Annotated in this window: 50 protein-coding genes and 1 pseudogene (1 of these 51 only partly in view); 23 read left to right on the top strand and 28 right to left on the bottom strand. The window is 76.2% G+C overall.

All coding sequences use genetic code 11. From position 1 onward, the window contains the following. Positions 1–821: the 3' portion of an FUSC family protein gene (locus LPA54_RS18180; RefSeq protein WP_228978979.1), read on the top strand. It extends 739 nt beyond the left edge of the window; 821 of the gene's 1,560 nt are visible here — the last part of the coding sequence; its start codon lies off the left edge, out of view; it ends in the stop codon at positions 819–821. A gap of 188 nt (positions 822–1,009) precedes the next feature. After that, complete coding sequence (locus tag LPA54_RS18175) at positions 1,010–2,131, top strand: lactonase family protein (RefSeq protein ID WP_228978977.1); 1,122 nt, start codon at positions 1,010–1,012, stop codon at positions 2,129–2,131. A gap of 142 nt (positions 2,132–2,273) precedes the next feature. Here LPA54_RS18175 and LPA54_RS18170 read toward each other — a convergent pair whose 3' ends face one another. The 9 genes from LPA54_RS18170 to LPA54_RS18130 form a co-directional block, all read right to left on the bottom strand. Then, a complete protein-coding gene (locus tag LPA54_RS18170; RefSeq protein WP_228978975.1) occupies positions 2,274–3,188 on the bottom strand; it encodes a sirohydrochlorin chelatase in 915 nt (304 codons plus the stop codon). Between the two features lie 88 nt (positions 3,189–3,276). Next, on the bottom strand, positions 3,277–4,389 hold the full coding sequence (locus LPA54_RS18165; protein ID WP_228978973.1) for a BadF/BadG/BcrA/BcrD ATPase family protein: 1,113 nt from the start codon (positions 4,387–4,389) through the stop codon (positions 3,277–3,279). After that, entirely contained in the window at positions 4,386–5,063 is a 678-nt protein-coding gene (locus LPA54_RS18160) for a uracil-DNA glycosylase (protein WP_228978971.1), read from the bottom strand. Before LPA54_RS18160 ends, LPA54_RS18165 begins: the two co-directional genes overlap by 4 nt. Before the next feature lie 35 nt (positions 5,064–5,098). Then, positions 5,099–6,184: a sialidase family protein gene (locus tag LPA54_RS18155; protein WP_228978969.1), complete on the bottom strand. Its 1,086-nt coding sequence runs from the start codon at positions 6,182–6,184 to the stop codon at positions 5,099–5,101. Positions 6,185–6,328: 144 nt separating this feature from the next. Beyond that, positions 6,329–7,681, bottom strand: a complete 1,353-nt coding sequence (locus LPA54_RS18150) for an FAD-dependent oxidoreductase (RefSeq protein ID WP_228978966.1) — start codon at positions 7,679–7,681, stop codon at positions 6,329–6,331. A 274-nt stretch (positions 7,682–7,955) separates the two neighbouring features. Beyond that, positions 7,956–8,561, bottom strand: a complete 606-nt coding sequence (locus LPA54_RS18145; RefSeq protein WP_228978964.1) for a TetR/AcrR family transcriptional regulator — start codon at positions 8,559–8,561, stop codon at positions 7,956–7,958. A gap of 240 nt (positions 8,562–8,801) precedes the next feature. Further along, the gene (locus tag LPA54_RS18140; RefSeq protein ID WP_228978963.1) at positions 8,802–9,494 is read right to left on the bottom strand and encodes a phosphatase PAP2 family protein; all 693 of its coding nucleotides are present in this window, start codon (positions 9,492–9,494) and stop codon (positions 8,802–8,804) included. Between the two features lie 48 nt (positions 9,495–9,542). Then, complete coding sequence (locus LPA54_RS18135) at positions 9,543–10,481, bottom strand: M56 family metallopeptidase (RefSeq protein WP_228978960.1); 939 nt, start codon at positions 10,479–10,481, stop codon at positions 9,543–9,545. A 179-nt stretch (positions 10,482–10,660) separates the two neighbouring features. Further along, the gene (locus LPA54_RS18130) at positions 10,661–11,326 is read right to left on the bottom strand and encodes a DUF5134 domain-containing protein (RefSeq protein WP_228978957.1); all 666 of its coding nucleotides are present in this window, start codon (positions 11,324–11,326) and stop codon (positions 10,661–10,663) included. Positions 11,327–11,474: 148 nt separating this feature from the next. On the opposite strand from LPA54_RS18130, the gene LPA54_RS18125 reads away from it, so the two are divergent. Continuing rightward, positions 11,475–12,023: a GNAT family N-acetyltransferase gene (locus LPA54_RS18125; protein ID WP_228978956.1), complete on the top strand. Its 549-nt coding sequence runs from the start codon at positions 11,475–11,477 to the stop codon at positions 12,021–12,023. Here LPA54_RS18125 and LPA54_RS18120 read toward each other — a convergent pair. Further along, positions 12,007–14,643, bottom strand: coding sequence for an ATP-dependent Clp protease ATP-binding subunit (locus LPA54_RS18120; RefSeq protein ID WP_228978954.1), 2,637 nt, complete (start codon positions 14,641–14,643; stop codon positions 12,007–12,009). The two genes, LPA54_RS18125 and LPA54_RS18120, sit on opposite strands and share 17 nt — an antisense overlap. 305 nt (positions 14,644–14,948) lie before the next feature. Beyond that, on the bottom strand, positions 14,949–15,632 hold the full coding sequence (locus tag LPA54_RS18115; RefSeq protein ID WP_228978952.1) for a glycerophosphodiester phosphodiesterase family protein: 684 nt from the start codon (positions 15,630–15,632) through the stop codon (positions 14,949–14,951). A 322-nt stretch (positions 15,633–15,954) separates the two neighbouring features. On the opposite strand from LPA54_RS18115, the gene LPA54_RS18110 reads away from it, so the two are divergent. The 3 genes from LPA54_RS18110 to LPA54_RS18100 all read left to right on the top strand — a co-directional run bounded on the left by LPA54_RS18110 (position 15,955) and on the right by LPA54_RS18100 (position 19,249). Further along, positions 15,955–17,352, top strand: a complete 1,398-nt coding sequence (locus tag LPA54_RS18110) for a DUF6421 family protein (protein WP_228978950.1) — start codon at positions 15,955–15,957, stop codon at positions 17,350–17,352. 62 nt (positions 17,353–17,414) lie between these two features. Further along, positions 17,415–18,173, top strand: coding sequence for an SDR family NAD(P)-dependent oxidoreductase (locus LPA54_RS18105; protein WP_228978948.1), 759 nt, complete (start codon positions 17,415–17,417; stop codon positions 18,171–18,173). Next, the gene (locus LPA54_RS18100; protein WP_228979165.1) at positions 18,170–19,249 is read left to right on the top strand and encodes a low specificity L-threonine aldolase; all 1,080 of its coding nucleotides are present in this window, start codon (positions 18,170–18,172) and stop codon (positions 19,247–19,249) included. The genes LPA54_RS18105 and LPA54_RS18100 overlap by 4 nt, the downstream gene beginning before the upstream one ends. A 173-nt stretch (positions 19,250–19,422) precedes the next feature. On the opposite strand, the gene LPA54_RS18095 is transcribed toward LPA54_RS18100, so the two are convergent. Next, positions 19,423–20,136, bottom strand: coding sequence for a 1-acyl-sn-glycerol-3-phosphate acyltransferase (locus LPA54_RS18095; protein ID WP_228978946.1), 714 nt, complete (start codon positions 20,134–20,136; stop codon positions 19,423–19,425). Positions 20,137–20,394: 258 nt separating this feature from the next. On the opposite strand from LPA54_RS18095, the gene LPA54_RS18090 reads away from it, so the two are divergent. From LPA54_RS18090 to LPA54_RS18065, 7 genes are all read left to right on the top strand, one after another. After that, positions 20,395–20,823 (top strand): thioredoxin family protein, encoded by a 429-nt coding sequence (locus LPA54_RS18090; protein ID WP_228978945.1) that lies wholly within the window; start codon positions 20,395–20,397, stop codon positions 20,821–20,823. Beyond that, positions 20,823–20,966, top strand: coding sequence for a putative leader peptide (locus LPA54_RS43045; RefSeq protein ID WP_368857871.1), 144 nt, complete (start codon positions 20,823–20,825; stop codon positions 20,964–20,966). Before LPA54_RS18090 ends, LPA54_RS43045 begins: the two co-directional genes overlap by 1 nt. Positions 20,967–21,018: 52 nt before the next feature. Next, complete coding sequence (locus LPA54_RS18085; protein WP_228978943.1) at positions 21,019–21,558, top strand: flavin reductase family protein; 540 nt, start codon at positions 21,019–21,021, stop codon at positions 21,556–21,558. Between the two features lie 188 nt (positions 21,559–21,746). Continuing rightward, the gene (locus LPA54_RS18080) at positions 21,747–22,532 is read left to right on the top strand and encodes an electron transfer flavoprotein subunit beta/FixA family protein (protein WP_228978941.1); all 786 of its coding nucleotides are present in this window, start codon (positions 21,747–21,749) and stop codon (positions 22,530–22,532) included. Between the two features lie 58 nt (positions 22,533–22,590). Then, the gene (locus LPA54_RS18075; RefSeq protein WP_228978940.1) at positions 22,591–23,565 is read left to right on the top strand and encodes an electron transfer flavoprotein subunit alpha/FixB family protein; all 975 of its coding nucleotides are present in this window, start codon (positions 22,591–22,593) and stop codon (positions 23,563–23,565) included. Positions 23,566–23,752: 187 nt separating this feature from the next. Continuing rightward, on the top strand, positions 23,753–25,054 hold the full coding sequence (locus LPA54_RS18070) for an aldolase/citrate lyase family protein (protein ID WP_228978938.1): 1,302 nt from the start codon (positions 23,753–23,755) through the stop codon (positions 25,052–25,054). A gap of 266 nt (positions 25,055–25,320) precedes the next feature. Further along, on the top strand, positions 25,321–27,288 hold the full coding sequence (locus LPA54_RS18065; RefSeq protein ID WP_228978935.1) for a serine/threonine-protein kinase: 1,968 nt from the start codon (positions 25,321–25,323) through the stop codon (positions 27,286–27,288). 158 nt (positions 27,289–27,446) lie between these two features. Here LPA54_RS18065 and LPA54_RS18060 read toward each other — a convergent pair whose 3' ends face one another. Then, a complete protein-coding gene (locus LPA54_RS18060) occupies positions 27,447–28,424 on the bottom strand; it encodes a LacI family DNA-binding transcriptional regulator (protein ID WP_228979163.1) in 978 nt (325 codons plus the stop codon). Positions 28,425–28,830: 406 nt separating this feature from the next. Between LPA54_RS18060 and LPA54_RS18055 the strand changes: the two genes are divergently transcribed. Further along, entirely contained in the window at positions 28,831–29,751 is a 921-nt protein-coding gene (locus LPA54_RS18055; RefSeq protein WP_228979160.1) for an ROK family protein, read from the top strand. Between the two features lie 283 nt (positions 29,752–30,034). Here LPA54_RS18055 and LPA54_RS18050 read toward each other — a convergent pair whose 3' ends face one another. Beyond that, positions 30,035–30,436 (bottom strand): protein-tyrosine phosphatase family protein, encoded by a 402-nt coding sequence (locus LPA54_RS18050; RefSeq protein ID WP_228978934.1) that lies wholly within the window; start codon positions 30,434–30,436, stop codon positions 30,035–30,037. A gap of 297 nt (positions 30,437–30,733) precedes the next feature. On the opposite strand from LPA54_RS18050, the gene LPA54_RS18045 reads away from it, so the two are divergent. Beyond that, positions 30,734–31,753: a DUF3048 domain-containing protein gene (locus LPA54_RS18045; RefSeq protein WP_228978931.1), complete on the top strand. Its 1,020-nt coding sequence runs from the start codon at positions 30,734–30,736 to the stop codon at positions 31,751–31,753. Between the two features lie 283 nt (positions 31,754–32,036). Continuing rightward, positions 32,037–33,077: an NUDIX domain-containing protein gene (locus LPA54_RS18040; protein ID WP_308112871.1), complete on the top strand. Its 1,041-nt coding sequence runs from the start codon at positions 32,037–32,039 to the stop codon at positions 33,075–33,077. Positions 33,078–33,421: 344 nt separating this feature from the next. Here LPA54_RS18040 and LPA54_RS18035 read toward each other — a convergent pair whose 3' ends face one another. Next, positions 33,422–34,288 (bottom strand): MBL fold metallo-hydrolase, encoded by an 867-nt coding sequence (locus tag LPA54_RS18035; RefSeq protein WP_228978928.1) that lies wholly within the window; start codon positions 34,286–34,288, stop codon positions 33,422–33,424. Positions 34,289–34,358: 70 nt separating this feature from the next. After that, positions 34,359–35,735 carry a dipeptidase gene (locus LPA54_RS18030; protein ID WP_228978925.1) on the bottom strand — a complete coding sequence of 459 codons (1,377 nt, stop codon included), beginning with the start codon at positions 35,733–35,735 and terminating at the stop codon, positions 34,359–34,361. A gap of 158 nt (positions 35,736–35,893) precedes the next feature. Between LPA54_RS18030 and LPA54_RS18025 the strand changes: the two genes are divergently transcribed. Beyond that, positions 35,894–37,141 carry a geranylgeranyl reductase family protein gene (locus LPA54_RS18025; protein ID WP_368857870.1) on the top strand — a complete coding sequence of 416 codons (1,248 nt, stop codon included), beginning with the start codon at positions 35,894–35,896 and terminating at the stop codon, positions 37,139–37,141. Between the two features lie 31 nt (positions 37,142–37,172). Here LPA54_RS18025 and LPA54_RS18020 read toward each other — a convergent pair whose 3' ends face one another. The 4 genes from LPA54_RS18020 to LPA54_RS18005 all read right to left on the bottom strand — a co-directional run bounded on the left by LPA54_RS18020 (position 37,173) and on the right by LPA54_RS18005 (position 40,636). Next, positions 37,173–37,445, bottom strand: a complete 273-nt coding sequence (locus tag LPA54_RS18020; protein WP_228978921.1) for a DUF6332 family protein — start codon at positions 37,443–37,445, stop codon at positions 37,173–37,175. A 113-nt stretch (positions 37,446–37,558) separates the two neighbouring features. Then, a complete protein-coding gene (locus LPA54_RS18015) occupies positions 37,559–38,311 on the bottom strand; it encodes a maleylpyruvate isomerase family mycothiol-dependent enzyme (RefSeq protein ID WP_228978918.1) in 753 nt (250 codons plus the stop codon). Between the two features lie 56 nt (positions 38,312–38,367). Next, positions 38,368–39,612: an MFS transporter gene (locus tag LPA54_RS18010; protein ID WP_228978915.1), complete on the bottom strand. Its 1,245-nt coding sequence runs from the start codon at positions 39,610–39,612 to the stop codon at positions 38,368–38,370. Between the two features lie 433 nt (positions 39,613–40,045). Then, complete coding sequence (locus LPA54_RS18005; RefSeq protein WP_228978913.1) at positions 40,046–40,636, bottom strand: TetR family transcriptional regulator; 591 nt, start codon at positions 40,634–40,636, stop codon at positions 40,046–40,048. A 116-nt stretch (positions 40,637–40,752) separates the two neighbouring features. On the opposite strand from LPA54_RS18005, the gene LPA54_RS18000 reads away from it, so the two are divergent. The 3 genes from LPA54_RS18000 to LPA54_RS17990 all read left to right on the top strand — a co-directional run bounded on the left by LPA54_RS18000 (position 40,753) and on the right by LPA54_RS17990 (position 44,966). Further along, complete coding sequence (locus LPA54_RS18000; protein WP_228978910.1) at positions 40,753–42,228, top strand: FAD-dependent oxidoreductase; 1,476 nt, start codon at positions 40,753–40,755, stop codon at positions 42,226–42,228. 569 nt (positions 42,229–42,797) lie between these two features. After that, a complete protein-coding gene (locus tag LPA54_RS17995) occupies positions 42,798–44,024 on the top strand; it encodes an ROK family protein (RefSeq protein WP_228978909.1) in 1,227 nt (408 codons plus the stop codon). A gap of 177 nt (positions 44,025–44,201) precedes the next feature. Next, on the top strand, positions 44,202–44,966 hold the full coding sequence (locus LPA54_RS17990) for a cyclopropane-fatty-acyl-phospholipid synthase family protein (RefSeq protein ID WP_228978906.1): 765 nt from the start codon (positions 44,202–44,204) through the stop codon (positions 44,964–44,966). A gap of 118 nt (positions 44,967–45,084) precedes the next feature. Here the strand turns inward: LPA54_RS17990 and LPA54_RS17985 are convergent. The 3 genes and pseudogenes from LPA54_RS17985 to LPA54_RS17975 form a co-directional block, all read right to left on the bottom strand. Next, positions 45,085–45,307, bottom strand: a pseudogene (locus LPA54_RS17985) (TetR/AcrR family transcriptional regulator); the annotation flags it as partial. Between the two features lie 137 nt (positions 45,308–45,444). Further along, positions 45,445–46,002 carry an ATP-binding protein gene (locus LPA54_RS17980; protein WP_228978903.1) on the bottom strand — a complete coding sequence of 186 codons (558 nt, stop codon included), beginning with the start codon at positions 46,000–46,002 and terminating at the stop codon, positions 45,445–45,447. 173 nt (positions 46,003–46,175) lie between these two features. Beyond that, the gene (locus LPA54_RS17975; RefSeq protein ID WP_228978900.1) at positions 46,176–46,496 is read right to left on the bottom strand and encodes a hypothetical protein; all 321 of its coding nucleotides are present in this window, start codon (positions 46,494–46,496) and stop codon (positions 46,176–46,178) included. Positions 46,497–46,800: 304 nt separating this feature from the next. Between LPA54_RS17975 and LPA54_RS17970 the strand changes: the two genes are divergently transcribed. Next, positions 46,801–47,904, top strand: a complete 1,104-nt coding sequence (locus LPA54_RS17970) for a PLP-dependent cysteine synthase family protein (protein ID WP_228979155.1) — start codon at positions 46,801–46,803, stop codon at positions 47,902–47,904. Between the two features lie 91 nt (positions 47,905–47,995). Here the strand turns inward: LPA54_RS17970 and LPA54_RS17965 are convergent, their stop codons facing one another. Further along, positions 47,996–48,451 (bottom strand): SRPBCC family protein, encoded by a 456-nt coding sequence (locus tag LPA54_RS17965; RefSeq protein WP_228978898.1) that lies wholly within the window; start codon positions 48,449–48,451, stop codon positions 47,996–47,998. Beyond that, positions 48,448–49,305, bottom strand: a complete 858-nt coding sequence (locus LPA54_RS17960) for a DeoR/GlpR family DNA-binding transcription regulator (RefSeq protein WP_228978896.1) — start codon at positions 49,303–49,305, stop codon at positions 48,448–48,450. Before LPA54_RS17960 ends, LPA54_RS17965 begins: the two co-directional genes overlap by 4 nt. A 315-nt stretch (positions 49,306–49,620) precedes the next feature. Between LPA54_RS17960 and LPA54_RS17955 the strand changes: the two genes are divergently transcribed. Beyond that, the gene (locus tag LPA54_RS17955; RefSeq protein ID WP_228978895.1) at positions 49,621–52,005 is read left to right on the top strand and encodes a hypothetical protein; all 2,385 of its coding nucleotides are present in this window, start codon (positions 49,621–49,623) and stop codon (positions 52,003–52,005) included. Here the strand turns inward: LPA54_RS17955 and LPA54_RS17950 are convergent. The 3 genes from LPA54_RS17950 to LPA54_RS17940 form a co-directional block, all read right to left on the bottom strand. Continuing rightward, positions 51,975–54,410, bottom strand: coding sequence for a right-handed parallel beta-helix repeat-containing protein (locus LPA54_RS17950; protein ID WP_228978893.1), 2,436 nt, complete (start codon positions 54,408–54,410; stop codon positions 51,975–51,977). The two genes, LPA54_RS17955 and LPA54_RS17950, sit on opposite strands and share 31 nt — an antisense overlap. 150 nt (positions 54,411–54,560) lie before the next feature. Continuing rightward, complete coding sequence (locus tag LPA54_RS17945) at positions 54,561–55,427, bottom strand: MOSC N-terminal beta barrel domain-containing protein (protein ID WP_228978892.1); 867 nt, start codon at positions 55,425–55,427, stop codon at positions 54,561–54,563. Positions 55,428–55,483: 56 nt separating this feature from the next. Further along, on the bottom strand, positions 55,484–55,969 hold the full coding sequence (locus tag LPA54_RS17940) for a DUF6643 family protein (protein ID WP_228978889.1): 486 nt from the start codon (positions 55,967–55,969) through the stop codon (positions 55,484–55,486). Between the two features lie 247 nt (positions 55,970–56,216). On the opposite strand from LPA54_RS17940, the gene LPA54_RS17935 reads away from it, so the two are divergent. Then, positions 56,217–56,874: TerD family protein (locus LPA54_RS17935; RefSeq protein ID WP_228978888.1), on the top strand; the 658-nt coding region annotated here is incomplete at its 3' end.

Genomic DNA, 56,874 nt, shown 5'->3' with positions numbered 1-56,874 from the left:
GCCTGGCCGTGGCGCTGCCGCTGCACGGCGCGGCGGCGCCGACGGCGGCGCTGGTCGCGGTGTGCGTCTTCGGCATCTTCTACACCGCGCCCGTGTCGTACAGCTGGATGATGCTCGCCGTCACCGTCATGGCCGGCCTCCTCTACGGCCTGCTCGGCGTGCTCACCCCCCAGCTGCTCGTGCTGCGGCTCGCCGAGACGGCCGTCGGCGCGCTCTTCGCCGCCCTGGCCGTCACCCTGGTCCTGCCGGTGACCACCCACGACACCAACGAGGCGTGGATCCAGCGCGCCCTGCGCACCGTGCGCCGGTGCGCCGCCGAGACCGCCGAACGGCTGGCGGGTTCCGCGACCGCCGACCCGGCGCCGCACGCCGTCGAACTGGAGGTGCTGCTGGCCCGCGTCCGCATGTCGCTCGCGCCGCTGGTCCACCCCCTGAGCCCGTTCCGCGGGCGGCGGGCCCGGGCGCGGCAGGTCCTCGCGCTGCTCGACGACTGCGCCCGCGAGGTGCGCGGTCTGGCCTCCGTGGCAGCCGACCCGGACGCCGGGCACGACGCCCGGCTCGCGGCGGCCTGCCGGCGGGTCGAGGCGGCCGTGGAGGCCCTGCTCACCCGCGAGCGCGCCCGGGACGCCGCCGACCGGCACGCCGCCGCCCCGGTCCGGCCGTCCGACGTGGTGGAGGTGCCCGTACCGGTCACGACCGACGCGTCGGACGTCTCCCGGGCGGTGCCGGCCCTGGCGCACCTGCACGGTCTGGAGCGGTTGCTCGCCGAGCTGGACGCGCCCCTGCGCACCGCCCCGCGCTCCCCGCTGGTCGGTTCCTGACTCCTGCCACGGCCGGTGGTGGTGCGGCGTGGCCGGACGGGCTCACCTCCCGGGGCCGGCCGGCTCGGGTCCCGCGCGGGGCGCCCGCCCCTCCCCGCCGATCCCTGCGGGGGCGGACCCGCCCGGCCCCGCCTCCGTCCGGGGCGCCCCGGCGGCATGGTCTAGACCTGGGCTGCTAGCGTCCCTCCGTGACGGCGACGGGAAGGAGCGGCGTGGTGGAGCGGCACGGCGGGCGCGGTACACGGACGGCGGGGAGCGGCGACGCGGACGGGGGCGCGCACACCGTCCGGCGGGCGTACGTCGGCTCCTTCACCTCGGCCGGGGGCCTCGGCGTCACCGCCGCCCGCCTCGACCCGCGCACCGGCGCCCTGACCCCGACGGGCTCCACGGCGGAGGTCGCCGACCCGTCGTTCCTCGCCCTCGGCCCCGGCGGCGCCGTCCTGTACGCGGTCTCGGAGACCGACGAGGGCGCCGTCGCCGCCTTCGACACCACCGGCCCGGCGCCCCGGCTCCTCGGTGCCCCCCGGCCCGTGGGCGGATCCGGCCCGACCCACCTCGCACACACCGCGGGTCACCTGGTGACCGCGCACTACGGCTCCGGCGGCGTCAGCGCGCTGCCCGTCGGCGCCGACGGCACCCCGGGGCCCGTCACCGGGCTCGTCCGCCACCGGGGCAGCGGCCCCGACCCGGAGCGGCAGTCGGCCCCGCACGCCCACCAGGTGGTGCCCGCCCCCGACGGCAGCCTGCTCACCGTGGACCTCGGCACCGACTCCGTGCGCGTCTGCGCCCTGGACCCGGCCACGGGCGGCCTCACCGTGCGCGGGGAGACCGCCCTGCGGCCCGGCAGCGGCCCGCGGCACCTGGCCTTCCACCCGTCCGGCGCGTACGTGTACGTCCTGTCGGAACTGGCGCCCACGCTCACCGTCTGCCGCTGGGAAGCCCGCACCGGGGCCCTCGTGCCGCTCGGCGACGTACGCCTGCGGCCGCCCCGCGCGCCGGGCGTCGGCTACCCGTCCGCCCTCGCCGTCAGCCCCGACGGGCGCTTCGTGTGGGCCGCCGTACGGGGCGACGACACCCTCGCCGTCCTGGAGCTCGACGGCGACGGCGAGCGGGCCCGGCCGGTCGCCGCGGTCCCCACCGGCGGCCACTGGCCGCGCGACCTGACGTACGACCCGCGGGGGCGGCGGCTGTACGTCGCGCACGAGCGCTCCGGCGACGTCACCTGGTTCGACGTCGACCCGCGCACCGGCGTGCCGTCCCGCGCGGGAGCGGCGCCCGCTCCGGCCGCGTCCTGCGTCGTCCTCGCCTGAGCCCGCGGTCGCTCCCGACCGCCCCGCGCGCCCGCCCCGCCCGGCTCCGTACCGCACGCGGAGGGCCCGCACCGCGTGGGGCGGTGCGGGCCCTCGCCGCACGGGTCCGTCCGACCGTCCCGGGCCGCTGCCCGGGACGGCCTCAGCGGGCGGCGCCGGCCTGCTGCGGCACGATCCCCAGCAGCGTCATGTACTGCGACAGCACCAGCTTGCCGACCGCCGGGTACGCGCCCAGCGGCTCGGCCACCGGGCAGTCCGCCGCACCGGCGGCCGCCTCCAGCAGCCCCGCCCCCAGCTCGGGGCCCACCAGGTACGGCGCCAGGGCCAGCTGCGCCGAACCGGAGCCGCGCAGCTGCGCGGCGACCGCCGCCACCGAACCCTCCTCGTCCAGCGCGGCCGCCATCACCGGCACCGCGAGCCGGGCCGCCAGCAGCATGCCTGTGATGCCGGCCGCCTGCACCGCCTCGGCGCCGCCGGTCGTGACCAGCACGATGCCGTCGGCTGCCGTCGCGACGGTGAAGAGCCGCGCCCGGTCCGCGCGGGCCAGACCCGCCTCGGAGAGCCGCACGTGCAGGGCCTCGGCCAGCAGCGGGTGCGGGCCCAGCACGTCCGCCAGCTCGGCGGGGGCACCGCTGTCGGCGACCACCTGCCGTATGCGCGCCGTCAGGGACTCGTCCGGACCCACCATCAGCGGCACGACCACCGCGGCGGGGCCGGCGGGCTCCTCGACCTCGCGGCCCGCCGCCCTGGCCAGCTCGTACCGCTCCACGCGGATGGCCGCGGCCTCCCTCAGGACGCCCGCCAGCGAGAAGTACTCGGTGTCGTCCCCGTCCAGGAAACCGATCGCGGCCTCCAGGCCGGGCAGCTCGGAACGGGCGATGCTCACCAGCTCCTCCGCCAGCGCGCGCACGGCGGGGGAGGGCTCGCCGGGGACGGCGAGGACGAGTGCGGGCGCGCCCTCGGGGGCCGCCAGGGGTTCGGGGCGACGGTGCCGCCCGGACTGGCGGGGGCGTGGCATTCGTACAGGCAGGCCAGCGGGCCCAGTGGGGGAGCTCATGGCGCCGCATGCTACTGGTTTTGTCCGCCCCGCTGTTCGGGGAGGGGGCGTTCACGCTCCCTATGGGGAGATCTGTCCGAAAAGCCGGTCACTCGCTGTATGTGTCGAGGAGACCGGGCTCACGCGGGAGTGGCAGCGGGCCGTCGGCGAGCCAACCGGCGAGGGCGAGCGCGCCGGAGAGCGGGTCGCCCGCCGCCGTCACCGGACGGGCGCCCGGCAGGTGCCGCGCCAGCTCCGCCCGCAGGGGTACGAGCAGCGGGTCGCCCACGCGGAACAGACCCCCCGTCAGGGCCACCGCCCCGCCGCCGCCCCGGGGGTGGACGGCGGCCGCGGCCTCCGCGACGTGCCGCGCGGCGAGGGCCATGACGCCCGTGGCGACGGCGTCCCCGGTCTCGGCCGCGCACCGTGCGACGTGCGGGGCGAACGACGCCAGCACGGCCGCCCGGTCGGGGCGGGGGTACAGTCGGCCCGGCAGCCCGCCCACCGGCCCGAACACGGCCTCCGCGCGGGCCAGCAGGGCGGTCGAACCGCCGCGCCGCCCGTCGTGGGCGCGCAGGGCCGCCTCCAGGCCGGCCCGGCCGATCCAGGCGCCGCTGCCGCAGTCGCCCAGCAGGTGGCCCCAGCCGTCGGCGCGGCGCCAGCGCTCCAGGTCCGTGCCGAGGGCGACCAGCCCCGTGCCCGCCGCGACGACCGTTCCCGGGGCGCGGCCGAGCGCGCCCGCGTAGGCCGTCACCGCGTCCGAGGCCAGCGCCAGGCGCCGGACGCCGAGCGCCTCGCGCAGGGCTCCGGGCAGTTCGGCGCGCAGCCGGTCGCCGAGCCCCGCCATGCCCGCGGCGCCGACCGCGACCGCGACCGGCCCGCCATCCGCGGCTTCGGTGGCGGAGGCGGGCCCCGGTACGGGCCGGGCGTCACCCGCGGCACCGGTCTCCGCGGCGCCCGCTTCGGCGAGCAGCCGTCGGGCGGTGGGCACCAGCCGCTCCAGCAGCCGGCCGGCGTCGATGCCGCCGGGCCCGGTGGGCAGCGGCTCGCCGGTCTCGTGGACCGCGACCGTCCGCACCCCGCCGCCCGGCGCCGGCGGGCCGCCGCGGAGCCCGCCGGGGCGCTCGCCCCCGCCGTCCCCGTCCCGCACCGCCCCGAGGGCGATCCGCAGGCCCGAGCCGCCCGAGTCGACGCCCAGCACCCACCGGAGGGGACGGGTCACGGCAGGCGCCAGTCCACCGCCTGGGCGCCCTGACGCAGCAGCAGTTCGTTCACCCGGCTGAAGGGGCGCGAGCCGAAGAAGCCGCGGTCCGCCGACATGGGGGAGGGGTGCGCCGACTCGATCGCAGGGAGGTCGCCCAGCAGGGGGCGGAGGTTGCGGGCGTCGCGGCCCCACAGGACCGACACGAGCGGCTTGCCGCGCGCGACGAGCGCCTTGATGGCCTGCTCGGTGACCTCCTCCCACCCCTTGCCGCGGTGCGCGGCGGGCTTGCGCGGAGCCGTCGTCAGCGCCCTGTTGAGCAGCAGGACGCCCTGCCGGGTCCACGGCGTCAGATCGCCGTTGGAGGGCCGCTGCACCCCGAGGTCGTGGTGGAGCTCGCGGAAGATGTTCTCCAGGCTGCCCGGCAGCGGCCGCACGTCCGGGGCCACCGAGAAGCTCAGCCCCACCGCGTGCCCCGGTGTGGGGTACGGGTCCTGGCCGACGATCAGGACTCTGACGTCGTCGAACGGCTGCTGGAACGCGCGCAGGACGTGCGGTCCGGCCGGTAGGTAGGTACGTCCCGCGGCGATCTCGGCGCGGAGGAAGTCCCCCATCGCCGCGACGCGTTCGGCCACCGGCGCGAGGGCTTCGGCCCAGCCCGGCTCGACGATCTCTCTCAACGGTCGTGCTGCCACGGCCGTCACTCTACTGGCGCAACCCGCCGCCGCCGTCACCCGACGACCGCCGCGCGCACGCACAGCACGTCCGGGAGGTGCGCCGCCAGCAGCCGCCAGCTGTCGCCGTCGTCGGCGCTCGCGTACACCTCGCCGTTGCGGTTGCCGAAGTAGACGCCCGCCGGGTCGGCGCCGTCGACGCACATCGCGTCGCGCAGCACCGTCCCGTGATGGTCGCCCTCCGGCAGACCGCGCGACAGGGCCTCCCAGCTGCCGCCCGCGTCCCGCGTGCGGTAGACGCGGCACCGGCGGCCGGCCGGCACGCGGTCGACGTCCGCGGTGATCGGGAAGACGTACGCGGTGTCGGCGTGGCGGGGGTGCGCCACGGCGGCGAAGCCGAAGTCGGAGGGCAGCCCCTCCCCGATGTCCGTCCACGAGACGCCGGAGTCGTCGCTGCGGTACACGCCGCAGTGGTTCTGGAGGTAGAGCCGGTCGGGGTCGCCCGCGTCCTGGGCGATCTTGTGCACGCACTGGCCGAACGCGGGGTGCGGGTCGGGCAGGAACACCGCCGACACCCCGGTGTTCGAGGGGGACCAGGTGCCGCCGCCGTCCACCGTGCGGAACACCCCGGCGGCCGACACCGCGACCGTCACGGCGTCCGGGTCGCGCGGGTCGGTGACGACCGTGTGCACGGCCTCCCCGCCGCCGCCGGGCTGCCACCGCGACCGTGTCGGGTGCTCCCACAACGGCCGCACCAGCTCGAACGTCTCGCCCTCGTCCTCCGAGCGGAACAGCGCGGCCGGCTCCGTCCCCGCGTACACCACGCCGGGCGCGGCCGGCCCGGCCGGGTGCAACTGCCAGACCCGCTCCAGGGACGCCCCCGTGTCCTGCGGGAAGCGCACCGCGGGCCGCGCGGGCTCGGTCCAGGTGGCGCCCAGGTCGTCGGAGTGGAAGACGGACGGCCCCCAGTGCGCGCTGTCCGCGCCGACCAGCAGCCGGGGCGTCGGGCGGCGCAGGTCGACACCGATCGCGTAGACGGCCTGCGCGGGGAAGAAGGGCCCCTGGAACTCCCAGGCGCCGTCGTGGCGGCGGGCGGTGAACAGGCCCTTGCGGGTGCCCACGGTCAGCAGTACGTCGGTCATGGCCGACACCTCCAGGACGCCGTTGTCGCGGATACGGGCCAGTGTGCACCCGCCCACCGACAACGGCCGCCGGAGCGGCCGCCGCGCGGGTCGGCGCCGACCCACGCGGGGCGCCGCCGCGCCGCCGCGCCGCCGCGCCGCCGCTCAGCGGTCCGCGGCCGCGGCGGCGAGCAGCCCCGGCCAGTCCGGGATCTTCACCGGGCCCCGGCCGAGGGCGCGGCCCAGCGCCGTCTCGGCCTCCTCGATGGACAGCCAGCCCGGCCACTCGACCGGCCGGAGCCCCCACGCCCGCAGCGCGCCGACCGGATCGCCGGCCACCGACCGCCGTGCCAGCAGCGGGGCGTCCGCCAGCAGCGACGCGGCCGTCTCCTTGGCGCACGGCCGGTTCGTCCCGATCACCCCGCTCGGTCCGCGCTTGATCCACCCGGCCACGTACTCGCCGGGGGACGGCACCCCGTCGCGCAGGACCCGGCCGGCCGCGTGCGGGACCGTGCCGCGTGCCGGGTCGAACGGCAGCCCCTCGGGCGGCGCGCCCCGGTAGCCGACCGCGCGGAGCACCAGCCCCGCCGCGATGTCCTCGTACACCCCCGTGCCCCGCACGCCGCCCGCCCCGTCCGGCACCGTCCGTTCGAAGCGGACCGCGGTGACCCGGCCGGCGCCGCCGAGCACCTCCACCGGGCGCAGGAAGAACCGCAGCCGCACGGTGCGGACCGCGCCGGGCGGGTCCGGTCGCGCCGCCGCCCACGCGCGGACGACCTCGACGTTGCGCCGGTTCACCGCCGGCAGCCCGGACGGGTCCGCGTACGCCGGGTCGAGCGCCAGGTCAGCGGGGTCCACGGCGACCCGAGCCGAGGGCAGCGCCCCCAGCTCCCGCAGCTCCTTCGTGGTGAACCGGGCCTGCGACGGGCCGCGCCGCCCCACCACGTGCACCTCGCGCACCCCGCTCCCCGACAGCGCGTCCAGGACGCCCCGCGGCACGTCGGTGGGACGCAGCTCGTCCGATCCGCGGGCCAGGATCCGCGCCACGTCGACGGCGACGTTGCCGACGCCGACCACCACCGCCGAGGGCCCCTCCAACGGGAACGCGAACGCGGCGGCGTCCGGGTGGGCGCTGTACCAGGAGACGAAGTCGGTGGCCGAGCAGCTGCCGGCCAGGTCCTCGCCGGGTATCCCGAGCCGCCGGTCCCGCGCCGCGCCCACGCAGTACACGACGGCGTGGTACAGCTCCAGCAGCCGGGCCGGGGCGACGCCGCCCGGCCCGACGGGGACGTTGCCGAGGAACCCGATCCGCTCGTGCTCCAGCACCGCGCGCAGGCTGCCCTGGAGGGACTTGATCTTCTCGTGGTCCGGGGCGACGCCGTAGCGCACCAGGCCGTACGGGCAGGGCAGCCGGTCCAGCACGTGCACGCGGACGCCCGGCACCAGCGTCTGGTCGACCAGCGACTGGGCGGTGTACACCCCGCTGGGACCCGAACCGACCACGGCGACACGCAGCACGCCCGGCTCCTTCCCGCCGCCCCCGACCGGAGACCTCCAGCATCCCACCGGGGGAGGCCCGGGGCCCAGTGGCCGGAGGCCGGTCGGCGGGACACCCCCTAGGTCCTGTCCGGAAAGTCCCGCCTGGGTCGCGGCGCCCGGCACGCACGCTCGCCGCGTTGCCGGGGTGCCCGAGTGGCTCCGCCACGAGGGCACCCCGGCGCCTCGCGATCGCACGCACCGGACGCCGCGGCCCCTGCCCTCCGGGCAGACGGCGCTCCTTTCCGGACAGGACCTAGGGCCGCCCGCCCGCCGGTGGCGCGCCGAGTTCCCAGTCCAGTCCGTACCGCTGGAACAGCTCCGCGCGCAGCCGCGCGAGCGGCATCGGGGCGCCCGGGAGGAGGACGGCGAAGACCGCGCCCATCAGCAGGGCCCGCAGCAGCGGGTAGTCGGCGTCCACGTCCCGTGAGCCGTACCGCCGCACGGTGTCCCGCAGCAGGGCCGCCAGCCGCTGCTGCTCCGGGCAGCGCACGAACCCCTCGGCCTGGAGGATCCCCGCCATGTGGGTGCGCATCAGCAGCGGCTGCTCCACCGCGAGGCCGAGGACGGCGTCGATGGCCCGCGCGAGCCGCTCACGGCCGTCCTCGGTGGCCGGTTCGCGCTCCAGGGCCGCCGCCAGGGTGCGGTGCATCAGCCGGTGCACCGCCGACTGGAGGAGGTGGCGCTTGCCGGGGAAGTAGTACGACACCAGGCCACGCGCCGAACCGGCCCGGTCGGCGATGTCCGCGAGCGTCGTCGCCTCGTATCCGCGCTCGGCCACGAGTTCGACCGTCGCCTGCAGGAGCCGTTCCCTGGACCGCCGCCTGAGTTCTTCGTTGACCGATGCGCTCCGCGGGGACATGCTTGACTCCTGCGTTGACTGGCTCCGAGCCAATATACTCAGAGCGTCCTCGCCGACACACAGCGCGTCGTCGGCCGGGGGATGTGTCATGCGGACCGGGCGACGCGGGGGATCGCCCGGTCCGTGTCGGCACGCGTCCGCGGCGCCCGGGGCCGGGCGCGCCGTCCGTACGGTCGGGGCCGGGGCGCCTCCGCGCCCGCCGGACCGGACGCCCGCGGCGTGCCCGGCCGCGGGCGGCCGTCAGGGCGCTTCCAGCCTTCTGAGGGTCGGGCCGCGCCGCTCGTACAGGACCACCGCCACGGCCGCCAGGCAGCCGCCCAGCAGCCAGCCGCCGACCACGTCCGAGAACCAGTGCACGCCCAGGTACATCCGGGTCAGGCCGACGCCGAGCGTCGACACCGCCCCGAGCACCACCACCGCCCGCACCGTCACGGCGCCGGCCGTCCGGGCCGCTACCCACCACAGCAGCCCCCACACGAGGGCCGCCGTCATGGCGTGCCCGGAGGGGAAGGCCGCGAACTCCGCCGAGTCGACCGGGTCCGGCCACCGCGGCCGCTCCCGGTCCACCAGCGCCTTCAACGACTGCTGCACCAGCGCCGCCGCGCCGCACGCCAGCAGCAGCCAGCGGGCGACGCCCCGCTCACCGCGCCGCCACAGCGCGGCCACCACCGCGAAGAGCAGGAGTCGCAGCGTCCACGGGTCCCACACCCAGTCCGTCAGGACGCGCGTCACCCGCACGCCGAGGGGACGGCGCACCGCGTCGGCGTGCAGTCCCTCGGCGACCGCCCGGTCGAGGGCCATCAGGGGTTCCCACGCGACCGCCACCACCACCAGCGCCGCCACGCCCGCCGCCCCGCAGCCCGCCGCGACGGCGTGGAGCAGCGGCGTACGGAGCGGGCGGCCGGTCGGTGGGGAGTTCGTGGGGGGTCGCATGGGACGATCCTGCCCGGCGAACCACCGGTCAGACGTGTCCCGCACCGATCAGGTGAGCGCGCTCAACCCCGGCGCGAGCGCCACCAGCAGGGGTACCGCCGGTACCAGCGCGGCCGCCGCCGTGAGCCGCAGCCGGCGCCCCGGGGTGAGCCGCGGCGCGGCGGTCAGCAGCCGGTTCACCCGCTGCGGCACGTGCGTGTGGTGGGGCGTCGGGCAGGGCCCGAAGACTCCCCGGTCCTCGTTGAGCCCGACCAGGGCCAGCGCGATCGTCAGCCGGCCGAACCGCTTCGACGCCGAGTCGTCGGCGGCCAGCTCCACCAGCCGGTGCATCTCCGCCCGGAAGGCCGCGAAGACCGGGACGCGCGGGAACCCCTCGGCCAGCGCGGCGGCGCAGTGCAGCAGCCAGTCGTGGCGGGCGCGGGCGTGGCCCTGCTCGTGGGCGAGCACCGCGTCCAGCTGGCGGCCCTTCAGGCGCCGCAACGCGGCCGTCGTGATCAGCAGTTGGGGTCGCGTCCCCGGCAGCCACCAGGCGCCCGGCCGGTCGCCTTCCAGCAGGACCAGCGGCCCCGTGCCCCTCTCCTCGCCGGGCAGCAGCGGGGCCCGCACCAGGAGCTCCGCGCGCTGCCGCCGCCGGCGGGCCCGCGCGCCGCGCACCTCGCGGGTCAGCATCGCCCCGGTCCACAGCCCGCCACACGCCAGGAGCACCGCGAGCGTCCCCGACCAGGGGCCGAGCGCCCCCAGCGCGTACGCCTCCACCACCGCGGCCGGCGCCGTTGCGAACACGTGGCCCCGTACCGCCTGCCACGCGGCGGCCGCGCTGAACGTCATCGACAGCGCGAAGCTCAGCAGCACCGCCGCCACCGCGCACTGCCACACCCACAGGGCCACGATCGGCTCCCGCTCGGGCCAGTCGGCCCGCGCGAGCAGGCGCGGGGCCACGACGGCGACCAGGACGCCGAGCGCGAGCAACGCGAGGGAGACCCACATACCGTCAGCCTATGAGCGCGGCGGCGCCCATCGGGGCGCCACGGGGGCGAAGTGACGCACGCCACGGTTTCGAGCGCTACTCGACGCGCCCCGGGCGGGTGCGGTCGGAGCGGGTGGCACCGGGTGCGGCGGGTGGGGCCGTCGGGCGGGGCGGGTGCCGTGGCCGGCCGGGTCGGCGGTCATCCGGCGCCGAGCATCGCCACCATGGCGACCGCCGTCACGATCCGGCACGCCTGCACCACCCCTGACGCGTCGGCCTCCCGCCCCCCACCGGTCACCGCCACGTGCCCGGCACCGCGGCCCGCCGCCGGGAGGGCGAGCGGGCGGGGCGCGTCCACGGCCTGGGCCTCCACGGCCTGCGCCTCCACGGGCTGCGCCTCCGGGGGCACCAGCCGCGTCCCCGCGCGCAGGGCCCACACCGCGTGGTACGCCAGCAGCGCACCCGTCACCGCGGGCAGGCCGCCGCCCGCGTGCCCCGCGTGGTGCGCCGCGCCCGCCACGGCCGCCGGCGCGGCGACCGGCACCGCCATGTAGACCATCGCCACCGACCCGACCAGGTGGTGGGCGTACCGGCCGGGCCCGCGGCCCATGCCCATCGCCATCCTCCACAGGGCCCGCGCCGCCGCCGCACCGAACACCGCCGCGTACCCCGCCCACGCCCACCGCGGCGGGGGGAGGACCGCCGCCGGCACCGCCATCGTCGCCATGCCCAGAGCCATGACGGCCTCGCCGCCCGCCCCCGCGCGGCGGGCCGCCGCCGACCGCACCGCCCGTGCCAGGCAGGAGAGGCCCGCCACCCCGCACACCGCCACCAGCAGCCACTGCGCCACAGCGGACAGGTCCACGGCCACCCCCTGGCTCGACCCGGGCCGGAACGGACACGGCTGTCGGGACGATGCCCGCCGCGGGCGGGGCGTACGCGGGCGCAGAGGCTTGCGCGGGGGCGCGTTAGGCTCGGCGGGCGAACCGCGCACCGAGGGGAGACCGCTCACGATGGACACCGCACCGCTCCAGGACGCACCGGAGACCTTCCGCGACGCCGTCGAGGCGGACGTCCCCGCGCTCGTCGCCCTCGTCGAGTCCGCCTACCGAGGTGACGCCAGCCGGGCGGGCTGGACCACGGAGGCCGACATCCTGGACGGGCAGCGCACCGACCCCGAGGGCGTGCGCCAGGTCATCGCGGCACCCGGCTCGCGGCTGCTGCTGACCGAGCGCGGCGGCGACCTCGTCGCCTGCTGCCAGCTCGAACAGCGCGGGGACACCGCGTACTTCGGCATGTTCGCCGTCCGCCCCGGCCTCCAGGGCGGCGGGCTCGGCCGGCGGGTCCTCGGCGAGGCCGAGCGGCTGGCCCGCGACGAGTGGGGCGCACGCGAGATGCACATGACGGTCATCTCGGTGCGCGAGGAGCTCATCGCCTGGTACGAGCGGCGCGGCTACCGCCGTACGGGCCGCACCAGCCCGTTCCCGTACGGCGACGAGCGCTTCGGCGTGCCGCGCCGGCCCGACCTGTGCTTCGAGCTGCTGGTCAAGGAGCTGGGCTGACCCCGCCGCCCCCGGCCCCGTCGGCGGCCCCGCCGGTCGGGGCCGCGGCGGCGGGCTCGGGGCGGAAGTCCAGCCGTCCGTCCGCGACGTCCACGGCGACCCGGCCGCCGGCCGCGAGCCGCCCGTCGAGCAGCAGCCGCGACAGCTCGTTGTCCACCTCGCGCTGGATCGTGCGGCGCAGCGGCCGGGCGCCGTACTCCGGCTCGTAGCCCCGCCGGGCAAGCCAGTCGACGGCCTCCGGGGCGAAGTCGACCGTCACGTGCTGGGCCCGCAGGCGGCGGCGGGTCTCCTCCAGCAGCAGGTCCGTGATCTGCCGCAGCTGGCCCTCCGCGAGGCGGCGGAAGACGACGATCTCGTCGATGCGGTTGAGGAACTCGGGGCGGAAGTGCTCGCGCAGCGGTCGCAGCACCCGGTCGCGGTCCACGCCGCCGTCGGACGAGGAGTCCGCGCCGAACCCGAGGACGCCGCGGCCCGAGCCGATCGCCTCCGAGCCGAGGTTGCTCGTCATGACGATGACGGTGTTCTTGAAGTCGACGGTGCGGCCCTGCGCGTCGGTCAGCCGGCCGTCGTCGAGCACCTGGAGCAGGATGTTGAAGACGTCGGGGTGGGCCTTCTCCACCTCGTCGAGGAGGAGCAGGGAGTACGGGTGGCGGCGCACCGCCTCCGTGAGCTGCCCGGCCTCCTCGTGGCCGACGTACCCGGGCGGGGCGCCCACCAGGCGGCTGACGGTGTGCCGCTCCTGGAACTCGCTCATGTCCAGCCGCACCATGCGCTCCTCGCTGCCGAACAGGGCGTCCGCCAGGGCGCGCGCCAGTTCGGTCTTGCCGACGCCGGTCGGCCCGAGGAAGAGGAAGCTGCCGATCGGCCGGCGCGGGTCGGCGAGGCCGGCGCGTGAGCGCAGGACGGCCTCGGAGACCGCGCGCACCGCCTCGTCCTGGCCGATGACCCGCTCCCGCAGGTGCTGCTCCAGGCCCAGCAGCCGGTCCTTCTCCTCCTGCGTGAGCCGGCTGACCGGGATGCCCGTCTGGCGGCTGACGACCTGCGCGACGTCCTCGGCGGTGACCTCCAGCACGCGGTCGTCGCGCATGACCGGCGCGTCCAGGCCCGCCTTGACGCGGGCCTGCAGCTCCTGGAGCCGGTCGCGCAGCTCGGTCGCCCGCTCGTACTGCTCGGCGGCGACGGCCTGGTCCTTGTCGCGGGTCAGCCGCTCGACCTCCCGCTCCAGGGCGCGCACGTCGGTGTCCCGGGACCGCGAGCGCAGCCGCACCCGGGCCCCGGCCTGGTCGATCAGGTCGATCGCCTTGTCGGGCAGGAACCGCTCGGTGAGGTAGCGGTCCGACAGCTCGACGGCGGCGTCGAGGGCGTCGTCGGTGTAGCGGACCTGGTGGTGCGCCTCGTACCGGTCGCGCAGCCCGCGCAGGATCTCCAGCGCGTCCCCCGGGCTCGGCTCGGGGACGAGGATCGGCTGGAAGCGCCGGGCGAGCGCCGCGTCCTTCTCGACGTACCTGCGGTACTCCTCCAGCGTGGTCGCGCCGATGACGTGCAGCTCGCCGCGGGCCAGAGCCGGCTTGAGGATGTTGCCGGCGTCCATGGAGCCGCCCTCGCCGCCACCGCCCCCGCCGCCGGCCCCGACGACCGTGTGCAGTTCGTCGAGGAAGAGGACGAGCTCGCCCGAGTGCGTCCGCACTTCCTCGATGATCGCCGTCATGCGCTCCTCGAAGTCGCCGCGGTAGCGGGTGCCGGCGACGACGCTCGTCATGTCGAGGGCGACGACCCGGCGGCCCCGCAGCGAGTCGGGCACGTCGTCATCGGCGATGCGCTGGGCGAGGCCCTCGACGACGGCGGTCTTGCCGACGCCCGCGTCGCCGATGAGGACCGGGTTGTTCTTGCCGCGCCGGGAGAGCACCTCGACGGTCTGCTCGATCTCCTGCTCGCGGCCGATGACCGGGTCGATGCGGCCGGCCCGGGCGATGTCGGTGAGGTCGCGTCCGTACTTGTCGAGGGTCGGCGTCCCCCGCTGCGGCGCGGGGCGCTGGTCGGCGGCGGTGTTCTCCCACCCGCCGGACGGGCCGCCGGAGGGGGAGGGGGAGCGCGAGGGCGGACCCGGGACGGACCCCGGGTCGAAGCGTGCGGCGCGCAGGATGCGGCCGGCCGCGGAGTCGGGGTTGGCGGCCAGCGCCGCGAGCACGTGCTCGGGCCCGATGTAGGAGGCGCCGATGTGCCGCGCCAGGTCGTGCGCGTCCAGCAGGGCGCGCTTGACGGCGGGCGTGACGGCGATCCGGGACTGCGGCGGCCCCTCCCCGGCGGTGCGGTCGATCTCCGCGGCGAGCTCGTCCGGGTCGGCGCCCGCCCGTACGACCAGGTCGCGTGTCGGCTCCGTCTCCAGCGCGGCCCGCAGCAGGTGCTCGGTCTCCAGGTCCGCGCTGCCGTGCTCGGCCGCGTACGAGGCCGCGTCGTCCACCATGCGGCGGGCGGGTTCGCTCATCATCCGGGCGATGTCGATGTACCGGGGGCCACGGCGGGCCGCCGACGAGGCGGGGGTGCCTCCGAACAGGCGGCCGAGGAACTCGCTGAACGGGTCCGGGCCGAAGCCCTCGGCTCCGAGGAAACCATTGCTCATGTGACCGCCCCTGTCGCGTCCGTCCGTGTGCGTCCCTGTCCTCTCGGGACCCCGCCGGCGGCACCGGCAGAATCCAGCACGCGGGTTCCCACCGGCATGCCGGTTACACCTGGGGCGGGAGGGGCCCGAGGTATGGCGGGGGAGCGGCGGGACGAGGGAGGGAGGGGCGGGGACGGAAGGGGGCGGGGCGGAAGGGCGCACGGTGCGGAGGCGGCGGCGACCCGGCGGCGGCTCCGCGCCGGGTCGCGGGACGGGGCTGGTGCGGATGGCGGTGCTGTGCGGCGGGTCGGGCGGGCGCCGGTGCGTCAGGCGAGGAAGCGCCCGGTGCGCCGGATCTCCGGGTAGTCCGTCGTCACCCCGTCCAGCTCCAGGGCGCGGGCCAGCCGCAGGTGCTGAGGGGTGTTGACGACCCAGCCGATGAGCCGCAGTCCGGCGGCGCGGGCCAGGTCCGCCGTCTCCAGGTCGAGGCGGCGGATGTCCAGCGCCAGCGCGCCCGCGCCGGCCGCGCGGGCGCGCTCGGCGATGTCCGGGCCCCACTCCTCGGCGACCAGGACCGTCCGCGCCCCCGGCACCAGGCGGCCCACCTCGGCGACGGCCTCGTCGTGGAACGACGACACCTCGACGCGGTCCGCCAGGTCGCGGCGGAGCATCAGCTCGGCCAGGACCCGGGCGGCGGCCACGTCCTTGATCTCCGCCTGGATCGGCGAGCGCACCGCCGCCAGCACCTCGTCGAGGACCGGGACGCGCTCGCCCCGCCCGGCGTCGAGGCCGCGCAGCTCGGCGAGGGTCAGCTCGGCGACCGGCCCGCTCCCGTCCGTGGTGCGGTCCACCTCGGCGTCGTGCATGACGACGAGCGCGCCGTCCTTGCTCAGGTGCAGGTCCAGTTCGATGGCGTCCATGCCCGCACGCTCCGCGCGGACGAAGGACCTCAGGGTGTTCTCGGGCTCGACGCCCATCACTCCGCGATGACCGATGGTGAGGAAACTCAAGGTTCTCTCGCTTCCGTCGACGGCGGATCCCGCGCGGATCGGCTGCCCGCGCGGCCCGTTCGCAGCGTAATCGCCCGGCTGCGTGGTGGAAGCCTCCCTGCGGGAGACGGTCCGACCCGGCCCGTTCCCGACCCCGTCGCCGGCCCGGCCGTCCACCGCCCGTCGGCCCGCGACCGAACCGAGCGCCCCGGCCGCCTCGAACGGGAAAATTGGCGGTCTCAAGGGGGGTCGGGCAGGATAATTTACGTCAGCGCCCCTTGTGGCGGGTATCCGCGGATGTATACGGTGCCTTGACGCGAGGTTCTCCTGTGGAGGAAGTGAAATGACGGAAATTCTTGTGCAGGACGTAGCCGGTGGAGCCCTGTCCACCGACCCGAGGGTGGTCGACCACCCTGCCTGGGCCCGGCTCAAGAATGCCGTGGAGGAGATCCGCGGATGGCAGTCCGCGGACGGTTCCATCGACTTCGACGCCGAGGACGCCCCGGCCCGCGCGGACGCCGACACCGCGCTCGACCGGATCACGGCGGCCGTCGGGGAGCTGTCCCCGCTCCTGCCGCACGGCGCCGACTACCACCGCGCCCTCCTCGCCGACCTGCGCAAGTGGGCCGCCGGCGGCTACGGCGTGCCGGACTTCCTGGACTCCCTGCTGGCCTTCCAGCCCGCCGCCGAGCGCGTGGACGGCCGCCAGCACCTCGTGGTCTTCCCCATGTACACGCAGAACGGCAACCCGGACCGCAACCTCGAGGCGGTCGTTTTGCGGATGGTCTGGCCCGAGTGGCTCGCCGAGCTGGAGGCCACCCGCTACGACAACCCGCTCTTCTGCGGCATCACCTTCGAGGACTTCACCGCCGGCTACGACACCAACTCCGCCGTCCTCTTCCCCGAGACCGTCGCCGTGCGCGAGGCGCCGGAGCGGTTCACCTGGGGCGGCATCTTCTGCGACCGCGAGGCCGCCCGCTTCCGCCGCGTCACCGAGGCCGCCGTCGAGGTCCTGGGCGTGGAGCTGCCCGAGGACATCCGCCGGATGCTCGGAGACCAGGCGCGCTGCGAGCAGGCGTTCGTCCTGTGGGACATGGTCCACGACCGCGCCCACAGCCACGGCGACCTGCCCTTCGACCCGTTCATGATCAAGCAGCGCCAGCCGTTCTGGATGTACGGCCTGGAGGAGCTGCGCTGCGACCTCACCGCCTTCAAGGAGGCCGTGCGACTGGAGGCCGAGGGCCACCCCCACGGCCGCGACGTCCAGTACGCCGTGCTCTTCGACCGGATGTTCCGCTTCCCGGTCACCGGCGACCGCGTGCGCAACTACGACGGCCTCGGCGGCCAGCTGCTCTTCGCGTACCTGCACAAGCACGACGTGATCCGCTGGACCGACAACACCCTCCACATCGACTGGCGGCGCGCGCCCGAGGTCACCAACCGGCTCTGCGGCGAGATCGAGCAGCTCTACCGCGACGGCATCGACCGGCCCAAGCTGGTCCACTGGTTCGCCGCGTACGACTTCGTCTCCACCTACCTTGCCCCGCACCCCGGCTCCCGCTGGGCCAAGGGCCCCGACGCGCTGGACGTGACCCAGCCGCCGCGCCGGCTCGTCGACGACGTGCTGCCGGACGAGTTCCCGCTCAGCATGTTCTACGAGGCCCTCGCCAAGAAGCTGAAGTCCGTGATCGCCTCCACCAAGGGCATCACCGCCGCGGACGTCGAGGGGACCGCCGCGTGAGCGCGGACGGCACGCAGGGTAGGACCGGGACGTCCGGAACGCAGACGCAGGAGGCAGGGACCATGACCACTGACGGGAACGGCGCGGCGCTCGACGGAGCCGTCGTCGCGGTCGCCGGGGCGGCCGGCCCGGCCGGGCGCGCCGCCGTACTGCGGCTCGCCGCCGCCGGCGCGACCGTCGTCGCCGCCGACGCCGACGCCGGCCGCCTCGCGGACGCCGTCGACGCGGCCCGCTCCGCGCACGGCGACGCCGCCGTCGCCGGCGAGACCGTCGACCTGCTCGACCCGGCGGCCACCCGCGCCTGGGCGGCGCGCACCGAGGAGGAGTTCGGGCGGATCGACGGACTCGTCCACCTCGTCGGCGGCTGGCGCGGCGGGAAGACCTTCGCCGACACCGACCTCGCCGACTGGGACGTGCTGGACAAGCTCCTCGTCCGCACCGTGCAGCACACCTCCCTCGCCTTCCACGAGGCGCTGCGGCGCAGCGACCGCGGCCGGTACGTCCTCGTCAGCCAGTCCGGGGCCAGCAGCCCCACCGAGGGCAACGCCGCGTACGCCGCCGCCAAGGCCGCCGCCGAGGCGTGGACCCTCGCCCTCGGCGACGCCTTCCGCAAGGCGGGCGGCGAGGACGGCCCGACGGCCGCGGCTACGATCCTGGTGATCAAGGCACTGGTGCACGACGCGATGCGCGCCGAGCGCCCGAACGCGAAGTTCGCGGGCTTCACCGACGTCACGGACCTGGCCGATGCCATCGCCGGCGTCTGGGACCGGCCCGCCCAGGATGTGAATGGACAGCGCCTGTGGCTGACCCCCAAGCCGTGACCCCGGCCCTCCCGACCCGTACCGACGCGCGCCGCCACCACGACCCGTCGGTGCGCGGCTTCGCCAGCGACAACTACGCCGGGGTCCACCCGGAGATCCTGGCGGCGATAGCCCTGGCCAACGGCGGCCACCAGGTGGCGTACGGCGAGGACGAGTACACCGACCACCTCCAGCGGGTCATCCACAGCCACTTCGGCCCCACCGCCGAGGCGTTCCCGGTGTTCAACGGCACCGGCGCCAACGTCACCGCCCTCCAGGCGCTCACCGACCGGTGGGGCGCGGTGATCTGCGCCGAGAGCGCCCACATCAACGTGGACGAAGGCGGCGCGCCCGAGCGCATGGCGGGGCTCAAGCTGCTCACCGTGCCCACGCCGGACGGCAAGCTCACCCCCGAGCTGATCGACCGGCAGGCGTTCGGCTGGGACGACGAGCACCGGGCCATGCCGCAGGTGGTGTCCCTCGCCCAGAACAGCGAGCTGGGCACCGTCTACACGCCCGACGAGATGCGGGCGATCGTCGAGCACGCCCACGGGCTGGGCATGAAGGTGCACGTCGACGGCGCGCGGCTGGCCAACGCGGCCGCCTCGCTGAACGTGCCGATGCGCGCGTTCACCAACGCCGTCGGCGTGGACGTGCTGTCGCTCGGCGGTACCAAGAACGGCATGCTCTTCGGCGAGGCCGTCGTCGTCCTCGACCCGGACGCCGGCCGGCACATGAAGCACCTGCGCAAGATGTCCATGCAGCTCGCCTCGAAGATGCGCTTCCTGTCGGTGCAGTTCGAGGCGCTGCTCTCCAAGGACCTGTGGCTGCGCAACGCCCGGCACGCCAACGCCATGGCGCAGCGGCTCGCCGAGGGCGTCCGCGCGGTCGACGGCGTGGAGATCCTCCACCCCGTCCAGGCCAACGCCGTCTTCGCGCGGCTGCCGCACGAGGCGACGCTCCGCCTCCAGCAGCGCTTCCGGTTCTACTTCTGGAACGAGGCGGCCGGCGACGTGCGCTGGATGTGCTCCTTCGACACCACGGAGGACGACGTGGACGCGTTCGTCCTGGCACTGAAGGAGGAGATGGCCCGCTAGGGGGTGTCTCGTCGGGGGAGTCCCGCCCGGCCCCTGCCCTCCGGGCGGACGGCGCTGCTCACCGGACACGACCCGTGCCTTCCCCCGGTACGACGAAAGCGGCCGGCCGGGACGTCACATGACGTCCCGGCCGGCCGCTCCCGTCGTGCGGTCGTGCGGTCGCGCCGGGGTGGCTAGCGCAGCTCCGCCGGGGAGGGCGCCGTGCCGCCGAGGTGCGCCGGGATCCACCAGGTGTCCTCCGCGTCCCGGGGGCGCACCGGATAGGCGCGCTGCGCCGCCTCCAGCAGCTCCTGCACCCGTTCGCGCAGCCGTCGGGTGAGGGCCCCGGCGTACTGGTCGGACGGGGCCTCCATGGGCGCGCCGACGCGGATCGTCACCGGGATGTGGCTGCGCTTGAAGTTGCGCGGGCGCCCCTTGGTCCACAGCCGCTGCGTCCCCCACAGCGCCATCGGGATCAACGGCACGCCGGCCTCCTGCGCCAGCCGCGCCGCACCCGACTTGAAGCCCTTCAGCGTGAACGACTGCGAGATGGTCGCCTCCGGGAACACGCCCACGATCTCGCCGGAGCGCAGCGAGTCCAGGGCGTGCCGGTAGGCCGCCTCGCCCTGCTCCCGGTCGACCGGGATGTGCTTCATGCCCCGCATCAGCGGCCCGGAGATCCGGTGGCGGAACACCGAGTCCTTGGCCATGAACCGGACCAGGCGCTTCTGGGGGAGCGCCGCGAGGCCGGTGAAGATGAAGTCGAGGTAGCTGATGTGGTTGCTGACCAGCACCGCGCCGCCGGTGCGGGGGATGTTCTCCGAACCCTGAACGTCGATCTTGAGGTCGAGCGCCTTGAACATCGTGAGCGCGGCGCCGACGACCGGCCGATAGACGAGTTCTGCCATCTGGAGAACACCCTTCTCTTCATCCACGTCCGGGGAGGGTTCTCCCGGCGGAAGTTACGCAGCCGTAGGTTTTCGGCCCGGGGCCGATGCTGCCCCATGAGCAGCGCCCAGGCCAGCCCGGACGGGCGTCAAGGACCGTAAACCGGGCGAGATACTCGTCACGTCCCCGCCGCGCGGGGAGACCGCGGGAATCCGCCCGGCCGCACGGGAGCTGTACGGACCTGTACGGGGCGGAACGACACGACGGAGGCGGGCACGGTGGCAGTGGGCGGCGACGCGCGGGAGCACGGCGGAGGGGCACCCGACGACCGGGCCCTGGGCCCGGCGGAGTTGGGCTCCCCCCTGGGGGAGCGGGCCACGCTCGTGCACTTCTCGACGGCCTTCTGCCAGCCCTGCCGGGCGACCCGCCGGATCCTCGCCGACGTGGCGGGCATGGTCCCGGGGGTCGCGCACGTCGAGGTGGACGCCGAGCGCGACCTCGCCCTCGTCCGCGCGCTTGGTGTCACCGCCACTCCCACCGTGCTCGTCCTGGACGCCGCCGGCCGCGTCGTGCGCCGGGGCGCCGGGCAGCCGCGGCGGGCCGACGTGATCGCGGCGCTGGGCCGCGCCCTCGACGTACCCACCGACACGCCACCCGAACCCGCCGGGGCCCCGGCGGACCCCGCCTACCCCGCTGACCGGCCGTGATGCGCGTCCCATTGCCCCGCGCGGCCTTGACGGCGGCGGACGACGCTCGTCAGGCTGGCGCCGTGGCGTACGAACTCCTTCTCCACGGGCGGGTCCACGTCGACCTCGCCCGCAACGCGAGCGCGCTCTGTCCCGGTGTCTGATCGACGACGGACCGCCGACCGGCACGCACGCCTGACGCAGAAGGACAACTCCATGGCCACCTCCGCACCCGCCGCCCCCGCCCGATCCGCCGCGCCCGCCGACGCCGGCGGGCCGGAGCTGCTGCGCTCCGCCTTCCGCCGGCACGCCGCGGGCGTCGCGGTGGTCACCGCCCCGGGCGGCGCGGCGCACGGCGGGCCCGTCGGGTTCACCGCCAGCTCCCTCACCTCCGTCTCCGCCGACCCGCCGCTGCTGTCGTTCGGCATCGGCACCGGGTCGTCGAGCTGGCCCGCCGTCTCCGCGGCCACCCACGTCGGCGTGCACCTGCTCGGCGAACAGCAGCACGAGTTGGCCGCGACGTTCGCGCGCAGCGGCGCCGACCGCTTCGCCGCCCCGACCCGCTGGCGGACCGGGCCCGAGGGCGTCCCGCTGCTGGAGGGCGTCCTGGTGTGGCTGGTGTGCCGGATCGTGGGCCGCGTCCCGGCGGGGGACCACCGCATCGTCGTCGCGGAGGTCGTCGGCGGCGACCCCGCGGCCCGCGCGGGCCGTCCCCTCCTGTACCACCACGGCCGCTTCAACGCTCTGCGGGACTGAGAAGTCCCGGTTACTCAGCGTTGGCAAGGTCACAGTGCAAAGCGCTTGCTCAGCGGGAAGGCTCCCGGTGTACTGACGAGTAATATTTCGTTGCGGGGCGGCCGCCCCGAGCGGAAACCGCCCCATCAGGCGCCTATGCTGCGTGCAACAAGGCAGCCCAGTAATGACGATGCAGTAGGAGAGCCGGCGTGAGCTTGAGGATCGTTGTCTGTGTGAAGTACGTGCCCGACGCCACCGGCGACCGGCACTTCGCCGATGACCTGACCGTCGACCGCGACGACGTCGACGGCCTGCTCTCGGAACTGGACGAGTACGCGGTCGAGCAGGCGCTCCAGATCGCCGACGAGGCCGACGACGCGGAGGTCACCGTCCTCACCGTCGGCCCCGAGGACGCCAAGGACGCCCTGCGCAAGGCGCTGTCGATGGGCGCCGACAAGGCCGTCCACGTCGAGGACGACGAGCTGCACGGCACCGACGTCATGGGTACCTCGCTGGTGCTCGCCAAGGCCGTCGAGAAGACCGGTTACGACCTGGTCATCTGCGGCATGGCCTCCACCGACGGCACCATGGGCGTGCTGCCGGCCCTCCTCGCCGAGCGCCTGGGCGTCCCGCAGGTGACCCTGCTCTCCGAGGTCTCCGTCGAGGGCGGGACGGTCAAGGGCCGCCGCGACGGCGACGCCGCGACCGAGCAGCTGGAGGCCTCCCTCCCGGCCGTCGTGTCCGTGACCGACCAGTCGGGCGAGGCGCGCTACCCGTCCTTCAAGGGCATCATGGCCGCCAAGAAGAAGCCGGTGGAGTCCCTGGACCTCGACGACCTGGACATCGACGCCGACGAGGTCGGCCTCGAGGGCTCCTGGACGAAGGTCGACTCCGCGGCGGAGCGCCCGGCCCGCACGGCCGGCACGATCGTCAAGGACGAGGGCGAGGGCGGCAAGCAGCTGGCCGAGTTCCTCGCGGGCCAGAAGTTCATCTAGGGCTCGCGCAGAGCCACTGACCGCCCCATAGACTTCGCATTCGCAGGAGAGCAATCCCATGGCTGAAGTTCTCGTCTACGTCGACCACGTGGACGGCTCCGTCCGCAAGCCCACCCTGGAGCTGCTGACGCTCGCGCGCCGCATCGGCGAGCCCGTGGCCGTCGCCCTCGGCGCCGGCGCCGAGGCCACCGCCGCCACGCTCGCCGAGCACGGCGCGACCCGCGTCCTCACGGCCGACGCCGCCGAGTTCGCCGACTACCTCGTCGTCCCGAAGGTGGACGCGCTGCAGGCCGCGTACGAGGCCGTGTCCGCCGCGGGCCCCCTCGCCGCCGTGCTCGTCCCGTCCTCCGCCGAGGGCAAGGAGGTCGCGGCCCGCCTCGCGCTCCGCATCGGCTCGGGCCTCATCACCGACGCCATCGACCTGGAGGCCGGTGACGAGGGCCCGGTCGCGACGCAGTCGGTGTTCGCCGCCGCGTTCACCACCAAGTCCCGCGTCAGCAAGGGCACCCCGGTCATCACGGTCAAGCCGAACTCGGCCCCCGTCGAGGCCGCCGCGGCCGCGGGTGCCGTCGAGGCGCTCACGGTCTCCTTCTCCGAGAAGGCCACCGGCACCAAGGTCGTCTCCCGCACCCCGCGCGAGTCGACCGGCCGCCCCGAGCTGACCGAGGCCGCGATCGTGGTCTCCGGCGGCCGCGGTGTCAACGGCGCCGAGAACTTCGCCCTCATCGAGGGCCTCGCCGACTCGCTCGGCGCGGCCGTCGGCGCCTCCCGCGCCGCCGTCGACGCCGGCTGGTACCCGCACACCAGCCAGGTCGGCCAGACCGGCAAGTCGGTCTCGCCGCAGCTGTACGTCGCCACCGGCATCTCGGGCGCCATCCAGCACCGCGCCGGCATGCAGACCTCGAAGACCATCGTGGCCATCAACAAGGACCCCGAGGCCCCGATCTTCGACCTGGTCGACTACGGCGTGGTCGGCGACCTCTTCGAGGTCGTCCCGCAGCTCACCGAGGAGATCAAGACCCGCAAGGGCTGACCTGCCACGTCTTCACGGCTCCGGGGCCGCGCGGTGTTTCCCACCGCGCGGCCCCGCGCCGTTCCGGGACACCATTGACGCAGCTCAGCCGCCCCGGATAACTTCACCATACGGATTACCGATTCCGGGAAGCGGAAATCGCTCGGTCATCGCCGCACAGTCGCTCACAGGTGGAGGGTCACGGGTCATGGGTCAGCAGGAGCAGGTGGCGACAAGCCTCGCCGGCGCGGTCAGCGAGGGCGTGAGCGCCTCCCTCGCCTCGGTGGACGCGGAGCTCGCCCGCCGCTACCCCGGCGACCCCGGCACCCGCCAGCCCGTCCACACCGTCTACGTCCCCGGCGACGCCTACGCCGCCGACACCATCCGCTCCTGGGGCGACCAGGCCCTCGCGGCGCTCGACGAGCACGCCCCGGACGCCGCCTCCCTCGCCGCCGTCCTCGGCCTGCCCGACGAGCTGGCCGGGCCCGTCCACGACCGGGTACGGGCCAAGCTGGAGCGCGAGCCCGTCGAGGACCTGCGCATCGACTTCGAGGACGGCTACGGCGGCCGCACCGACGCCGACGAGGACCGCGACGCCGCCCGCGCCGCCCGCCTGGTCGCCGAGGCGTACGAGAACGGCACCGCCGCGCCGTACATGGGCATCCGCATGAAGTGCATGGAGGCCGCGGTACGCGACCGGGGCATCCGCACCCTCGACGTCTTCCTCACCGGCCTCATGGACGCGGGCGGCCTGCCCGACGGCCTCGTCCTCACGCTCCCCAAGGTCACCTATCCCGAGCAGGTGGCGGCGATGGTGCGGCTCCTGGAGGAGTTCGAGAAGGCACGGGGCCTGGAGCCCGGCCGCGTCGGCTTCGAGATCCAGATCGAGACCAGCCAGGCCATCCTCGGCGCCGACGGCACCGCCACGGTCGCCCGCATGATCGACGCCGCGGGCGGCCGCGCCACCGGCCTGCACTACGGCACCTTCGACTACAGCGCCTGCCTCGGCGTCTCCGCCGCCCACCAGGCGAGCGACCACCCCGCCGCCGACCACGCGAAGGCGGTCATGCAGGTCGCCGCCGCCGGCACCGGGGTACGCGTCTCCGACGGCTCCACCAACGTCCTGCCCGTCGGCCCCACCGCGAAGGTGCACGACGCCTGGCGCCTCCACTACGGCCTCACCCGCCGCGCCCTGGCCCGTGCCTACTACCAGGGCTGGGACATGCACCCCGGGCACCTGCCCACCCGGTACGCAGCCGTCTTCGCCTTCTACCGCGAGGGCTACGAGCAGGCCGCCGCGCGCCTCGCCGCGTACGCCGGCCACGCGGGCGGCGACGTCATGGACGAACCCGCCACCGCCAAGGCGCTCAGCTCGTACCTGCTGCGCGGCGTCGACTGCGGCGCCCTCGACGCGGCCGAGGTCGCCCGCCTCACCGGCCTCACCCGCGCGGACCTGGACGGCTTCGCCGCCCCGCGGCGCGGCGACCTCACGGCGACCAACCCGCAGTGACGGTGACGGGACCGGCGTGACGCCCGGCGGGGGCGGCCTGCGGCGGGGGCGCCGCCCCGGGTGGCCTGCTTCGGTCGGCCCGCGCGCGGCCGGCCTGCTTCGGCCTCGGCCCGCGTGCGGTGGCCCGCCTGGAGTGGCCCGCGTGCGGCGGCCCCGTCCGCGGTGCCGGGCGGCGGTGACCCGGCGGTGACGGTCTCGCGGCGGGGCCGTCACCCCTGCCCCGTACCCTGTACGCGTCCACCACGCGACGAGGAACGGGGCAGCGGTTGTCTACGGGGGAACACCAACTGATCGCCGGCCGGTACAGGCCGGTGCGGCAGCTCGGACGGGGCGGCATGGGCGTCGTCTGGCGCGCCGTCGACGAGGTGCTGGGCCGCGAGGTGGCCGTCAAGGAGTTGCGCACCTACACCGACTCGTCCGGCCCCGAGCTGGCCGAGCTGCGCGTGCGGATGCAGCGCGAGGCACGCGCCGCCGCCCGCGTCCGCCACCCCGGGGTCATCGCCGTCCACGACATCGCCGAGCACGAGGGCCGCCCGGTCATCGTCATGGAGCTGGTCGAGGGGCCCTCGCTCGCCGACGTGCTCGCCGAGCGCGGCATCATGGAGCCGCGCGAGGCCGCCCGCGTCGGCGCGGAGGTCCTGGAGGCCCTCGCCGCCGCCCACCGGGTCGGCGTCCTGCACCGCGACGTGAAGCCGGGCAACGTCCTGCTGGACCACACGGGGCGGGTCGTCCTCACCGACTTCGGCATCGCCGCGATGGAGGACCCCGACGACGGCTCCGCCACGCACCTCACGCGCAGTGGCGAACTCGTCGGATCCCTCGACTACCTGGCGCCCGAGCGCGCCCAGGGCCAGGAGCCCGGCCCGGCCTCCGACGTGTGGGCGCTCGGCGCGACCCTCTACGCGGCGGTGGAGGGCGCCTCGCCCTTCCGCCGCACCTCGACGTGGTCGACGCTCACCGCCATCGTCGCCGAGCCCCTGCCCGAGCCGCGCGGCGCGGGCCCCCTCGCCCCGGTGCTGCGGCAGCTGATGGCCAAGGACCCGGCCCACCGCCCCGACGCCGCCACGGCCGCCCGCCTCCTCGGCGAGGTGGCGGACGGAGCGGGCGGGCCCGGAGCGTACGGGTCGACGGAGCACACGGTGCCGCCCCCGCAGGGCTTCGGCCCGCCGCCGCAGGGCACGCACGGCGCGCAGGGCCCGCATGCGCCGCAGGGCCATGCCGGGACCGGCGTCGGCGTCGGCGGCTCCGGCAACGGCTTCGGTGCCCCCGCGCCCGGTGCCGGCCCCGCTACGGGACCGGTGCCGGGCGCGGGCGCGGGACCGGCGGCCGGGGCGGGGCACCCCGGCTTCGGCGCCCCCGGTCACGGGGCGGGGCGCCCCGGCGGGTTCGGCGGGCCGACCCCTCTCCCCGGCCACGCCCCGGCCACGCCCGGAGGGGACGGGCCCGGCGGCCCCGGCGTCGCCGACCCCGGCCGCGCGGCCACGACCGTGACGCGTTCGCGCTCCCGCGGCGGCCGGTCGCGCACCGTGGTCGCCGCGGCGGTGGCCGCCGTCGTCCTCGCGGGCGGTGGCGTGACGTACGCCCTGATGGACCGCGAGGACGCGCCGCAGGGCGGCCAGGCCCTCACCGGCGGCCAGGTCTCCGCCGCCCCGACCTCCTCCGTCGACGACGACGGCATGCCGCTGGCCCCGGCCGCCGACGCGTCCCCGTCCGCGAGCGGTTCGCCGAGCAGCGCGCCGAGGCCCTCCCCGTCGAAGAGCGGCTCGCCCTCCCCGTCACGGACGAAGCCCGCCCCCCGCCCCGGTACCGGCTCCGACAGCGGCGGCGCCGACGGCGGTACGGCCGGCGGGACCGCCGCGAGCGGGTCGGCGGGCGGCTCGACCGGCGCCACCACCGGCGGGTCGACGACGGGCGGCGGCTCCGCCACCACCGGCGGGAGCGGCGGCCAGGCACCGGTCTGCCACTCCATCGGAGGCGGCAAGTACAACTGCACCGTGTGGCGCACCGCCACCTCCCACCGGAGCGACGGCAGCCAGGCCGGCGTCCTCAACGCCGGCACCAACTACTTCTACTGCCAGGCCGACCTGGGCCGCCGCGAGACCCACGGCGAGTGGACCAACGTCTGGTGGGCGAAGACCGACGACGACAGCGGCAACACCGGCGTCTGGGTCAGCGACGTGTACATCCGGGGCGGCGACAACGACGCCCCGCTGCCCGGCCTCCCGCACTGCTGACCCAGCTGCCCGCCGCCCGCCCGCCCGCTCACCCGACTGGTGGGCGGGCGGGCGGCGGCGGAGCCCGGCACCGTACGGCCCGGCCCGGCCGCGCGCACGGCCGGCTTCCGGCGGGTGCGGCGGTACGGAGGAACGGGCGCGTACGGCGGCTGTACGGGTCAGGCGGGCGGGACCTCGCCCGAACCGCGGACGATCAGCGTCGTCGGCAGCTCGATCCGCTCGGGCGCCTCGGGGAGCCCTTCGAGGCGGCGGAAGAGCCGTTCCGCCGCCGTGCGGCCCAGCGCGGCGGCGTCCTGGGCGACGACCGTGATCCCGAGCAGGTCAGCCAGCTCGATGTCGTCGAAGCCCACCAGCGCGACCGGCCGCGCACGCCCGGACAGCTCCCGCACGGCGGTCACCGTCACCCGGTTGTTGCCCGCGAAGAGGGCCGTGACCGGTTCGGGCCCGTCCACCATCGCCGCGACCGCCTCGCGGACGCGCGCGGGACCGGTGGAGCCGAGCGACACCCACGCGTCGTCGACCGGCAGCCCCGCGTCCTCCATCGCCGCGCGGTAGCCGCGCAGCCGCTCCACGGCGGTGTGGATGCGCGGCTGGTCGCCGATGAACCCGATCCGCCGGTGGCCGTGGGCGACGAGGTGCGCCACGCCCTCGCGGGCGCCGCCGAAGCTGTCCGTCAGCACCGCGTCCGCGTCGATCCGCCCCGCCGGCCGGTCCACGAAGACGGTGGCGACGCCCGCCCGCATCTCCGGCTCCAGGTAGCGGTGGTCGTCGCCCGCCGGGATCACCATGAGTCCGTCCACGCGGCGCGCGCACAGGGCGAGCGCCAGCTCCCGTTCGCGGTCCGGGTCCTCGGCGCTCGACCCGTTGATGAGCAGCGCGCCGTGGGCCCGGGCGACCTCCTCAACGGCCCGGCTCAGCGGCCCGTAGAAGGGGTCGGCGAGGTCCTCCAGGACCAGGCCGACCGACGCGGTGCGGCCCTTGCGCAGTACCCGCGCGCTGTCGTTGCGGCGGAACCCGAGCGCCTCGATGGCCTCCAGCACGCGGCGCTCGGTGTCGGCGGTGACGCCCGGCTCGCCGTTCACCACCCGTGAGACCGTCTTGAGCCCGACTCCCGCCCGGGCGGCGACGTCCTTCATGGTGGGCCGGTTGCCGTAGCGGTGGTCGGGGCGGCGGGCGGTCTCGGCCACGGTGTGCGGCTCCTGTCGGGTCGGGCGCGGGGGCGCGGGTGCGGGTGCGCGGTGGGCGCGGGGGCTGTCGGGTCCGGCGGAAGGGAGTGTGGCGTCGAGCATAGGGCCTGGACAACGTTGTCATCGGCGATGAGACTGATCCGAGCAGCGGACGGGCCGCGGGTCCGACGACGTCACGGGGGAGCCGACAGCGATGCACGTGGAACCGCGGGGCCATGCCCCGACCGAAATCCCCACCCCGCCTGCCACCCCGCTTCCGCCCGCGCCCGTGTCCGAGCCTCCGACCGCGCTCGCGGCCGGGTCCCCGACGGGGGCGCCGCCCGGTCCGGCCGACGGCCTCGTCGCCGCCCTCGACATCGGCGGTACGAAGATCGCGGGCGCGCTGGTGGACGACGGCGGCCGGATCCTCGTCCGGGCGCGGCGCCCGACGCCGGCAGGTGAGGACGGCGAGACCGTGATGGCGGCCGTCGCCGAGGTCCTGGCCGAACTGGCCGGCTCGCCGCTGTGGGCGAGGGCCCGCGCCGTCGGCATCGGCAGCGCCGGTCCGGTCGACGCGTCGGCGGGCACCGTCAGCCCGGTCAACGTGCCCGGCTGGCGCGGGTACCCGCTGGTCGAGCGGGTCCGGGCGGCCGTCGGCGGCCTCCCGGTCGAGCTGGTCGGCGACGGCGTCGCCATGACGGCCGCCGAGCACTGGCGGGGCGCCGCCCGAGGTCACGACGACGCCCTGTGCCTCGTCGTCTCGACCGGCGTGGGCGGGGGGCTCGTCCTCGGCGGACGGCTGCACCCCGGCCCCACCGGGAACGCCGGTCACATCGGCCACATCAGTGTGGAACTGGACGGGGACCCCTGCCCTTGCGGCGGGCGCGGCTGCGTCGAACGGATCGCCAGCGGGCCGAACATCGCCCGCCGCGCCCTGGCGCTGGGCTGGCGCCCCGGACCGGACGGCGACGCGACGGCGACCGGCGTCGCCGTGGCGGCACGCGCGGGCGACCCGGTGGCCCGCGCCTCCTACGAGCGTGCCGCCCGGGCCCTGGCGGCCGGGATCGCGGCGACGGCGGCGCTGGTGGAGGTGCGCATCGCGGTGGTCGGCGGGGGAGTGGCGGGCGCCGGCGAGGTGCTGTTCGCGCCGCTGCGGCGGGCGCTGCGGGAGTACGCCACCCTGTCGTTCGTACGGGACCTGGCGGTCGTGCCCGCGTCGACCGGCACGGACGCGGGCCTGCTGGGCGCGGCGGCGGCGACGTTCGGCCCCCGGCCGAGGGTGACGGCCCGGCGCTGAGGGGGCCGCCACTGAGGGGCCCGGCGCTGAGGGGCGCCGCGCTGAGCGACGCGCCGCTGACGGGCGCCGCGCTGAGGGACGCGCCGCTGACGGGCGCCGCGCTGAGGGACGCGCCGCTGACGGGCGCCGCGCTGAGGGACGCGCCGCTGACGGGCGCCGCGCTGAGGGACGCGCCGCTGACGGGCGCCGCGCTGAGGGACGCTGTGCCGAGCGACGCCGGACTGGGCGATGCGCCGCTGAGGGACGCTGTGCCGAGCGACGCGCCCGCCTCGGGCCCCCGCGCTCACGCGGCGGGGAAGCGCCGCACGTACCGCTTCTGCCACGGGGTCTCCACGGCGCGCGGGTGGTATCCGCGCCGTACGAACTCCACCGCCCGCTCCGGCGGGACGCCGTCCAGGACGGCCAGGCAGGCCAGTGCCGTCCCGGTCCTCCCGCGGCCCCCGCCGCAGGCCACCTCCACGCGCTCGGTCTCCGCCCGCGCCCACGCCTCGGCGAGCACGTCCCGTGCCTCCGCCCGGTCGGCGGGCAACCGGAAGTCCGGCCACCGCAGCCACCGGGACTCCCACGGCAGCTCCGGCGGCCGCTCGCCGAGGAGGTACACCCCGTACTGCGGTACCGGCCCACCCGGCGACGGCCGGCGCAACCCCCGCCCGCGCACCAGCCGCCCGGAAGGCAGCCGCAGCACACCCGGCCCACCTTCCTCCCACGCCCCCGCGACACCGCCACGCGCCTCACCCACGCCGTTCACGCCTCTCGCCCCCCCTTCTTCCACCGCACCACACGGCACGCGGGCGGAGCGCCCCCGGCGTCCCGCCCGCCGCGACCGTACCCTGCCCCCCGCCCTCCTCGCCGCGTCGCCCGGCAACGACGGAAGGCGCACACCCCGTCCTTCCCGACCACCCCGGCTGACGCGCCCGTCCCGGTGGTCACTGTCGTCCCGCCCTCATCTGTGCTGCACTGGAGGAGGCAGGGAGCTGGACCGTTGGACACGTCGCGCACGCGAGGACCGGTCGGCGTCGCCATCGCCGCGGTGGCGGCCGTCGCGGTCGCGCTCGCCCTGGTACTCGCCGGCTGCGGCACCGGCGACCGCGATCGCCCCGCACCGACGACGTCCCCGCCCGCGGCGACGACCTCGCCCGTACCGTCCACCCCAGCCGTCTCCCCGTTCACCGGGCTGCCCGGTAGGACCGGACCCGTGCTCGCCGTGAAGATCGACAACGTGGCCGCCGCCCGCCCCCACACCGGGCTGGGCGCCGCCGACCTCGTCTACGTCGAGCAGGTCGAGGCCGGGCTCACCCGCCTCCTCGCGGTGTACGCGTCGCAGCAGCCGCCGACGGTCGGACCGGTGCGCAGCGCGCGAGAGTCGGACGTGGAGCTGCTGCGCCAGTTCGAGCGCCCGGCGCTCGCGTACTCCGGGGTCCGCAGCGCCCTGAAGGGCTTCCTCCAGGAGGCACCGCTGTACGCGCTGCCGCCCGAGCGGGCCCCCGCCGCGTACGAGCGTGCCCCCGACCGCCCCGCCCCGCACAACCTCTACCTCGACCCCCAACGAGCCCTCGCCGCCGCCCCGCAGGCCGGCACCGCCCGGGACATCGGCTTCCGCTTCGGCCCCGCGCCGGCCGGCGGCCGCCCCGTGGACCAGCACGCCGTGCGCTTCCCCGCCGCCCGGTACGGCTTCGCCTGGTCCGCCGCCGAGCAGCGCTGGCTGGTCTCCATGGACGGCACGCCGGCCCGGACGACGGACGGCGGGCGCGTCGGGGCGAAGACGGTCGTCGTCCAGGACGTCACGATCCGCCCGTCGACGTTCCGGGACCGCGGCGGGAACGTCACCCCCTACACCGAGACCGTCGGTTCGGGCTCCGCGCTGGTCCTGCGCGACGGCAAGGCGTACGACGCCCGCTGGAGCCGCCCGTCGGCCGGCGGCGGCACGACCTTCACCACCCCCACCGGCGCTCCGCTCGCCTTCGCGCCCGGCCCGGTGTGGATCGTGCTGGCCGCCCGCTGACCGCCCCGCTGCCGCGCCCGGCCGGCGGGGCCCGGTGGCCACATGGTTCCTGGACGCCCGCCCTCGGCTGCCCCCGACCGGACCGCGGGCCGACCCGTGGGATCCGGTCGCGCACCGCCGGGATCCGGCCAACTCGGCGGCGTGTGCGGGAGGTACCGGTGTACGTCCCCGGCGGGAAGGCCCGTCGGCTTCGGACCGTTACGGCCACGCACGCCGGGGCCGCGGGTTTCCGTGGCAGGGTGTTGCGGGCAAGCCACTGGGGGCCAACGGAAGAGGGGGAACCGTGATCGTCTGGATCAACGGTGCGTTCGGCGCCGGCAAGACCAGTGCCGCGCGCGAACTGATCGACCTGATCCCGAACAGCACCTTGTACGACCCTGAACTCATCGGCGGGACGCTGCCGATGCTGCTCCCGCCCGACCGGCTCGCCGCCGCCGGCGACTACCAGGACCTGGGCATCTGGCGCCGCCTGGTGGTCGACGCCGCGGCGGCGCTGCACGCCGAGGTCGGTGGCGTCCTCGTCGTGCCGATGACCGTGCTGCGCCAGGAGTACCGCGACGAGATCTTCGGCGGCCTGGCGGCCCGCCGCATCCCCGTTCACCACATCGTGCTCACCCCAGACGAAACGATCCTGCGCGGACGGATCGAGGGGCGCGCCGACCGCCCCGACGCCCCGGACGCGGACGAACGGGTCCGCAAGTGGTGCCACGACCACGCCGCGGCGTTCCGCGCCGCGCTCGACGGGTGGCTGGGGGCCGACGCGTACGCCGTCGACAACGGCGCGTTGACCCCCGAGGCCACGGCGAAGGTCATCGCCGACGCCGTCCGCACCGGCGCGGCCGGGACCTGCGGCATCGTGCAGACGCCCGAGCCGACGGGCGAGACGCTCGCGGCGGGGGTGCTGCTCTTCGACGACGCCGACCGCGTCCTGCTCGTGGACCCGACGTACAAGCCCGGGTGGGAGTTCCCCGGCGGTGTCGTCGAACGCGGGGAGGCGCCGGCGCGCGCGGCGATGCGGGAGGTCGCCGAGGAGACCGGCCTCGAACTCGCCGCGGTCCCGAGGCTCCTCGTCGTCGACTGGGAGCCGCCCCGTCCGCCCGGCTACGGCGGGCTCCGGCTCCTCTTCGACGGCGGCCGGCTCAGCGGTGCCCAGACCGACCGCGTCCTGCTGCCCGGCGCGGAACTGCGCGGCTGGCGCTTCGCGAGCGAGGAGGAGGCCGCGGACATGCTGCCCCCGGTCCGCTACGAGCGCCTGCGCTGGGCCCTGCGCGCCCGCGAACGCGGCACGGTCCTCAACCTGGAGGCCGGCGTCCCCGTCGGCTAGACGCCTGCCGGGCCGCACTCCCGTCGGCCCCGCCGGCCCCTGCCGACCGGACCCCCTGCCGGCCGGACCCCCTGTCGGCCGGGCTCCCGTCGGCCGTACGTGCGCCGACCGGACCGCCGCCACCGTACGGGCAGCGACCGCGCCGCTCCGCGGCCGATCCGCCCACCGGCCCGGACGGCACGCCGAGGTCCGCCGGGCCGGGTCCACCCCGCTCGATACCGCCCCGCACACGCGAAGGGCCCACAAGAACCACGCGAGAGCCACGAGGACCGCGAGGCCCGCGGAGCCGGGCCGGCGACCCGGACGGCGCCTGCCCGCGGGGGAGGGGCGCGGCCGCCGCGGGGCTACGCTCCCGGTGCCGTGGCGGCGGCCGCCGCGCGGAGCACCGCCGCCGCGTCGCCGGTCAGGGGCTCGCCGTGGCCGAAGCAGACCGTGCGGAGCGTGTCGGCGGGCAGGGCGGCCAGGCGGCGCATCGACGCCGCGGCGGTGGCGCGGTCCACATGGAACACGCCCAGCGCCACCCCGCCCACCGACGCCACGGTGTCCCCGGTGAACAGCACGCCGTGCCGCGGCAGGTGGACGGCGAGCGACCCGTCGGTGTGGCCGGGGGTGTGCAGCACGTGCGCGCCGCCGCCGAAGTCGAGGACGTCCCCTTCCGCCAGCTCGCGGTGGACGGGCGTCGGCGGTGCCTCGGGCACGGTCAGCCCGTGCTGGTAGAGCGGTACCTCCCATTCCAGCAGGTCCGGGTCGGGTACCGGCGCCTCGCCGCGGATCACCGGGGCGTCCAGCCGGTGCGCGAGGACCTCCGCACCGTGCCGTCGGGCGAGCTCCGCCGCGGCGCCCACGTGGTCGCGGTGGCAGTGGGTGAGCACGATCCGGCGCAGCCGGGCGCCGTCACCGCCCACCCGCCGCAGCGCCCGGTCGACGGCGTCCGCGGCCCCCGCCCACCCGGCGTCGACCAGCGTCGACTCCCCGTCACCGTCATCCCACAGGTACGCCTGGCCGATGGGGAAACGCAGCAGGTGCAGCCCGGGCCGGACCGGGACGACGTCGAGGGGGTCACGGTCCCGGGCGCTCCCCGGCGTACCGGGGACGACGGCGGGCGTCACCGTGCCGACGGTGGCAGTGGCGGGTGCGGCCGTGGCGGGCGCGGCGGTGGCGGGCGCGGTGGCAGTGGTGGGCAGGGGGGCGTGGTCGGGGTGCCGAATCATGGTTCCGACGCTACGGGGGCGGCCCGCCCGGACCACCCCCCGTACGCTCTGGGCGCATTCCGCCGTGAGCTCAACTCCGCTTCGACGCCGCGTAGTTCACCAGGAACAGCGCCTCCGCCACGGACATCCGCTCCAGCTCCTGCGGCGACACGCTCTCGTTCACCGCGTGGATCTGCGCCTCCGGCTCGCTCAGCCCGATCAGCAGGATCTCCGCCTCCGGGTACAGCGCGCCCAGCGTGTTGCACAGCGGGATCGAGCCGCCCATCCCCGCCGCCTGCATCTCCTCGCCGGGGTACGCCGCCGCCAGCGCGTCGGCCATCGACGTGTACGCGGGGCTCGCGACGTCCGCCTGGAACGGCTGGCCCTGCCCGATCTGCTCCACGCTCACCCGCGCCCCCCACGGGGTGTGCGCCTGGAGGTGCGCGGTGAGCAGCTTCGTCGCCTCGGCCGCGTCCTGGCCGGGCGGCACCCGCAGGCTGACCTGGGCACGGGCCGTGGCCTGGACGGACGGGGTGGCCCCGACGACCGGCGGGCAGTCGATGCCGATCACCGTGACCGCCGGGCGCGCCCAGAGCCGGTCGGCGATGCTGCCGGAACCGATCAGCCCCACCCCCTCCAGCACCCTCGCGTCCCGCCGGAAGTCCTCCTCCGGGTACTCCAGGCCCTGCCACTTCGCGTCCGCGGCCAGCCCGTCGACGGTGGTGGAGCCGTCCTCGGCGCGCAGCGAGTCGAGGACGCGGATCAGCGCGGCCAGGGCGTCGGGGGCGGCGCCGCCGAACTGGCCCGAGTGCAGGTTGCCCCCGAGGGTGTCCACCTGGACCCGCAGCATGGTCATCCCACGCAGGGAGGCGGTGACCGTCGGCAGGCCGACGCGGAAGTTGCCGGTGTCGCCGATCACGATCGCGTCGGAGGCCAGCAGCTCCGGGTGGGCCTCGGCGTACCGCTCCAGGCCGCCCGTGCCCTGCTCCTCCGAGCCCTCGACGATGACCTTGACGCCGACGGGTACGCCGCCGTTCGCCTTCAGGGCCCGCAGCGCGAGCAGGTGCATGATGAACCCGCCCTTGCAGTCCGCCGCGCCGCGCCCGTACCAGCGGCCCTCACGCTCGGTCAGCTCGAACGGCGGCGTGTCCCAGCCGGCGAGGTCCAGCGGCGGCTGGACGTCGTAGTGCGCGTACAGCAGCACCGTCGGGGCGCCGGCGGGGCCCGGCAGGTACCCGTACACGGACTGGCTGCCGTCCGGGGTGTCCAGGACCGCGACGTCGGTGAAGTCCTCGGCGCGCAGCGCGTCCGCCACCCAGGCGGCGGCCGCCCGGCACTCGCTCGGGGGGAACTGCGCGGGATCCGCCACGGACCGGAACGCCACGAGCTCGGACAGCTCCGCCTTGGCGCGGGGCATCAGCGAGGCGACGGTGGAGGCGATCGGCTCGGCGATCGGCTGGGCGGTCATGGCACGCTCCTGTGGGTGCGACAGCGGTACGACGGGCGTCGCGGCGGTGTGGGCGGCGAACGCGCGTCCGATCCTCGCACAGGAGGGCCGGGGGAACGCCCCGTAGGATGCGGACGAGAGCTTGGATCACGGGTCGGGACCGGGAGCGTAAGCACATCGTGAGCAGCGAGAACGTGTGGGATGTCGTCGTGGTCGGCGCAGGGCCGGCCGGAGCGTCCGCGGCCTATGCCGCGGCAGTCGCGGGCCGTCGGGTGCTGCTCCTGGAGAAGGCCGAACTGCCCCGCTACAAGACCTGCGGCGGCGGCATCATCGGCCCGTCGCGCGACGCCCTGCCGCCCGGCTTCGAACTGCCCCTGCGTGACCGGGTGCACGCCGTCACCTTCTCGCTGAACGGCCGCTTCACCCGCACCCGCCGCTCGAAGCGGATGCTGTTCGGCCTGGTCAACCGGCCCGAGTTCGACGCCCGGCTGGTGGAGCACGCACGTGCGGCGGGCGCCGAGGTGCGCACCGGCGTCGCGGTGGCGCGGGTGGAGCAGCACGGCGCGGCGGTACCGGACCGGCGTACCGTCGCCGTCGTCCTCGCCGACGGCGGGACGGTCCTGGCGCGGGCCGTGGTCGGCGCGGACGGCAGCGCCAGCCGCATAGGGGCGCACGTCGGCGTCAAGCTCGACCAGGTCGACCTGGGCCTGGAGGCGGAGATCCCCGTGCCGTCCTCCGTGGCGGAGGACTGGGCGGGGCGGGTGCTGATCGACTGGGGGCCGATGCCCGGCAGCTACGGCTGGGTCTTCCCCAAGGGCGACACCCTGACCGTCGGCGTGATCTCGGCGCGCGGCGACGGCGCCGCCACCAAGCGGTACCTGGACGACTTCGTCGCCCGGCTCGGCCTCGCCGGTTTCGAGCCGGCCGTCTCCTCGGGGCACCTGACCCGGTGCCGCAGCGACGACTCCCCGCTCTCCCGCGGCCGGGTCATCGTCTGCGGCGACGCGGCCGGCCTGCTGGAGCCGTGGACCCGAGAGGGCATCTCCTTCGCGCTGCGCTCGGGACGGCTCGCGGGCGAGTGGGCGGCCCGCATCGCCGAGGCGCACGACGCGGTCGACGCGCGCCGACAGGCCCTGAACTACGCGTTCGCCATCAAGGCGGGGCTCGGCGTGGAGATGGCGGTCGGGCGGCGGTTGCTCGCCACCTTCGAGCGCCGTCCCGGGCTGGTGCACACGGCGGTGACAGGGCTGCGGCCCGCCTGGCGGGCGTTCACCGACATCACCCGCGGCGCGACGACCCTGGCCGGGGTGGTGCGGACCAACGCCGTGGCGCGCCGCGCCCTGGAGGTACTGGACCGCCGGCACCCGGCCCCGGGCACGGAACGACCGGACACCGAGGTCGACACAGCGGGCCCCGGGGAGCGGTAGGGCCCGCCGGGCCCGGCGCGCGCCCCCGCGATCACGTCCCCTCGTGCGCGCCCGCGTCCGGGCGCCGTTGCGGGTACGCGTCGCCGAACCGCCACAGCACCCCGACCGCGCGCACCGCGAACGCGAGCCCCGCCGCCCCCGAGGCGGTGACCAGCAGGCCGCGCCGTACCGGCCGCGCGAGGTCTAACAGCAGCAGCGGCACGGCGAGCAGGCAGAACACGGCCGCGGCCAGGAGTGTGCCGGTCACCACGGCGTACCCGATCTCCACCGTCATCGCGTCACGCCGCGCCTGACGTGGCGTCACCCGCGCGGCCTGCCCGTCCTGGCCCGCCGCGCTTCCGTCACCCGTGCCTCTCCTGCCACCCGATTCACCCCTGCCACCGGTGTCTCCCGCACCCCCCCGGCCGTTCGCTCCGGTCACCACGTCACCGCCGACGTCTCGCGCCAGACCCGGGCGAGGCGGTCGTCCCCGGACAGGGCGACGGCGGGGGAACCGGCCGGGATGCGGTTCCACAGCGTCAGGTACAGGGCCTCGGCCGGGCCGCTCAACTCGCAGTCCGCGGGTCCTTCCGCGTCACGCGCGGTGCGCGGCGCGTCGGCGGACAGGCGTACCGTCCAGACGTCGCCGGTGTCCGTGGCCCGTACGCGCAGGGTCCCCGGCCGGTCCGTGCGGACGCGGCTGCGCTCCCGTCCGTGGAAGCCGCGCAGCAACTCGTCGACGCCGTCGGCGGCCAGGGCGGGGCCGACGGGGGAGCGCCCGGCGACCAGGCCGAGCGCGGACTCGGCGTCGACCCGGTGCACGGTCGTCTCGTGCGCCTGGCGCCGCGCCCAGAAGGCGTGCGGGGAGGGGGCGGGCAGGAACGTCCAGCACTCCAGGGCGTCCGTGGCCCCGGTCAGCGCGTCGACCAGCCGCTCGTGGCCCTCGCGGTACCAGTCGAACAGCGCGTCGCCGTCGAGGTCGGGCTCACCGCCGCCCGGCCGGTACGCGGTGAGGCCCTCGGCGACGAACGCGGTCGCCCAGCGGTGCACCATGCCCGTGTGCCGCACGAGGTCCCGCACCCGCCACCCCGGGCAGGTGGGCAGCTCCGCGTCCGGGCCCGCCTCCGCGGCAGCGTCGGCCAGCAACTGGCCCTCCCGCACGAGGTACTTGATGTGCTCGGCAGTGTCCATGGCGGGATTCTGCCAGGCCCGGGCCCCGGAGGACCGGCCGTCGCACGGGGGCGCGGCTACTCGGTGCGGCCCGGCGCCACGGCGCCCCGCACCCGGTACCCGATCACCGCCGCGCCCGCGGCGAGCACCGCCACGCTCGTGAGGGCCACCGGCAGCGAGAACCACTCCGCGAGGAAGCCGATCACGGGCGGCCCCAGCAGCATGCCGCCGTACCCGAGCGTGGAGGCGGCCGCCACCCCGGCGGGGCCCGCGAGGGCGCCGGCCCTGGCCACCGCCACGGGGAAGATGTTCGCCAGGCCCAGCCCGGTGACCGCGAACCCCAGGAGCACCGCCCACACCTCCGGCGCCAGCGAACCCAGCAGCATGCCGGCGGCGGCCGTCACACCGCCCGCGACGAGCGTCGTGGTCTGGCCGAGCCGCTCCAGCAGGACCGTGCCGGAGAGCCGCCCGGCCGTCATCGCCAGGGCGAACAGGGAGTACCCGGCGGCCGCGACGCCCGGGTGGGCGTGCAGGTCCTGCGACAGGTGCAGGGCGCCCCAGTCGGCGAGGGCCCCCTCCCCGTACGCGGTGCACAGCGCGATGACGCCGAAGACGGTGACCAGGCGGCGCGAACGGGCGTCCGGCCGGCGGCCCCTCGTACCGCCGTCGGCCCGGGTCGGCCGGGCCGGGGGCCCGGGCGGCGCGGGGGAGGGGTGGCGCAGCAGGACGGGTCCGGCTCCCGCGGTCAGGAGGAGGCCGGTGACCGTGAGCGCGCACAGGTGCGCGGCGGGGAAGAGGCCGCCCGCGACCAGCCCGCCCAGGCCGGCGCCGAGCATGCCGCCGAGGCTGAAGGCGGCGTGGAAGGACGGCATGACCGGGCGCCGCAGGGCCGCGACCAGGTCCACGGCCGCACTGTTCATGGCGACGTTGATGGCGCCGTAGCCGGTGCCGAAGACCAGCAGGACGAGCCCGAGGGCGAGCGCCGAGTGGGTGAGCGCCGGGAGCGCGATGCCCAGCGAGAGCAGGACGGCCGAGGCGACGGTCACGGGGTGGCTGCCGAAGCGCCGGCAGAGCCGTCCGGTGAGCGTCATGGTGACGACGGCGCCGGCGGAGACGCCGAGGAGGGCCAATCCGAGATCGCTCGCGGAGGAGCCGGTCTGCTCCTTGATCGCGGGGATGCGCACCACCCAGCCGGCGAAGAGGAAGCCGTCGAGGGCGAAGAAGAGGGTGAGGGCGGTCCGGAGGCGGGACAGGGAGCGCGGGGCGGGGTCTCCGCCGAGGGCTCCGTGGGGGGCGGTCGCTAGTTTGTTTAGTCGCGGCACAAAGTCAGGATAGGGGCTTGCCGGGCCGCCCGACAACCGTCGGTGTGAACGTCCGGTGCCGGTCCGGTGTCGCCGGCGGTGGGCGAAGGGGCCGGTGTCCGAGCGGCGGCGAGTCGGCGGCTCCGGCCGGGCCGGGCCCGGCCGGACGACCCGGCGGTGGCGGGTCCGGGCGTGGGTGCCGGCGGGGCGAGGCGCGTCGCGGCGCGAGGGCGCCGGCCGCACCGCGGCGTGCGCCGGCCACACCGCGGTGTTCCGCGGGGGCCGACGATCGGCGGACGGGTGAGCCGCCGTCCCGTCCGCCGGGCCGGGCGGGCCCGTCGGGTCGGGCGGGCGGCGCTCCGCGTCGTAGCCGGCGAGGGCGCCGAGGGTGGGTCCGCCGGGGGGGCGGGTCGCCGGTGTGCATCGGCGTCCTCGCTCGGCGCCGGGCCGGATCCTACGGCCGCTCCTCCGTCAGGTACCGCTGCACCGTGGGTGCCAGCCAGGCGATGACCTCCTGCCGGGACATCGCCACGGCCGGGGGCAGTCGCAGGACGTAGCGGACCATCGCCATGCCGAGGATCTGGGAGGCCACCAGCGCCGCCCGCCGCGGGGCCTCGGCCGGCGAGGGGCAGACCTTCGCGGTGACCGGGCCCAGCTGTTCCCTGAAGACCTGCTGCATCCGCTCGGCGCCCGCCGCGTTGGTGAGGCCGACCCGCAGGAGCGCCGTCAGCACCTCGTCCTGCTCCCAGCGGTCGAGGAAGTGGGCGACGAGCACGGTGCCGACGCGCGTGTGCGGGGCGGTGCCGAGTTCGGGCAGGCGCAGGTCGAACTCGGAGGCGGCGGCGAAGAGGCCCTCCTTGTTGCCGTAGTAGCGCATGACCATCGACGGGTCGATGCCGGCGTCGCGGGCGATGGCGCGGATGGTCGCACGCTCGTATCCGTCGGCGGCGAAGCGCTCGCGCGCGGCTTCGAGGATCGCCGCGCGGGTGGCGTCCGAGCGGCGCGGGCCGGCGGTCGTCGCGGAGTCGGCATCGGGTTCGGTCATGCCGCCCACTCTAGGTCAACGTCTGTAGGCCAACAAGTGTTGACTTGGTCGCCCGCCCGTCCTACGTTGTGCCAACAGGCGTTGGCAGGCAACGGTCGGCAGCACAGGAGGCAGCCATGCCCGACACACCCCGCACGACCACCGGCACCACCACGGACGTCCTCGTCGTCGGCGCGGGCCCCACCGGCATGACCCTCGCCGGCGACCTCGCCGCGGCGGGCCTCGCCGTCACCGTCGTGGAGAGGCGCCCGCACGAGACGAGCAACCTCACCCGCGCTTTCGGCGTCCACGCCCGCACCCTCGAACAGCTCGACGCCCGCGGGCTCGCCGACGAACTGGTCGAGAAGGGCCGGCCCATCACCCGGCTCCGCCTCTTCACCCGCCTCTCCCTCGACCTCACCCGGCTCCGCAGTCGCTTCCCCTTCCTCCTCATCTGCCCGCAGTACGAAGTCGAGCGCGTGCTGGAGCGCAGGGCACGGGCCGCCGGAGCCGACTTCCGGTACGACAGCGAGGTCCTCGACCTCCGCCAGGACGCCGACACCGTCGAAGTCGACGTCAAGGGCCCCGGGGTGGACCGGTACACCCTGCGCGCGCACTACCTCGTCGGCGCCGACGGCGTCCGCAGTGCCGTGCGCGAACGCCTCGGACTGCCCTTCCCCGGCCGCTCCGTCATCCGGTCGATCGTCCTGGCCGACGTCCGGCTCGCCGAGGAACCCGAGGGGCTCCTGACGGTCGACGGCACCGGCGAGTCCTTCGCCTTCCTCGCCCCCTTCGGCGACGGCTGGTACCGCGTGATGGGCTGGAACCGGAAGCGTCAGGTGCCCGACAGCGAGCCCGTCGACCTCGACGAGGTCAAGGAGATCGCCCGCACGGCGCTCGGCACCGACTTCGGCATGCACGACGCCCGCTGGATCTCCCGCTTCCACAGCGACGAACGCCAGGTCCCGGCCTACCGCGTCGGCCGCGTCTTCCTCGCCGGCGACGCGGCCCACGTCCACTCACCGGCAGGCGGACAGGGCATGAACACCGGCATCCAGGACGCCGTCAACCTCGGGTGGAAGCTCGCCGCCGTCCTGGCGGGCCACGCCCCCGAAGCCCTCCTCGACACCTACGAGGCCGAACGGCACCCCGTCGGCCGCATGGTGCTGCGCAGCAGTGGAGCCATCATCCGGCTGGCCATGGCGCACAACCCCCTCCAGCGCGCCGCCCGCTCCCTGATCTCCCGCGTCCTCGACCGGTTCCGCCCCGCGGCGTACAAGGCCCTGGGCATGATCTCCGGCATCGGCATCGCCTACCCCGCCCCCAAGGGCAGCCACCCGCTCACCGGCAAGCGCGCTCCCGACGTCGAGCTCACCGGAGGCACCCGGCTCTACGAAGCCCTCCGCGCCGGGCGCTTCGTGCTCGTCACCCCCGCCGACGAGACGCCGTGCGTGCCCGACCACGTCGTGCGCGCCCACTGGGCGGCCGGCGCCCGCCGCACCGCGCTCCTCGTCCGCCCCGACGGATACATCGCCTGGGCCACCGACGAACACGACCCGGCCCGCCGCGCGACCGCCCTCCGCGCCGCCGTCGCCGGCCGGGCGGCGGGCTGACCCGACGCCGACGGCCCGGCCCGCCGCGTCCTCAGAGCGGCTGCCCCGCCCCTCTGAAGCCGCCCGGTCGCGGGCACTCACCGCCGGGATGCCCCGGCACCCGACCCGCGAACGTCCCCGCACCAGCTCGCCACGCGCCCAGCGCGCCGCGGTGGTCTCGTAGTCGGCCGCGTGGGCACACGGCTCCCGGAGCACCGGCGTCTCCTCCTCCGGCACAAGGTCCGCTCGACGAGGACGACCACAGGGCGCGTCTTCCGGAGGCCGGGCAGGAAGACGGTCGGGGCCCGGATCGTCGGCGGGCGCGCGGTCGGCGTGGACGGCGCGTCCCCCGGGGCCGGGCCGAAGCGGGGGCCGAGCCGCACGTCCCACAGCGCCGCCGGGCCGCGCCAAAACGGGGCGGACGGCGGGCGACGACGTCGGTGCGGACCGGGCGACCCGCGAAGGCGGGGGCCGCTCGGATCGCCGGGCGGCCTCGGCGCGTGCGCCGCTCGCCGGCCGTCGGTGCCGGCGAGCGGCCGAAACCGCGCACCCTGCCGGCCGGGGCCCGGGATCATGGGAGACTCGCCCCCATGAACGGCAAGGCGACGACGACCCGTACCCGGCTGGACAGGGGCCGCAGCGTGCTCGGACCGGCCCTGGAACTGGTGCACACGGGCCGGGCCCCCACGCGTGCCGTCCTCACCGCGGAGCTCGGCGTCACGCGCGCCACCGCGGGGGCCGTCGCCGCCGAACTGGAGGCGCTCGGGCTGATCCGCGTCGACTCCCGGCCGGGGGCCGCCGCCGGTTCGCAGGGCCGTCCCTCGCACCGGCTCACCGTGGACGAGGACGGGCCCGTCGCCCTGGCCGCCCAGATCCACGCCGACGGGTTCCGGGCCGCGCTGGTGGGCCTGGGCGGCCGTATCGTCGCGACGGCCCCGGGGTGCGTCGAGGTCGCCGCCGACCCCGCCCAGGTCCTCGCCGCCGTGGTCGACGCCGGTGCCGCGCTCCTGCGCGACAGCGGCCGCCGCTGCGTCGGCGCGGGCCTCGCCGTCCCCTCCGCCGTCGCCGAACCCGAGGGCACCGCCCTCAACCCGATCCATGTCGCCTGGCCGGCCGGCGCGCCCGTCCGGGACGTCTTCGCGGACCTGGTGCGCGCCGCCGGCATCGACGGACCCGCCTTCACCGGCAACGACGTCAACCTCGCCGCCCTCGCCGAGCACCGGCACGGCGCGGGCCGGGGCGCGCAGCACCTGCTGTGCGTCGCCACCGGCCACCGGGGCGTCGGCGGGGCTCTCGTCGTCGACGGGCGCCTCCACACCGGCAGCTCCGGCCTGGCCCTGGAGGTCGGGCACCTCACCGTCAACCCCGGCGGACGCCCCTGCCACTGCGGCAGCCGCGGCTGCCTGGACATCGAGACCGACCCGCTGGCCTTCCTCACCGCCGCGGGCCGCGTGCCCGGACCCGAGGTGTCCCTGCTCCAGCAGTCCCGCGACCTGCTGCGCGAGGAGCCGGGCGAGCCGGGGGTACGGGCCGCCACCGAGGAGCTCGTCGACCGGCTGGGTCTGGGCCTCGCGGGGCTGGTGAACATCCTCAACCCCGACCGGATCATCCTCGGCGGCCTCCACCGCGAACTGCTCGCGACCGCGCCCGAGCGCCTGCGCGCCGTCGTCGCCGACCGCAGCCTGTGGGGCCGCAGCGGAGGCGTTCCGATCCTCGGCTGCACCCTGGACCACAACAGCCTCGCGGGCGCCGCCGAACTGGCGTGGCAGCCTGTCCTGGACGACCCGACGACCGCCCTGGGCCGCACGGCGGTGTGACCGTACGGGCGGACGACGCGGAGGAGGGTCCAGCGGCAGGGCACCGACCGGTCGGGCACGGGCCCGGCGGAGCCGGTCCGCGACGGCCGGTACGCGATGGCCTGCGACGGCGGGGCCGCGCCCTGCTGGGGAAAAACCAGGTTCCCGGCGACCGCGACGGACGTAGGGTGCCGGATCATGACCGACACCGATCTCCCCCCGCGTCTCACCAACCTCACCTTCCACGGGCCGCTCTCCGAGGGGCGCGCCGAGCGCCTCGCGGGCGAGCTGGCCGCGACACGGCCGTCGACCGTGCTCGACATCGGCTGCGGCTGGGGCGAGTTCCTGCTGCGCGTACTCGACGCCGCTCCCGGAGCCACCGGCGTCGGCCTGGACATCCGGGAGGACGACCTCGCCCGCGGCCGGCGCGTCGCCGAGGCGCGCGGGCTCGGTGAGCGTGCCGCGTTCGTCGCGGAGTCCGCCCTCGGCACCCGGCACGGCCCGGCGGACGTCGTCCTGTGCATGGGTTCCGGTCAGGCGCTGTGCGACCCCGAAGGGCCGTACGACGTCGCCGCCGCCCTGGCCGAGCTGCGGCGCCTGGTCACCCCGGGCGGCCGGGTGCTCCTCGGCGAGGGGTTCTGGCAGCGGGTCCCCGCGCCGGAGGAGCTGGCCCGGATGTGGCCCGGCGCCCACGAGGGCGACCACCTCCTGCTCGGCGCCCTCGTCGACGAGGCCGTCGAGGCGGGGTTCCGCCCCGTCAGGATCGAGACGGCGACCGGGCAGGAGTGGGAGGACTTCGAGTCCGACTACCGGTCCGACCTCGAACTCTGGCTCGCCGAGAACCGCGATCACCCCGCCGCGCCGGAGATCCGCGCCCGCGTCGACGGGCAGCGCTCCACCTGGCTGAACGGCTACCGCGACATCCTCGGCATGGCCTACCTCACCCTGGTCCCCGCCGGCTGAGACCACGCCGGCCCGCGCCCCGGGCGCCCGCCGGCCCCGGGGCGCCGGCGGCTGTGCGCGCCGACCACCAGCACCTGGACGGCTTCGCGGGTCGCTCGGCGGGTCCGAGCCGCCCGCCGCCCGGGCCGCCCAGCGCCCGCTCGGCGGCGTCGCGTGGCTCCCGCGCGGTGCGTTCGACGGCGGCCGGCGCCAGGTCGGCCTTCCCGGTGACGTGCTGGTAGGTGCCGCCTCGGCCGGCGCCGGCGCGCTGCTGGACGGCCTTCGGGCCGGTCCCGGCGTACCCGCGCTTCCCACAGCAGCTCGCGGGTCGCCTCCCCGACGGGTCGTGCGGAGGTCGTCACGCGCCGGGTGTACGTACCAGTAGGTACGGGAGGTCGCCGGCGCCCGTACGGCAGCGGGCGAGTGGGGGTGGCCGCGCGGCCGGCCGGCGCCCCGCACGCGGGGCGCCGGCCGTGCGGCGGGCCGCGGCCCCGCCCGGTCAGCCGGCCACGGCGGAGCGCACGGCGGCGTGGCCGCGTACGGCGTCCACCACCTCGGCGCCGTCGCCGAACGGCACGGGCTCCCTGAAGGGCCCGCCGCCCGCCGTCCCGTAGGCCGGGACGGCGGGGATGCCCAAGGGGGCGGCGGAGGGGATCGGCAGCGTGAACCACACGACCTTCCCCGCCTCGCCCTGCGGCCGGGCGCCCCAACTCTCGCTCACCGCCTCGATCAACGCGAGGCCCCGCCCCGACGTCGCGAGCGGGTCCGGCCCGCCCGGCGGCACGGCGACGGCGGGCAGTCGGGGGTCGTGGTCGTGGACGGAGACGGTCAGCCGACCGAGCAGGAACTCGATCTCGACCGTGCACACCTTGTCCGGTTTGGCGTGCTGATGCACGTTGGTCAGGAGCTCGGTGACACCGAGCGCCGCCTTCTCGATCAGGCAATCGAGATTCCAGTAGCGCAGTTGCGCCGACACGATTCTGCGGACCTGACGGATCCGCGACGGCAGGGCTTGGAGCTCTACCGTGCACTGCCTGCTGCTTACCTGGCTGATCACGGCTGCGACTCCCCGAAGTAGGTCCGGAAGAAGACGAGGATCGGATCCAGTAGATGGCTGGCTCGTTGTCCGACGGGCTGGATCGCAGCGTCACCGCCGGTTCACCCTGAGTGATGTCAATCCAGCGTGGACCAGACGTGACCGCTCCGCAACTCGCGGCGACCGACGCCCCGTCAGCCCCGCCGGCCCCCGGCCCTGCGCACGACCTCCAGGAAGCGGCCGGAAACGGTCGTGCCGGCGTCCGGCCGGCCCTCGCGCTGCCCCATCGTCAACCGGTAGCGGGCGCCGTTCAGGGTCGCCACCGCCGAGCCGGGCGAGGCGAACCACGGCCTGCCCGCCCGCACCGCGTCGACCGGAGCGCTGTCGATCTCCCGGCCGTTGCTCGTCAGCAGGGCCAGCCGGCCGTCCTCGATGCGGACCTCCCCGGCGCGCGTCAGCGCGCGCGGCCACCGTTCGATCCGTACCCCCGTGGCGCTGAATTCGGGTTCAGTCAAGGCTTCGCCGCCCCCTTCGCACCAGTTCCAGGACGGACAGTCTGCACAACGACCCGCTTCCGCACCAGTGCACCTGCCGAGCCTGCCCTGCAAGGCCCGCCTATGGGTCGTCAAAGTCATCGTTTGCCCAGGTGGGGGAGGTATGTTCAGTCCCGGGGCCCAGGGTCTCCGTGGGGCGCGGGGCGCACAGGATGCACCTGCGCACGACGCGCAGGAAACGCAATGACGAGGAGTGGCACGCGTGACGACCGTTGAGCAGCCCGAGCCGGCCGGTTCGAGCACCGGCCCGGTCGCGCCGGGCTCCGTGCCCGCCGCGACCATCGACGTGGACCGTACCGATCCGGCCTACCGGGCCTGGCTGAAAGACGCCGTGCGAAAGGTGCAGGCTGACGCCAACCGGTCCGCCGACACGCACCTGCTCCCCTTCCCGCTGCCCGAGCGGTGGGGCATCGACCTGTACCTGAAGGACGAGTCGACCCACCCCACCGGCAGCCTCAAGCACCGGCTCGCGCGCTCCCTGTTCCTGTACGGGCTGTGCAACGGCTGGATCCGGCCCGGCAAGCCGGTCATCGAGGCGTCCAGCGGTTCGACGGCCGTCTCCGAGGCGTACTTCGCGAAGCTCGTCGGCGTGCCGTTCATCGCCGTCATGCCGCGGACCACCAGCGCCGAGAAGATCCGCCTCATCGAATTCCACGGCGGCAGCTGCCACTTCACCGACGACCCGCGCCGCATGTACGAGGTGGCCGCCGCCCTCGCCGCCGACACGGGCGGCCACTACATGGACCAGTTCACGTACGCGGAGCGCGCCACCGACTGGCGGGGCAACAACAACATCGCCGAGTCCGTCTACCAGCAACTGCGCCTGGAGCGGTACCCGGAACCCGCCTGGATCGTCGCCACGGCCGGCACCGGCGGCACGTCGGCGACCATCGCCCGCTACGTCCACTACATGCAGTACGACACCCGGGTCTGCGTGCCCGACCCGGAGAACTCCTGCTTCTTCGAGGGGTGGACGCGCGACGACCCGCAGGCCGCCAGCGACTGCGGCTCCCGCATCGAGGGCATCGGCCGCCCCCGGATGGAGCCCAGCTTCGTGCCGGGCGCCATCGACCGCATGATGAAGGTGCCCGACGCGGCCAGCGTCGCCGCCGTGCGCGCGCTGGAGCAGGCCATCGGCCGCAAGGCCGGTGGCTCCACCGGCACCGGCCTGTGGTCCGCCCTGAAGATCGTCTCGGAGATGGTGGCGCAGGGACGGACGGGCAGCGTCGTCACGCTCATCTGCGACCCGGGTGAGCGGTATCTGGACAAGTACTACTCCGACGCGTGGCTGGCGGAGCAGGGTCTCGACATCGCCCCGTACACCGCGACGCTCGACGAGTTCCTCGCCACCGGCGTCTGGCGCGGCTGACACGCCCTCCCCCGCCGGAGCCGCCCCGCCCGCCGGAGCCGCCCGACCGCCCGACCGCCGCGACCCGCCCGCCCCGCGGGGCGGGCGCGTTTCAGGCGGGGCGGCGGCCCGGCGGCGCCAGCAGCCGGTCCAGCTCCCGGCCGAAGACGCGGCGGCCCGCCCACGACAGCAGCGGGTCGCACACGCGCGGCACGCCGAGCACCCGCAGCTCCTCCACCCACTCCACCCGGGCCCCCGGACCGTCCGAGGCGACCGTGATCTCGGCCCAGCCCCGCACCACCCGCCCGTACTTCTCCAACCGGCACACCCCCACCGGCCGGTCCGCGCCGGGCGGCTCCCAGCGCACCACCCGCATCGGGTCGTCGAAGCCGAGCCGGCCCACCCCCGTACGGGCGCTGAACCGCGTGCCCACCCCCGACGGTCCCGGCGTCAGCACGGCCACGCGCGTCAGCGGCACGTCCGCGCCGTGCGCCGGCCAGTCGGTGACCCGGCGCCACGCCTCGGCGGCCGGCAGGCCGGTGTGCCGCCGCAGCCGGAAGACGCTCACGCCCGGTCCTCCCGTGCGCCCCGCCCGGCGTCCGCCTCCCGGCCCGCGACGACGAGGCCGGGCAGGTGCTCCGCCATCTCCTCTCGCGCCCGGGGCGGCACCCCCGCGTCCGTGACGAGGGTGTCCACGTCCTGGAGTCGCGCGAAGGAACTCAACGCCACCGTGCCCCACTTGGTGTGGTCGGCGACCACCACCACCCGGCGGGCCGACCGGACCAGCCGCCGGTTCGTCTCCGCCTCCGCGAGGTTCGGCGTGGAGAGCCCGGCCTCGACCGACACCCCGTGCACCCCGAGGAACAGCACGTCGAAGTGGAGCGAGCCGATCGCCTGGTCCGCCACGGGCCCCACCAGCGCGTCCGACGGCGTGCGCACCCCGCCCGTCAGCACCACCGTCGGCGCCCCCGGCCGCGCGCCGCCGCCCGGCCCGGTGCCCGCCGCCGAGTGGAACACGTCGGCGACCCGCACCGAGTTCGTCACCACCGTCAGCCCCGGCACCTCCAGCAGCCGCCGGGCCACCGCGTACGTCGTCGTCCCGCCGGACAGGGCGATGGCACTGCCCGGCGCGACCATCGAGGCCGCCTCCCGCGCGATGTCCTCCTTGGCACCCGGCTCCAGCACCGACTTCGCCTCGAAGCCCGGCTCGTGGGTGCGTGCCTCCGTCACCGGCACCGCGCCCCCGTGCACCTTCTCGATGACGCCCTGCCGCGCCAGCGCGTCCAGATCGCGGCGCACCGTCATGTCGGAGACGTTGAGCCTGCGGGTGAGCTCGTTGACCCGGGCCCCGCCGCGCCGCCTGACCTCGTCGAGGATCAGGGCGCGACGCTGCTCCGCCAGGAGGTTCTGGTTGTCGCTCACCGCAGTGGCCGGTCCTTCCGGGGTCGTGGGCGTGGATCGTGGATCCTGTGCCGGGGGAGATGGGCGGGAGTGGGTCGTGGGGGAGGGGTCGTGCGGCGGGGCGTACGTCGTCGGTGTGCCGGGCGGGGGCCGTGCGCCGCCCGGTCCGCCTCCCGCGCGGCCCGTGGGGCAGCTCATCCTGCCACGCGCTTCGCACCGGGGGACGGCGGGGAGATTACGTGAGAACCGTGCGGCGCGCCGCCCCGACGGGCCACGCTGGTCCCCCGCCCCGCCACGCACCCCGCCGCACCCCTGCCGCAGGAAGCGAGCACCGAAGTGTCCCCACCCACCCCGGAACCGGCTCCGCCCGCCGCGGCGGAGCGGACCCGACCCGGCGCCGCGCTCGAACTGCTCGTCCACGGCGTCGGCGGCGCCACCCCGTGCGACATGCTGGACGACCCGCGCACCGTCCGCGTGACCGGCGACGGCACCGCCGCCATGTACCGCCGGGCCGACGACGTGCGCGCCGAGACCGACCCGGACCGCTTCCGCGACGGCCCGGTCCCCGAGGCGTACTGCTGGTCCAACCTCACCTCCGGCAACGGCACCCGCGCCCTGTGGCTGCTGCTCCTGCCCTTCATGGTGGTCAACCTCGCCCACTGGATGCGCCCGCCCTCCTCCGGAACCGGCCGCGGCCCGGCCCGCCTGTACGGCGTCCTCGTCCGGCTCGTCGCCCTCTCCCTCACCGTGCTGCTCACGGCCGCCGCCTGCGAGGTCGCCCTCGACCTGACGGCCTGGCAGTGCGCGGGCACCGCCTCCTGCGCGGCAGGCCGCTCCTGGCTCGGCTTCCTCTCCGCCGCCGAGGGCGGCTGGTGGTCCCAGCCGGGCCGCCGGCTCGCGCTCGCCGCCGTCGTGCCCACCGCCCTCGTCGCCCTGCTGTGGTACCTCTCCCACCGCACCTGGTCCGCCTACGAGGCGCAGCGCCCGCCGCGCGGGGAGGACGAGCACGCCGGCCGCCCCGCCATGGGCCGCCCCGGCTTCTGGTACGGCCGGCGCCTCGTCGCCCGGCTGCGGGCCGCGCACACCGCCGCCGGGCTGCTCACCGTCGCCGCGGCCGTCGCCGGCGCCGCCGCCCGCCACGACCGCGGCGGCGACACCGCGCACGCCGCCCTCGGCTGGGGCATCGAGGCGGCCCTCGCCCTGTGCGGCCTCGTCGTCGTCGGTGTCGTGTGCCGGCGCGGCCGCAGCGAGCGCCGCCTCGACAACCGGCTCGACCGGGCGCTCGTCGCGTGGCTGCCCGGCTCCGCCGCGGTCCTCCTCGCCCTCGCCGCCGTGTACGCGTCGTGGTCGCGGCCCGAGTGGCGCTCCGCGGGCTCCCTGCCCGGCGACGCCGCGTTCGGCGTGATCGCCCTCGGGCAGGGCACCCTCATCCTGCTCCTCGCCGCCGTCGCCGCCCGCCTGCACCGCCGCGCCCCGGACCCGCGCACCGCGCTGCACGGCCTCGCGGGACCGGCCGTCGCCATGCTGGCCTGCGCGCTCGGCGGCGTCATGGCGGGAGGCGTCGCCCAGCGTGTCGCCGACTGGCTGGACGGCCCCGGCACCCCCGGCGCCGACGCCGGGCCCCTCGCCGGGCCGCCCGTCCTGCTCAGCTGGCAGGCCGCGGTCATCCCGGTCCTGCTCGTCCTGCTGCTCGCCCCTACCGTCTTCCTCGTCGCCAGGACCGCGCTCACCGCCCGGCGCCTCGCGCCCGTCGTCGAGGCCGAGTACGCGGGGGAGGACCCCGACCGCGTCCGCACCCGCCGCATCGCGGGCGTCCGCGCCGCCGCCGGGCTGACCGACGGGGCACCCGTCCTCGCGGGGTTGCTCGCCGGCGCCACGCTGCTGCTCGGCGCCGGCGCCCTCGCGGGCGCCTGGGCCACCGGCGAGGTGCCGGGGGAGGCATTCGGCGGGGCGCCCGCGTTCGTCCACGGCGCCGCCGAGGGCGCCCAGGCGCTCGGCTCCTGGCTGGTCGGTCTCGGCTTCATACTGTTCGTCACCTGGGGCCGCCGCGCCTACCGCGACGCCTCGGCCCGGCGGACCATCGGCATCCTCTGGGACGTGGGAACCTTCTGGCCGCGCGCCGCCCACCCCTTCGCCCCGCCCTGCTACGCCGAGCGCGCCGTTCCCGACCTGGCGTGGCGGATGTCGTCGTGGACGGGCCGCACCGGCGGGCGCCTGGTCATCTCCGGCCACTCGCAGGGCAGCGTCCTCGCCGCGGCCGCGGTCTGGCAGTTACCCGCCGGCACCCGCCGCCGGGTCGCCCTCCTCACCTACGGCTCCCCGCTGGAACGGCTCTACGGGCGCTGGTTCCCCGCCTACTTCGGGCGGGTGCCGCTGGCCGACCTCCACCGCGAGGTGCACTGCTGGCGCAACCTGTGGCGCCGTACGGACCCCATCGGGGGCCCGGTCCGGCTGCCCGCCGAGGGCGGCAAACCGGAGGTCGACCACCCGCCCCTGCGCGACCCCGTCGTCTACGGCCGCACCCACGACCACCCGCTGCCGGAGCCGATCCTCGGCCACTCCGACTACCAGGCCGACCCGACGTTCGCCAAGGAGCGCACCGTCCTCCTCGACCGCCTCCCGCCCGCGCTGCCCCTGCCCGTACCGCAGCAGCGGGCGGACGGCCCGGACGACGCCGACGGACAACGCGTTCAGGGCAGTTCCGGCAGGTCCTCCGGGTAGAGCAGGCTCAGGTCGTCCGTGCTCGCGCCGGCGAGCGCGGCGACCCGGCCCGCGTGGCGCTCCACCATCGACTCGAACGTCTGCCGCGCGGTGCGGCCGTTGCCGAACGCCGGGCCCTTCGGCAGCGCGTCGAAGTACTTCACCAGCCCCTCGGCGGTGCCGGGCGCGAGCCGGTACTCGTGCTCCTCGGCCTGCTGCTCCACGATGCGCAGCAGCTCCTCCGCCGTGTAGTCGGGGAAGCTGATCGTCCGGGAGAAGCGGGAGGCGACACCCGGGTTGACGGTGAGGAACCGCTCCATCTCCGCCGTGTACCCGGCGACGATCACCACCACCGCGTCCCGGTGGTCCTCCATCAGCTTCACCAGCGTGTCGATCGCCTCCCGGCCGAAGTCGCGCCCCGAGTCCTCCGGTGACAGCGCGTACGCCTCGTCGACGAAGAGCACCCCGCCGCGCGCCCGGTCGAACGCCTCCTGCGTGCGGATCGCCGTCGAGCCGATGTGCTCCCCGACCAGGTCCACCCGGGAGACCTCCACCAGGTGGCCCCGATCCAGCACGCCCAGGGACGCCAGGATCTCGCCGTACAGCCGCGCCACGGTCGTCTTGCCGGTACCGGGGTTCCCGGTGAACGCCAGGTGCCGGCGGACGGACGCCGCCTTCAGCCCCGCCTCCCGCCGCCTGCGCCCCACCTCGATCATGTTGGTGAGCGTGCGGACCTCCCGCTTGACGCTCTCCAGTCCCACCAGCGCGTCCAGTTCGCCCAGCACGTCGTCGGAGGGACGCGCCGGTACGGGGGCGGGCGGCACTGCGGGCGCCGGCGCCGTGGTGGCCTGCGCCGGTACCGTACCGAGCACCCCGCCCAGGGCGAGCGGCACCGCCCCCGCCGCCCCCGCCGTGCCCGCCGCGGACGCGCCGGCGGCGACGGGCACGGCCCCGCCCGCGCCGCTCTCGTCGCTGGCGCACTCCTCCACCAGGGGCCCGTCCCCGCCGAACTCGTAACCGCCGCGCGCGCACCGCTCCGTACGGCACCGGCGCAGCGTGGTGCGGCACCCGTCGGTCACGTGGAAGCCGAAGCCGCCGCTGCCCGTGACCCGGCAGCCGAGGAACGTGCCGCGGCCCTCCGCCGACACGTAGAAGCCCGCCTCCGACGGGGAGGTGACCGTGCACCGCTCCACCGCCGGGTCGGCGCCCTTGCTGACGATGACACCGGTCCGCACCCCGTCGAAGGTGCAGCCGGAGAGCGTGCCGCCGCTGCCGTGGTCGCGGAACCAGGCGCCCGTCGCCGCGTCCCGCACCCGGCAGTCGTCGAGTTGGGCGGTCGCCCCGTCGCTGACCGAGACGGCGGTGTTGCGCACCTGGGACAGGTCGCTGTCCACCACGTCGACGCGCGAGCCGCGGTCGAGGACGAACAGCGCGTCGGGCACGCCGTGGACGCGGCAGGCGTCCAGCACGGCCGTCGCCCCGTCGCTCACCCACACCGCGGGGTAGTCGCCCGTACTGTCGTGGATCTCGCACTGGTTGGCGTCGACACGTGTGCCGGCGTCCCACACCGACAGGCCGTTGCGCCCGAACCGCCGCACCTTCGACCGGGTCAGCGTCAGCACCGAGCGGGAGCGCAGGTCGATCGCGTTCTCCGGCACGTCGTGGATGTCGCAGTCCGACAGCGTCAGCACGGCGTCGGTGTCCAGCGTCACGCCGTCCGCCGAGGTGCGGTGCACCGTCGAGTCCGTCAGGTGCGCGGTGGCCCGCCCGCCGATCCGCACGCCGCTGCCCCGGATCTCGTACACCTCGCAACCGACGGCCTCCAGGCCGCTGTTCTCCCCGGTCACGGAGACGCCCGCGCCCGAAGCGTGGTGGATGCGGCACCGCTCGACGCGCGGGTGCGCGCCGCCGGTCACCGACAGGCCCGCCTGGCCGGCCGAGACGACCTCGCACTCCTCGAACACGCCGCCGGCGCCGTCCAGGACGCCGATGCCGATCCCCGCGGGGTTGTCCACAGTGCAGCGCCGCACGGTGGGCCGGGCCGCGCCCCGCACCTCCACGCCCACCGCCGAGCGGGTCACGATCCGCAGGTCGAGCAGTTCCGGGGTGCCGTCCTCGACGAGCAGCGCGGGCGCCGCGGCGTCCTGTCCCTCCAGGTGCAGGTCCCGCACGGTGGCGGAGGCGCGCACGGTCAGCGGTACGCCGTCGGCCGGGGCGATCCGCACCGGGCCGGTCGCCCCGTCCGCACCGCGCAGCGTCACCGCGCGCCGAAGGACGAGGTTCTCCCGGTAGGTGCCGGGGGCGACGGTGAGGACGTCGCCGTCGGCCGCCGCCTCCAGAGCCGCCGCGAGGGAGGCGTACTCGCCGGTGCGGCGCCGCCACCGCGACGTACCGCTGTGCGTCACCTGGACCGTGCCCTGTGCCATGGTGCTGCTCTGCCCCCACCTCGTGCGCTCGCGGCCGGCCGCCGCCCGACCCGTCGCACCACCGTAGCGCGCACCGACGCGGCGAGTTGCCCGCTCGGCCCGGGAGCCGGCCGGCCCGGTCGCGGGCCGCCGCAGCGGCGCCCCGGGCCGTCAGGCGGTCGGCGCGTCCCGCGTGGCGAGGACGCGTACCGGGTCGCCGACCCGCAGGGTGCCCGTCGTCTCGGGGACGAGGTTCTGCCCGAAGACCAGCTTCCTGCCGAACCTGCGGTGCCGCGTGAGGGTGCGCAGCGGTTCCCGGCCGCGCACGCCGGTGTGCTGGTCGGTGGTGGTGACGACGCAGCGGCCGCACGGCTTGGCGACGCGGAAGACGACCTCGCCGACGGCGATGCGCGCCCACCGGTCCTCCTCCCACGCCGCGGTGCCGTCGACGACGATGTTCGGCCGGAACCGCTCCATCGGCAGCGGCCCCTCCTCGGGGTGCTCGCCCTCGGCGACGAGGGCGTTGAGCGCGTCGAGGGACGCCGTCGTGGTGACCAGGAGGGGGTAGCCGTCGGCGAAGCTGACGGTCTCGCCGGGCAGCGCGTACTGCGGGTCGACGGGGCGGCGGCGGGCCGGGTCGTCCATGTGGACGAGCCGTACCTCGGCGCCGAGGTACGCGCCGAACCAGGCGTCCGCCGCGGGGTCGGCGGGCACGGCGTCGACCTTGGCGCCGAAGACGTCCACGACGACCGTGCCGACCGCCGGATCGGGCACCCGTACCGTGAGCGGCGTGCGACCCGGCGCGGTGAGCCGGACCCCGCCGCCGGGCAGGGCCTCGGCCGAGGCGAGCGCCAACCGCGCGAACTGACGCTGCGTCACGGCCTTGCCGTCCGCGCCGGCCACCATCCACCGGCGGTCGCCGGCGAGGCCCCAGGGCTCCACGACCGCCTGCGCGGGCGAGGAGCGACCGAGGGCCTTGACGGGGTGGACGTGCAGGGAACTCAGGGCGGGTCGGGGGGTGACCTCATGACTCGGCATGGCCTCATCCTGCCAGCGGTTCCCGGCCCGCCCCAGGCCGGTCCCCGCTCGGGCCGTCAGTAACCGCCGCCCTGGTACGTCCGGTACGGGTCGTCGTACGGGGCCGGCGCGGGCGCCGGGACCGGACGGGCCGCGGCGGCGGGGCGCATCGCCTCGTACCCCGTGGCCGCGGGCGCGACCGGGCGCATCGGCTGCTGCCCCTGGGGGCCCGGGTAGCCGCGCGGCACGGCGGCCTGCTGGGGGACGTAGGGGGCGGCCGCCTGGTACGCCGGAGCGTGGTGCGGGGCGGCGGCCTGCTGGGGGTGGCCGTAGCCGCCGTAGCCGCCGTAGGAGGGGGCGGCGGGCTGGGGGGACGGGAGGGCGGGGAGGGCCGCGGGCAGCGCCGGCAGGTACGAGCTGCCGGTGTCGTACGCGGCGGGCACTCGGATCGGGGCGATCTGAGGCGTGCCCCGCTCTGCGACGAGGGAGTCGTAGATCGGGGTGTCCGGGAACGACGGCGCGTGGTAGTACGCACCGCCGTACGAGGCACGGGGGGAGGTCATGGCCCTAAGTTAAGCCCACGGTGTGTCGGGTGGAAGGCCGATAAGCGGGTTGTTTGGCGCGTCTTGAGTGGCTGCGGAACACCAATGCGACGAACCCGGGGAAATCGGTCGCAGAACGGCGCAATGATCGTGTAAAAGCCGAGCTGGCGAGGGGTTACCGACGGGTCTGACCAACGCGGCCCGAGCGGTGCGCCTAACGTGGTCCCTACACAAGTCACCTGAGGCGCGATACGCGATGGGGGCGGGCATGTCCATGCTCAAGGGAGCCAACGTTCCGGTGCCGGCGCGGCCGCTCCGCGTCGAACTGGGCTGGAAGGCCGGACCGGGGGTCCCGGACGTCGACGCCTCGGCGCTGCTGCTCGTGTCGGGCAAGGTGCGCTCCGACGACGACTTCGTCTTCTACAACCAGCCGGCCCACCCCTCCGGCGCCGTGCGCCACGACGGGAAGCGCACCGCCGGCCCGTCCGTGACCGACACGCTCACCGTCGACCTCCCGCGCGTGGAGCCCGCGGTGGAGCGCGTCGTCCTCACCGCCTCCGCCGACGGGGGCACCTTCCGCCAGGTGCCCGGCCTCTACGTCCGCGTCCTCGACGCGGCGGACGGTACGGAGGTCGCACGGTACGAGAGCCAGGGCGCCACGGTGGAGACCGCCTACATCATGGGCGAGTTGTACCGGAGGCAGGGCGCGTGGAAGTTCCGCGCCGTCGGCCAGGGGTACGGCACGGGGCTCGAGGGACTGGCGAAGGACTTCGGCATCACGGTGGACGAGCCAGGACGGGCCGCCCCCCACACCCCCCGGCCCCCCGCGCCCCGACCGCACGCTCCGGCCGCCCGTCCCGCCCCCGCCGCCCACACCCCATCCGCCCGGGCCCTGACGCCGCAACCCGGGGCGCCCCCGGCGCCCC

This window comes from Streptomyces sp. DH12 (assembly GCF_020873895.1).
GTDB lineage: Bacteria > Actinomycetota > Actinomycetes > Streptomycetales > Streptomycetaceae > Streptomyces.
Note: the sequence above shows the minus strand (reverse complement) of the source record. Positions and strands in the feature narration are given on the sequence as shown.

Bases quoted from the DNA above. Each gene is read 5' to 3' on its own strand.
- LPA54_RS18070 (WP_228978938.1), top strand. From the start codon at position 23,753: ATGGGTCAGCAGGAGCAGGTGGCGACAAGCCTCGCCGGCGCGGTCAGC.
- LPA54_RS18105 (WP_228978948.1), top strand. From the start codon at position 17,415: ATGACCACTGACGGGAACGGCGCGGCGCTCGACGGAGCCGTCGTCGCG.
- LPA54_RS18125 (WP_228978956.1), top strand. From the start codon at position 11,475: ATGGACACCGCACCGCTCCAGGACGCACCGGAGACCTTCCGCGACGCC.
- LPA54_RS18035 (WP_228978928.1), bottom strand. From the start codon at position 34,288: ATGATTCGGCACCCCGACCACGCCCCCCTGCCCACCACTGCCACCGCG.
- LPA54_RS17950 (WP_228978893.1), bottom strand. From the start codon at position 54,410: ATGGCACAGGGCACGGTCCAGGTGACGCACAGCGGTACGTCGCGGTGG.
- LPA54_RS18140 (WP_228978963.1), bottom strand. From the start codon at position 9,494: ATGCGACCCCCCACGAACTCCCCACCGACCGGCCGCCCGCTCCGTACG.
- LPA54_RS18005 (WP_228978913.1), bottom strand. From the start codon at position 40,636: ATGACCGAACCCGATGCCGACTCCGCGACGACCGCCGGCCCGCGCCGC.
- LPA54_RS18135 (WP_228978960.1), bottom strand. From the start codon at position 10,481: ATGTGGGTCTCCCTCGCGTTGCTCGCGCTCGGCGTCCTGGTCGCCGTC.
- LPA54_RS43045 (WP_368857871.1), top strand. From the start codon at position 20,823: ATGCGCGTCCCATTGCCCCGCGCGGCCTTGACGGCGGCGGACGACGCT.
- LPA54_RS18000 (WP_228978910.1), top strand. From the start codon at position 40,753: ATGCCCGACACACCCCGCACGACCACCGGCACCACCACGGACGTCCTC.
- LPA54_RS18155 (WP_228978969.1), bottom strand. From the start codon at position 6,184: ATGACCGACGTACTGCTGACCGTGGGCACCCGCAAGGGCCTGTTCACC.
- LPA54_RS18110 (WP_228978950.1), top strand. From the start codon at position 15,955: ATGACGGAAATTCTTGTGCAGGACGTAGCCGGTGGAGCCCTGTCCACC.
- LPA54_RS18075 (WP_228978940.1), top strand. From the start codon at position 22,591: ATGGCTGAAGTTCTCGTCTACGTCGACCACGTGGACGGCTCCGTCCGC.
- LPA54_RS18095 (WP_228978946.1), bottom strand. From the start codon at position 20,136: ATGGCAGAACTCGTCTATCGGCCGGTCGTCGGCGCCGCGCTCACGATG.
- LPA54_RS17940 (WP_228978889.1), bottom strand. From the start codon at position 55,969: ATGACCTCCCCCCGTGCCTCGTACGGCGGTGCGTACTACCACGCGCCG.
- LPA54_RS17995 (WP_228978909.1), top strand. From the start codon at position 42,798: ATGAACGGCAAGGCGACGACGACCCGTACCCGGCTGGACAGGGGCCGC.
- LPA54_RS17990 (WP_228978906.1), top strand. From the start codon at position 44,202: ATGACCGACACCGATCTCCCCCCGCGTCTCACCAACCTCACCTTCCAC.
- LPA54_RS18085 (WP_228978943.1), top strand. From the start codon at position 21,019: ATGGCCACCTCCGCACCCGCCGCCCCCGCCCGATCCGCCGCGCCCGCC.
- LPA54_RS18060 (WP_228979163.1), bottom strand. From the start codon at position 28,424: ATGAAGGACGTCGCCGCCCGGGCGGGAGTCGGGCTCAAGACGGTCTCA.
- LPA54_RS18170 (WP_228978975.1), bottom strand. From the start codon at position 3,188: ATGAGCTCCCCCACTGGGCCCGCTGGCCTGCCTGTACGAATGCCACGC.
- LPA54_RS18015 (WP_228978918.1), bottom strand. From the start codon at position 38,311: ATGGACACTGCCGAGCACATCAAGTACCTCGTGCGGGAGGGCCAGTTG.
- LPA54_RS18145 (WP_228978964.1), bottom strand. From the start codon at position 8,561: ATGTCCCCGCGGAGCGCATCGGTCAACGAAGAACTCAGGCGGCGGTCC.
- LPA54_RS17945 (WP_228978892.1), bottom strand. From the start codon at position 55,427: ATGCCGAGTCATGAGGTCACCCCCCGACCCGCCCTGAGTTCCCTGCAC.
- LPA54_RS18120 (WP_228978954.1), bottom strand. From the start codon at position 14,643: ATGAGCAATGGTTTCCTCGGAGCCGAGGGCTTCGGCCCGGACCCGTTC.
- LPA54_RS18030 (WP_228978925.1), bottom strand. From the start codon at position 35,735: ATGACCGCCCAGCCGATCGCCGAGCCGATCGCCTCCACCGTCGCCTCG.